General features: G+C 63.5%; 53 protein-coding genes, 1 tRNA gene and 1 riboswitch (1 of these 55 running past the window's edge). Of the genes, 29 read left to right on the top strand and 25 right to left on the bottom strand.

What is annotated here, in order from left to right:
• Positions 1–374, bottom strand: partial view of a glutamate--tRNA ligase gene (gene gltX, locus ACGYK9_RS04425; RefSeq protein WP_394412560.1) — the 5' end (the start) only. 964 nt of this gene lie to the left of the window's left edge; 374 of the gene's 1,338 nt are visible here — the first part of the coding sequence; its start codon is at positions 372–374; its stop codon lies off the left edge, out of view.
• Between the two features lie 65 nt (positions 375–439).
• The gene (locus ACGYK9_RS04420; RefSeq protein WP_394412563.1) at positions 440–1,984 is read right to left on the bottom strand and encodes an MORN repeat-containing protein; all 1,545 of its coding nucleotides are present in this window, start codon (positions 1,982–1,984) and stop codon (positions 440–442) included.
• Positions 1,985–2,189: 205 nt separating this feature from the next.
• On the opposite strand from ACGYK9_RS04420, the gene ACGYK9_RS04415 reads away from it, so the two are divergent.
• Positions 2,190–3,626 (top strand): nitrilase-related carbon-nitrogen hydrolase, encoded by a 1,437-nt coding sequence (locus tag ACGYK9_RS04415; RefSeq protein WP_394412566.1) that lies wholly within the window; start codon positions 2,190–2,192, stop codon positions 3,624–3,626.
• Here ACGYK9_RS04415 and ACGYK9_RS04410 read toward each other — a convergent pair.
• Both ACGYK9_RS04410 and ACGYK9_RS04405 read right to left on the bottom strand, forming a co-directional pair.
• Complete coding sequence (locus ACGYK9_RS04410) at positions 3,623–5,152, bottom strand: cryptochrome/photolyase family protein (protein ID WP_394412569.1); 1,530 nt, start codon at positions 5,150–5,152, stop codon at positions 3,623–3,625. The two genes, ACGYK9_RS04415 and ACGYK9_RS04410, sit on opposite strands and share 4 nt — an antisense overlap.
• The gene (locus ACGYK9_RS04405; protein ID WP_394412572.1) at positions 5,146–5,814 is read right to left on the bottom strand and encodes an SDR family NAD(P)-dependent oxidoreductase; all 669 of its coding nucleotides are present in this window, start codon (positions 5,812–5,814) and stop codon (positions 5,146–5,148) included. Before ACGYK9_RS04405 ends, ACGYK9_RS04410 begins: the two co-directional genes overlap by 7 nt.
• Positions 5,815–6,110: 296 nt before the next feature.
• Here ACGYK9_RS04405 and ACGYK9_RS04400 point away from each other — a divergent pair, with 296 nt between their 5' ends.
• Positions 6,111–7,679, top strand: coding sequence for a 2-isopropylmalate synthase (locus ACGYK9_RS04400; RefSeq protein ID WP_394412575.1), 1,569 nt, complete (start codon positions 6,111–6,113; stop codon positions 7,677–7,679).
• Between the two features lie 213 nt (positions 7,680–7,892).
• Here ACGYK9_RS04400 and ACGYK9_RS04395 read toward each other — a convergent pair whose 3' ends face one another.
• Positions 7,893–8,474, bottom strand: a complete 582-nt coding sequence (locus tag ACGYK9_RS04395; RefSeq protein ID WP_067265286.1) for a VOC family protein — start codon at positions 8,472–8,474, stop codon at positions 7,893–7,895.
• 189 nt (positions 8,475–8,663) lie between these two features.
• Here ACGYK9_RS04395 and ACGYK9_RS04390 point away from each other — a divergent pair, with 189 nt between their 5' ends.
• The 6 genes from ACGYK9_RS04390 to ACGYK9_RS04365 all read left to right on the top strand — a co-directional run bounded on the left by ACGYK9_RS04390 (position 8,664) and on the right by ACGYK9_RS04365 (position 15,263).
• Positions 8,664–9,710, top strand: a complete 1,047-nt coding sequence (locus ACGYK9_RS04390) for a rod shape-determining protein (RefSeq protein ID WP_040700660.1) — start codon at positions 8,664–8,666, stop codon at positions 9,708–9,710.
• A gap of 71 nt (positions 9,711–9,781) precedes the next feature.
• Entirely contained in the window at positions 9,782–10,684 is a 903-nt protein-coding gene (gene mreC / locus ACGYK9_RS04385; protein WP_067265288.1) for a rod shape-determining protein MreC, read from the top strand.
• On the top strand, positions 10,681–11,220 hold the full coding sequence (locus tag ACGYK9_RS04380) for a rod shape-determining protein MreD (RefSeq protein ID WP_067265291.1): 540 nt from the start codon (positions 10,681–10,683) through the stop codon (positions 11,218–11,220). The genes mreC and ACGYK9_RS04380 overlap by 4 nt, the downstream gene beginning before the upstream one ends.
• A gap of 15 nt (positions 11,221–11,235) precedes the next feature.
• Positions 11,236–13,185 (top strand): penicillin-binding protein 2, encoded by a 1,950-nt coding sequence (gene mrdA / locus ACGYK9_RS04375; RefSeq protein WP_067265293.1) that lies wholly within the window; start codon positions 11,236–11,238, stop codon positions 13,183–13,185.
• Positions 13,182–14,321 (top strand): rod shape-determining protein RodA, encoded by a 1,140-nt coding sequence (gene rodA, locus ACGYK9_RS04370; protein ID WP_067265296.1) that lies wholly within the window; start codon positions 13,182–13,184, stop codon positions 14,319–14,321. The genes mrdA and rodA overlap by 4 nt, the downstream gene beginning before the upstream one ends.
• A gap of 3 nt (positions 14,322–14,324) precedes the next feature.
• Positions 14,325–15,263 (top strand): 2-hydroxyacid dehydrogenase, encoded by a 939-nt coding sequence (locus tag ACGYK9_RS04365; RefSeq protein ID WP_394412580.1) that lies wholly within the window; start codon positions 14,325–14,327, stop codon positions 15,261–15,263.
• An 18-nt stretch (positions 15,264–15,281) separates the two neighbouring features.
• Here ACGYK9_RS04365 and ACGYK9_RS04360 read toward each other — a convergent pair whose 3' ends face one another.
• From ACGYK9_RS04360 to ACGYK9_RS04340, 5 genes are all read right to left on the bottom strand, one after another.
• Positions 15,282–17,294, bottom strand: coding sequence for a M3 family metallopeptidase (locus ACGYK9_RS04360; RefSeq protein WP_394412583.1), 2,013 nt, complete (start codon positions 17,292–17,294; stop codon positions 15,282–15,284).
• 48 nt (positions 17,295–17,342) lie between these two features.
• Complete coding sequence (locus ACGYK9_RS04355) at positions 17,343–18,380, bottom strand: HesA/MoeB/ThiF family protein (protein WP_394412586.1); 1,038 nt, start codon at positions 18,378–18,380, stop codon at positions 17,343–17,345.
• Complete coding sequence (gene dut / locus ACGYK9_RS04350) at positions 18,380–18,832, bottom strand: dUTP diphosphatase (protein WP_394412589.1); 453 nt, start codon at positions 18,830–18,832, stop codon at positions 18,380–18,382. Before dut ends, ACGYK9_RS04355 begins: the two co-directional genes overlap by 1 nt.
• A 9-nt stretch (positions 18,833–18,841) precedes the next feature.
• Complete coding sequence (gene coaBC, locus ACGYK9_RS04345; RefSeq protein WP_394412591.1) at positions 18,842–20,035, bottom strand: bifunctional phosphopantothenoylcysteine decarboxylase/phosphopantothenate--cysteine ligase CoaBC; 1,194 nt, start codon at positions 20,033–20,035, stop codon at positions 18,842–18,844.
• A gap of 81 nt (positions 20,036–20,116) precedes the next feature.
• Positions 20,117–20,995, bottom strand: a complete 879-nt coding sequence (locus ACGYK9_RS04340) for an RNA polymerase factor sigma-32 (RefSeq protein WP_067265311.1) — start codon at positions 20,993–20,995, stop codon at positions 20,117–20,119.
• 98 nt (positions 20,996–21,093) lie between these two features.
• Between ACGYK9_RS04340 and cobU the strand changes: the two genes are divergently transcribed.
• From cobU to ACGYK9_RS04325, 3 genes are all read left to right on the top strand, one after another.
• Positions 21,094–21,615 carry a bifunctional adenosylcobinamide kinase/adenosylcobinamide-phosphate guanylyltransferase gene (gene cobU / locus ACGYK9_RS04335; protein WP_394412594.1) on the top strand — a complete coding sequence of 174 codons (522 nt, stop codon included), beginning with the start codon at positions 21,094–21,096 and terminating at the stop codon, positions 21,613–21,615.
• Positions 21,612–22,193 carry a histidine phosphatase family protein gene (locus ACGYK9_RS04330; RefSeq protein ID WP_394412597.1) on the top strand — a complete coding sequence of 194 codons (582 nt, stop codon included), beginning with the start codon at positions 21,612–21,614 and terminating at the stop codon, positions 22,191–22,193. The genes cobU and ACGYK9_RS04330 overlap by 4 nt, the downstream gene beginning before the upstream one ends.
• 72 nt (positions 22,194–22,265) lie before the next feature.
• Positions 22,266–23,783: a YifB family Mg chelatase-like AAA ATPase gene (locus ACGYK9_RS04325; RefSeq protein ID WP_394412600.1), complete on the top strand. Its 1,518-nt coding sequence runs from the start codon at positions 22,266–22,268 to the stop codon at positions 23,781–23,783.
• Here the strand turns inward: ACGYK9_RS04325 and ACGYK9_RS04320 are convergent.
• The 4 genes from ACGYK9_RS04320 to rsmI form a co-directional block, all read right to left on the bottom strand.
• Positions 23,746–24,663 (bottom strand): alpha/beta hydrolase, encoded by a 918-nt coding sequence (locus tag ACGYK9_RS04320; protein WP_394412602.1) that lies wholly within the window; start codon positions 24,661–24,663, stop codon positions 23,746–23,748. The two genes, ACGYK9_RS04325 and ACGYK9_RS04320, sit on opposite strands and share 38 nt — an antisense overlap.
• On the bottom strand, positions 24,660–25,595 hold the full coding sequence (gene gshB / locus ACGYK9_RS04315) for a glutathione synthase (RefSeq protein WP_394412605.1): 936 nt from the start codon (positions 25,593–25,595) through the stop codon (positions 24,660–24,662). Before gshB ends, ACGYK9_RS04320 begins: the two co-directional genes overlap by 4 nt.
• Positions 25,596–25,700: 105 nt before the next feature.
• Positions 25,701–26,045 carry a YraN family protein gene (locus ACGYK9_RS04310; RefSeq protein ID WP_276154079.1) on the bottom strand — a complete coding sequence of 115 codons (345 nt, stop codon included), beginning with the start codon at positions 26,043–26,045 and terminating at the stop codon, positions 25,701–25,703.
• A 76-nt stretch (positions 26,046–26,121) separates the two neighbouring features.
• Positions 26,122–26,979 (bottom strand): 16S rRNA (cytidine(1402)-2'-O)-methyltransferase, encoded by an 858-nt coding sequence (gene rsmI, locus ACGYK9_RS04305; protein WP_394412608.1) that lies wholly within the window; start codon positions 26,977–26,979, stop codon positions 26,122–26,124.
• A gap of 87 nt (positions 26,980–27,066) precedes the next feature.
• Between rsmI and ACGYK9_RS04300 the strand changes: the two genes are divergently transcribed.
• The 4 genes from ACGYK9_RS04300 to murJ all read left to right on the top strand — a co-directional run bounded on the left by ACGYK9_RS04300 (position 27,067) and on the right by murJ (position 33,358).
• A complete protein-coding gene (locus ACGYK9_RS04300) occupies positions 27,067–28,248 on the top strand; it encodes a penicillin-binding protein activator (protein ID WP_394412610.1) in 1,182 nt (393 codons plus the stop codon).
• Positions 28,208–31,030, top strand: coding sequence for a [protein-PII] uridylyltransferase (locus ACGYK9_RS04295; protein ID WP_394412614.1), 2,823 nt, complete (start codon positions 28,208–28,210; stop codon positions 31,028–31,030). Before ACGYK9_RS04300 ends, ACGYK9_RS04295 begins: the two co-directional genes overlap by 41 nt.
• 124 nt (positions 31,031–31,154) lie before the next feature.
• Positions 31,155–31,706, top strand: coding sequence for a CHAP domain-containing protein (locus ACGYK9_RS04290; RefSeq protein ID WP_394412617.1), 552 nt, complete (start codon positions 31,155–31,157; stop codon positions 31,704–31,706).
• A gap of 110 nt (positions 31,707–31,816) precedes the next feature.
• Positions 31,817–33,358 carry a murein biosynthesis integral membrane protein MurJ gene (gene murJ / locus ACGYK9_RS04285; RefSeq protein ID WP_394412620.1) on the top strand — a complete coding sequence of 514 codons (1,542 nt, stop codon included), beginning with the start codon at positions 31,817–31,819 and terminating at the stop codon, positions 33,356–33,358.
• Here the strand turns inward: murJ and ACGYK9_RS04280 are convergent.
• Positions 33,355–34,041 carry a rhomboid family intramembrane serine protease gene (locus ACGYK9_RS04280; protein WP_271692362.1) on the bottom strand — a complete coding sequence of 229 codons (687 nt, stop codon included), beginning with the start codon at positions 34,039–34,041 and terminating at the stop codon, positions 33,355–33,357. The genes murJ and ACGYK9_RS04280 overlap by 4 nt on opposite strands.
• A 75-nt stretch (positions 34,042–34,116) precedes the next feature.
• On the opposite strand from ACGYK9_RS04280, the gene trpS reads away from it, so the two are divergent.
• The 4 genes from trpS (at position 34,117) to ACGYK9_RS04260 (ending at position 37,756) form a co-directional block, all read left to right on the top strand.
• Positions 34,117–35,133, top strand: coding sequence for a tryptophan--tRNA ligase (gene trpS / locus ACGYK9_RS04275; RefSeq protein ID WP_209217007.1), 1,017 nt, complete (start codon positions 34,117–34,119; stop codon positions 35,131–35,133).
• A 209-nt stretch (positions 35,134–35,342) separates the two neighbouring features.
• Positions 35,343–36,449 (top strand): class II histone deacetylase, encoded by a 1,107-nt coding sequence (locus ACGYK9_RS04270; protein WP_394412623.1) that lies wholly within the window; start codon positions 35,343–35,345, stop codon positions 36,447–36,449.
• Positions 36,450–36,458: 9 nt separating this feature from the next.
• A complete protein-coding gene (locus tag ACGYK9_RS04265; protein ID WP_394412626.1) occupies positions 36,459–37,031 on the top strand; it encodes a nitroreductase family protein in 573 nt (190 codons plus the stop codon).
• Positions 37,022–37,756, top strand: coding sequence for an EI24 domain-containing protein (locus tag ACGYK9_RS04260; protein WP_394412629.1), 735 nt, complete (start codon positions 37,022–37,024; stop codon positions 37,754–37,756). The genes ACGYK9_RS04265 and ACGYK9_RS04260 overlap by 10 nt, the downstream gene beginning before the upstream one ends.
• Here the strand turns inward: ACGYK9_RS04260 and ACGYK9_RS04255 are convergent.
• Both ACGYK9_RS04255 and mce read right to left on the bottom strand, forming a co-directional pair.
• Entirely contained in the window at positions 37,689–37,982 is a 294-nt protein-coding gene (locus ACGYK9_RS04255; protein WP_067261517.1) for a DUF1467 family protein, read from the bottom strand. The genes ACGYK9_RS04260 and ACGYK9_RS04255 overlap by 68 nt on opposite strands.
• 2 nt (positions 37,983–37,984) lie before the next feature.
• Positions 37,985–38,389, bottom strand: a complete 405-nt coding sequence (gene mce / locus ACGYK9_RS04250) for a methylmalonyl-CoA epimerase (RefSeq protein ID WP_243265831.1) — start codon at positions 38,387–38,389, stop codon at positions 37,985–37,987.
• 126 nt (positions 38,390–38,515) lie between these two features.
• Here mce and ACGYK9_RS04245 point away from each other — a divergent pair, with 126 nt between their 5' ends.
• Positions 38,516–39,235 carry a response regulator gene (locus ACGYK9_RS04245; RefSeq protein ID WP_394412676.1) on the top strand — a complete coding sequence of 240 codons (720 nt, stop codon included), beginning with the start codon at positions 38,516–38,518 and terminating at the stop codon, positions 39,233–39,235.
• Between the two features lie 9 nt (positions 39,236–39,244).
• On the opposite strand, the gene ACGYK9_RS04240 is transcribed toward ACGYK9_RS04245, so the two are convergent.
• Positions 39,245–39,967 (bottom strand): GNAT family N-acetyltransferase, encoded by a 723-nt coding sequence (locus tag ACGYK9_RS04240; protein ID WP_394412634.1) that lies wholly within the window; start codon positions 39,965–39,967, stop codon positions 39,245–39,247.
• A gap of 149 nt (positions 39,968–40,116) precedes the next feature.
• On the opposite strand from ACGYK9_RS04240, the gene ACGYK9_RS04235 reads away from it, so the two are divergent.
• The 4 genes from ACGYK9_RS04235 (at position 40,117) to ACGYK9_RS04220 (ending at position 42,282) form a co-directional block, all read left to right on the top strand.
• Positions 40,117–40,287, top strand: coding sequence for a hypothetical protein (locus ACGYK9_RS04235; RefSeq protein ID WP_394412637.1), 171 nt, complete (start codon positions 40,117–40,119; stop codon positions 40,285–40,287).
• Positions 40,288–40,345: 58 nt separating this feature from the next.
• On the top strand, positions 40,346–40,822 hold the full coding sequence (locus tag ACGYK9_RS04230) for a hemerythrin domain-containing protein (RefSeq protein ID WP_394412639.1): 477 nt from the start codon (positions 40,346–40,348) through the stop codon (positions 40,820–40,822).
• Positions 40,823–40,934: 112 nt separating this feature from the next.
• On the top strand, positions 40,935–41,567 hold the full coding sequence (locus ACGYK9_RS04225) for an MT-A70 family methyltransferase (protein ID WP_394412642.1): 633 nt from the start codon (positions 40,935–40,937) through the stop codon (positions 41,565–41,567).
• Complete coding sequence (locus ACGYK9_RS04220) at positions 41,551–42,282, top strand: BglII/BstYI family type II restriction endonuclease (RefSeq protein WP_271688922.1); 732 nt, start codon at positions 41,551–41,553, stop codon at positions 42,280–42,282. Before ACGYK9_RS04225 ends, ACGYK9_RS04220 begins: the two co-directional genes overlap by 17 nt.
• A gap of 29 nt (positions 42,283–42,311) precedes the next feature.
• On the opposite strand, the gene aspS is transcribed toward ACGYK9_RS04220, so the two are convergent.
• The 6 genes from aspS to urtA form a co-directional block, all read right to left on the bottom strand.
• Positions 42,312–44,087, bottom strand: a complete 1,776-nt coding sequence (gene aspS, locus ACGYK9_RS04215) for an aspartate--tRNA ligase (protein ID WP_271692371.1) — start codon at positions 44,085–44,087, stop codon at positions 42,312–42,314.
• Between the two features lie 158 nt (positions 44,088–44,245).
• The gene (gene urtE / locus ACGYK9_RS04210) at positions 44,246–44,941 is read right to left on the bottom strand and encodes an urea ABC transporter ATP-binding subunit UrtE (RefSeq protein ID WP_394412645.1); all 696 of its coding nucleotides are present in this window, start codon (positions 44,939–44,941) and stop codon (positions 44,246–44,248) included.
• Positions 44,928–45,683, bottom strand: coding sequence for an urea ABC transporter ATP-binding protein UrtD (gene urtD, locus ACGYK9_RS04205; RefSeq protein WP_394412648.1), 756 nt, complete (start codon positions 45,681–45,683; stop codon positions 44,928–44,930). Before urtD ends, urtE begins: the two co-directional genes overlap by 14 nt.
• Positions 45,680–46,861, bottom strand: a complete 1,182-nt coding sequence (gene urtC / locus ACGYK9_RS04200; protein ID WP_394412650.1) for an urea ABC transporter permease subunit UrtC — start codon at positions 46,859–46,861, stop codon at positions 45,680–45,682. Before urtC ends, urtD begins: the two co-directional genes overlap by 4 nt.
• Positions 46,862–46,864: 3 nt before the next feature.
• Positions 46,865–48,793, bottom strand: a complete 1,929-nt coding sequence (gene urtB, locus ACGYK9_RS04195) for an urea ABC transporter permease subunit UrtB (RefSeq protein WP_394412653.1) — start codon at positions 48,791–48,793, stop codon at positions 46,865–46,867.
• Between the two features lie 76 nt (positions 48,794–48,869).
• The gene (gene urtA / locus ACGYK9_RS04190; RefSeq protein ID WP_394412656.1) at positions 48,870–50,156 is read right to left on the bottom strand and encodes an urea ABC transporter substrate-binding protein; all 1,287 of its coding nucleotides are present in this window, start codon (positions 50,154–50,156) and stop codon (positions 48,870–48,872) included.
• A 356-nt stretch (positions 50,157–50,512) separates the two neighbouring features.
• Here urtA and ACGYK9_RS04185 point away from each other — a divergent pair, with 356 nt between their 5' ends.
• The 5 genes from ACGYK9_RS04185 (at position 50,513) to ACGYK9_RS04165 (ending at position 55,149) form a co-directional block, all read left to right on the top strand.
• On the top strand, positions 50,513–51,592 hold the full coding sequence (locus tag ACGYK9_RS04185) for a CobW family GTP-binding protein (RefSeq protein WP_394412659.1): 1,080 nt from the start codon (positions 50,513–50,515) through the stop codon (positions 51,590–51,592).
• A 25-nt stretch (positions 51,593–51,617) separates the two neighbouring features.
• Positions 51,618–51,833, top strand: a riboswitch (cobalamin riboswitch).
• A gap of 120 nt (positions 51,834–51,953) precedes the next feature.
• Positions 51,954–52,361 carry a DUF1636 family protein gene (locus tag ACGYK9_RS04180; RefSeq protein ID WP_394412662.1) on the top strand — a complete coding sequence of 136 codons (408 nt, stop codon included), beginning with the start codon at positions 51,954–51,956 and terminating at the stop codon, positions 52,359–52,361.
• A complete protein-coding gene (locus tag ACGYK9_RS04175) occupies positions 52,358–53,140 on the top strand; it encodes an ABC transporter ATP-binding protein (protein WP_394412664.1) in 783 nt (260 codons plus the stop codon). Before ACGYK9_RS04180 ends, ACGYK9_RS04175 begins: the two co-directional genes overlap by 4 nt.
• A gap of 14 nt (positions 53,141–53,154) precedes the next feature.
• Positions 53,155–54,090, top strand: a complete 936-nt coding sequence (locus ACGYK9_RS04170) for an ABC transporter substrate-binding protein (protein ID WP_394412667.1) — start codon at positions 53,155–53,157, stop codon at positions 54,088–54,090.
• Between the two features lie 54 nt (positions 54,091–54,144).
• Complete coding sequence (locus ACGYK9_RS04165) at positions 54,145–55,149, top strand: FecCD family ABC transporter permease (RefSeq protein WP_394412670.1); 1,005 nt, start codon at positions 54,145–54,147, stop codon at positions 55,147–55,149.
• A gap of 214 nt (positions 55,150–55,363) precedes the next feature.
• Here ACGYK9_RS04165 and ACGYK9_RS04160 read toward each other — a convergent pair.
• Positions 55,364–55,440: transfer RNA gene (locus ACGYK9_RS04160), tRNA-Met, on the bottom strand.
• Positions 55,441–55,706 lie beyond the last annotated feature (266 nt).

The following is a 55,706-nucleotide window of genomic DNA, read 5'->3' as shown; positions in this document are numbered from 1 at the left end:
GCGCGGTCATAGACCGGCGGCTTGCCCATGTTGAGCTGTTTTTTGCGCTTGAGGTCCAGCTCCGTCGGCGTCTCGAACGCCTCATAGAAACGGCCCTTCTCGCGCAGGTCTTCAGCGGCGGCGTGGTAGCGGTCCAGCCGCTCGGACTGACGCTCGACCCGGTCCCACTCTAGACCCAGCCATTCGAGGTCTTGCTTGATGCCGTCGACATATTCTTCCTTGCTGCGCTCAGGATCGGTGTCGTCGATGCGCAGGATGAAAGTGCCGCCCGCCTTGCGCGCGATGAGGTAGTTCATCAGCGCGGTGCGCAGGTTGCCCACATGGATATAGCCAGTGGGGGACGGGGCGAAACGGGTGATTGTGGGGTTGGACATCTGGCGTACTCCTGTTGCGCGCGGGCTTGCCACAGGGCGCGGGCGTTGTCCAGCAAAGGCGGGGGTCAGCCCCCGTCTGCTGCGGTGCCGGTCTGCGCGGGCGTGGCCTCTGACGTATCCGCGCCGGTGCTGTCTTCGGACGTGGGTGTTTCGGTGGCCGCTTCTTCACCGCCAGCCTCTTCCGAAGCCGCGTCCGCCGCTTCCGAGGCTTCGGCCTCGCCAGCCTCATCACTCAGCGCGCCATTCTCCCATTCGCCCGAGGCTTCCTCGCCGCTGGCATAGCGCATGGTGCCGCTGCCCTGCCGCTTGCCCGCTTTGAAGGTGCCCTCATAAACATCGCCATTGGCATAGGTCGCAACACCCTGCCCTTCGATCTCGCCCTCGGTCCACTCGCCCTCATAGACAAAACCGCTGGCCATGGTGATCTTGCCCTGACCGTGGCGCTGGCCGTTCCTAAAGGCCCCCTCGTAAACGGTGCCATCGGGATAGGTCGCTTTGCCCTGCCCGTGGCGCTGGCCGTCCTGCCAGCCGCCCTCATAGCGGTAGCCATCGGCATAGGTCATCACGCCTTGGCCGTGGTTGCGGGCGTCCTTGAACGCGCCTTCATAGACCACGCCGTTGGTATAGGTGGCGATGCCCTCGCCCTCGATCACCCCGGCGACCCATTCGCCTTCATAGGTCGAGCCATCGGGATAGGTGATTTTGCCCGTGCCATCGGCCAGATCATTGCGGAAGGTGCCGACATAGACCGACCCGTCGGGATAGGTCACCTGCCCCTCGCCTTCGATCTGCCCGGCCACCCAAGAGCCGGTGTAGACATAGCCATCGGTGCCGGTGAAGGTGCCCTGCCCGTCGCGGCGGTCATCCTTGAAATCGCCCTCATAGGTGTCACCGTTTTCATAGGTGACCTTGCCCTTGCCCTCACGGCGGCCCGCGACCAGCGTGCCTTCGTAGACGTCGCCATTGGGTTGGGTCAGCGTGCCGGTGCCGTCGATCTGGCCGTCTTTCCACTTGCCCACATAGACCAACCCGTCGGGCATGGTCAGCATGCCTTCGCCGCTGCGTTTGCCGGCTTCGATCTCACCTTCATAGACCGCGCCATCGGGGTAGGTGATCGTGCCAACGCCCTGTTTGACGCCATCGACCCAATCGCCCTTGTATTCATAGCCACCGGGGCTTTGCATCACGCCCTTACCGTGGTGTTTGGCGTTGCGGAACGCGCCCTCATAGCGCACGCCATTGGCGTAGATCGCCACGCCCTGCCCCATGATCGCGCCTGCTTCCCATTCGCCCTCATAGGTGCCGCCATCGGCAAAGGTGATCTTGCCCAGACCGTCAGGCTTGCCCTTGGCGAAATTGCCCTCATAGACCGATCCGTTGGGGAAACGCGCGACGCCTTCGCCCTTGATCTCCCCCTCGACCCATTCGCCGGAGTATTCATAGCCATTGGGCAGCTTATAGGTGCCGGTGCCATGCTGAAGACCGCCTTGAAAGGTGCCCTCATAGATGCCGCCGTCGTCATATTCCTTGGTCAGCACCTGCCCGTCCTGCGCCGCAAGCGGCGTGGCCAGAAGGGCGATCAGACAGAGGGGCAGGCTGCGATGCAACATGGGCGGAAATTCCCGATCTCGTTAAGTGGCATTTGGCCCGAGGTTACGGGTGATAGAGGGCAGAGGCAACGTGTTTGCAAGAGGGGCACGCCGGTTTGGGCGGTTCCCGCGCACCCGGTGCTGCGGGTCAGCTCTGCGCACGGGGGTTTCGCCCCCGGTCCGATCTGCTAGACCCACCCGATGCCAGCCAGCCCGGGGCCTTGCCATGTCAGACCGTTTCCGCCTCACCCTCGGGCAGTTGAACCCCACCGCCGGTGATCTGCCCGGAAACGCGGCATTGGCCCGCGACGCATGGCAGGCTGGGCGCAACGCAGGCGCGCAGATGGTCGCCCTGCCCGAACTCTTCCTGACCGGACATGACGCGCAAGGACTGTCGCAAAATCCTTCCTTTCAGCGCGATGTCTTGGCCCAACTTGAAGCGCTGGCCGCGCATTGTGCTGATGGCCCCGCCTTGGCACTTGGCGCGCCGTGGGTCGCGGCGGGCAAGCTCCACAACGCTTACCTTATCCTGCAAGGTGGAAAGATCGCGCAAAGGGTGCTGCAACACGCGCCCTGCCCGCGCGCGGCCTTCGATCCCGGCCCGATCAGCGGCCCCTATGCGGTGGCGGGGCTGCGCATCGGCTCTCCCATCGGCGCGGATGGTGAGACGGGCGACGTGGCCGAAACGCAGGCCGAGACGGGGGCCGAACTGCTGCTGATCCCCCATGCCGCGCCCCATTTGCGTGGCGCGATGGAGCGGCGCCTCAACCACATAGTCGCGCGGGTGATCGAGACGGAATTGCCGGTGATCCACCTCAACATGACCGGCGGCGAGGGTGAGACCGTTTTCGACGGCGCCACATTCGCGCTGAACCCCGGCGGCAAGCTGGCATTGCAGATGCCCGCCTTCGACACAGCGTTTGCCCATGTCGATCTGGAGCGCGGGCCGGAGGGCTGGCGGATCGTGGAAAGCGCCTTCGCGCCGCAGCCGGAGGCGCTGGAACGGGACTACCGCGCCTTGGTCGTGGGGCTGCGGGACTATGTTGCGAAAACCGGCGCTTCCAAGGTGCTGATCGAACAGGCCGAGGGGAACGACACCGCGCTCGCGGCGGCGATTGCGCGGGATGCCTTGGGGGCCGAGAATGTCCGCCAGATTGACGTGCCGCTGTCGGACAATCTGCACGCCGCACTGCGGGATGAACTGGCCGCGCTCGGGGCAGAAGTCAGCACCGAGACGCTCACCCCTCCCCTGCGCGGCCTGATGCTGCACGCCTTGGCCGAAGACGCGGGGGAGATGCTGCTGACGGCACAGAACAAATCCGCCGCCGCCATGGGGACTGTGGCCCTGCCGGGGGATTTCAACCCGGTCAAAGACCTTTACCAAACCGAGGTGCAAGCGCTATGCGACTGGCGCAGCAATACGGTGCGGGCATGGATGCAGGGGCCGGCGCCCAGCCCGGCCTCCTCCCCCGACACGGAAAAGGCCCGTGCAGAGGACGCGATCCTGCGCATCCTGCTGGAGGACGGCGGCAACGTTGATGACTGCGTGGCGGCGGGCCACGCGCCGCAGAGCGCGCAGAGGCTTGCAGGGCGGATCGCGGCGGCGAAGGCGCGCAAGGGGCCAGCCGTTCCCGGCCCGCGTTTGAAAGCAGCGACGGCCTAGACCGTCTCGCCCGCGTCCAACCGCTGCAACCATTTATCCGCATCGCGCAGAACCGCCTCGCGCCGGTCGGCGTCCATACGGTCCCAAGTGGCATAGATGTTCTTCATCCGCATATTGCCCTGAAACCGCTCGCGGTGGCGGTCAAGGAAATGCCAGTAGAGCAGATTGAAGGGGCAGGCCTTCGGCCCCGCCTTGGTGCTGACGCTATAGCTGCACCCTTTGCAGTAATCCGACATGCGGTTGATATAGGCCCCGGAGGAGACATAGGGCTTTGAGGCGATCACCCCGCCATCGGCGAATTGGCTCATGCCCACCGTGTTGGGCGCTTCGACCCATTCATAGGCGTCGGCGTAGACCTCCAGATACCACTCATGCACCTGATGCGGATCGATCCCGGCCAGCAGGGCGAAATTGCCCGTCACCATCAATCGTTGGATATGGTGGGCATAGGCGTGTTTCTGGGTCTGGCCAATCGCCTGCCGGAGGCAATTCATCTGCGTGTTGGCCCCCCAGTAGAAGCCGGGCAGATCCCGGTCATGGCGCAGCACGTTGCGCGCCACATAGTCCGGCCCTTCGAGGAAATAGATGCCGCGCACATATTCGCGCCAACCGAGGATCTGGCGGATGAACCCTTCGGCGGCGTTGATCGGCACGTCTCTCGCCTGCCAGGCTTCCTCGGCGGCGCGGCAGACCTCCAACGGGTCCAGCAGCCCGAGGTTCAGATAAGGTGAGATCAGCGCATGAAAGAGATAGGGCTGCCCCCCTAGCATCGCGTCCTGATAGTCGCCGAAACGCGGCAGGGCGTGGGCGATGAAATGCGCCAGCACCTGCAAGGCTTCCGCGCGCGTCGTGGCAAAGTCAAAGGGGTGCAGATCGCCGAAGTTGTCGCCATAGCGCGCCGCCACCAGCCCGAGCACCGCCTGCACCTCGGCATCTGGGGCGAAGGTCAGCGGGTCAGGTATATCCAGCCCTTCTTTCGGAGGTTTGCGGTTGTCGTGGTCGAAATTCCACTTGCCGCCTGCGGGGTCGTCGCCCTCCATCAACAACCCCGTCTCGCGGCGCATCTCGCGATAGAAATACTCCATCCTGAGCGCCTTGCGCCCCTCGGCCCAATCCTCAAACCGTTTGCGGCTGGCGATGAAACGGTCGTCCGGCAAAAGCCGGGTGGGGATCGGCGCGTGGGTCAGCGCGTTGATCAGCCGCCACTCCCCCGGCTCGGTCACAATCACCTCACCCGCGCCCGTTTCCTCGGCACGGCGGAGCAATTCGCCCACGATTGAGCCCGCATTCTCGGGATCGTCCAAGGGAGTGTAGCGCAGCGTCCAGCCGTCTTTCTCCAACGCACGCGCGAACTTGCGCATCGCGGCAAAGACCAGCGCGATCTTCTTGGGGTGGTGGCGGACATATTCCGCCTCTTGCGCCACTTCGGCCATGACCACCACATCGCGCGCCTTATCCGCTTCGCGCAGGGACGACAGGTTTAGCGAGAGTTGATCGCCTAAGACCAAGATCAAACGGCTCACCACGGCACCGCCTTTCCGGCCCAGTCAAAGAACCCGCCGCTCTCCTCCGGGGTCAGCCCGTCGATCACCCGCAACAGATTGCCCGCCGCCTCTTCCGGTGGGACGGCGGGATGGCGGCCAAGGTATTTCTCGGTAAAGAGCGTCTCGACCGTGCCGGGGTGCAGCGCGACGCAGATGCTCTGCGGATGGGAGCGCGTCAGCTCGATCGCGGCGGTATGCACGATCTGGTTCACCGCCGCCTTGGCGCTGCGATAGCTGATCCACCCGCCCAGACGGTTGTCCCCGATGGAGCCGACCCGCGCCGAAAGCACGGCGAAAACCGCCCGCCTGTCGCGGGGCAAAAGCCTTGCTGCGTGGCGCAGCACCAGCGCCGGGCCGACCGCGTTCAGCGCGAATTGATCCAGCATCGCCTTTTGCGTGACGGCACGCAGCGATTTCTCTGGCGTGGCCCCGTCGATCTCCAACGCGCCGGTGGCGACGATCACCGCGTCGAAAGGGCCACTCAGCCCCTCCAGCGCGGCATTGACCGATGCCTCATCCGTCAGGTCCAGCCCATCGCCCGTGCGGGACAGGGCCGTCAACGTATCGCCGCGCGCACGCAACGCCGCACTTAGCGCCGCGCCGATCCCGCCGCTGGCCCCAATTACCAGCACCCGTGCGCTCATGACGCCGCCCATGGTATCGCTTGTCGCTGCATCCTGATCTCCCTTGCTTATAGGCAGATAGGCGGCGCTGACGCAGGGGCAAACAAAAGCCGCAACACCCCCTTTTCATTTGAAAAGACGGGCGTATAACTACTCCCATGACACAGGCCGTCCATATCCCGACCCTGCCGCGCAACTGCGCGGGCCTGCTGCGCGCCAACTTGCTGCACCTAATCCGCCTCTGAGCGTGCCCTTCGGCGCGCCCGCTCAGAGGGATGTGTCGCGCGCCAAGGATACCAGCAAAGAAAGAACCCAGGATGACAGATATGACGAAACAGGACCGTGTGCTGATCTTTGACACCACATTGCGGGATGGCGAACAATCCCCCGGGGCGACGATGACCCATGCCGAGAAGCTTGAGATCGCCTCGCTCTTGGACGAGATGGGCGTCGACATCATCGAGGCCGGCTTTCCCATCGCCTCAGAGGGCGACTTCAAGGCGGTGTCCGAGATCGCGCGGCAGAGCCAGAATTCCGTGATCTGCGGCCTTGCCCGGGCGCAACTGGGCGATATCGACCGTTGCTGGGAAGCGGTGAAACACGCAGCCCAGCCGCGCATTCACACGTTCATCGGCACCTCGCGCCTGCACCGCGCCATTCCGAACCTCACCAAGGACGAAATGGCCGACCGCATCCATGAGACGGTGAGCCATGCGCGCAACCTCTGCGACAACGTGCAATGGTCGCCGATGGATGCCACGCGGACCGAGCTTGACTACCTCTACCGGGTGGTGGAGATCGCCATCAAGGCGGGTGCCACGACGATCAACATTCCCGACACCGTGGGCTACACCGCCCCGCGCGAGAGCGCCGATCTGATCGCGAAGCTTCTGGAAAACGTGCCAGGTGCGGACGAGATCGTCTTTGCCACCCATTGCCACAATGATCTGGGCATGGCGACGGCCAACAGCCTCGCTGCCGTCGAGGCTGGCGCGCGGCAGATCGAATGCACCATCAACGGTCTGGGCGAACGGGCGGGCAATACCGCGCTGGAAGAGGTCGTCATGGCGCTGAAGGTGCGCAACGACATCATGCCTTATGAGACCCGCATCGACAGCCGCAAGATCATGAACATCTCGCGCCGTGTCGCCGCCGTGTCGGGCTTTGCCGTGCAATTCAACAAGGCCATCGTCGGCAAGAACGCCTTCGCGCACGAAAGCGGCATCCATCAGGACGGCATGCTGAAGAACGCCGAGACCTTCGAGATCATGCGCCCCGAGGACGTGGGCCTGACCGAGACCAACATCGTCATGGGCAAACACTCGGGCCGCGCCGCGCTGCGCTCCAAGCTCGAAGACCTCGGGTTTGAACTGGGCGACAACCAGCTCAAGGACGTTTTCGTGCGGTTCAAGGAACTGGCCGACCGCAAGAAGGAAATCTACGAGGATGACCTCATTGCGCTGATGCGCACCGCGACGGACCCCGAGGAAGACCGCATTCGCCTGAAATCGCTCAAGGTCGTTTGCGGCACCGATGGCCCGCAGACCGCCGACATGGTGCTTGAGATCGACGGTGCGGAGCAGACCACGAACCAGACCGGTGACGGCCCCGTCGATGCGGCGTTCAACTGCATCAAGGCGCTGGTGCCGCATTCTGCGCGGTTGCAGCTTTATCAGGTGCATGCGGTAACCGAAGGCACCGACGCGCAGGCGACGGTTTCCGTGCGGATGGAGGAAGAGGGCCGGATCGTGACCGGCCAGTCGGCGGATACCGATACCGTGGTGGCGAGTGTCCGGGCCTATATCCACGCGCTGAACCGCCTGTTGGTGCGGCGCGAGAAGGGCGGCACGGACAAGCGCGAGATTAATTATAAAGATGTGAGTTGATCGGAGGGCGGGGGTAACCCCGCCCTATTTATTTGCAGTGAGGGCCATCGCCTGCCCGCGGGTTGGCGATCCAACGCCACCTCGGTGCCACTTTATGGCTCAACCATGATGTGCGCTCGCGAGGTTACGCCCAGCCTCACCAAATCGCCTACCCGTCCGGGCGGGCAGGCGATGCCCGGCGCCTGCGGCTTGATTCCGGGCCCGGTGGCAACTTCAATACGGATTCTTCGCCCCACGATCGTCACTCAGCGACGCCTGCCCCCGCTCTACGATCTTCACCACTGCATCCGCGAGATGCTGGCGCTGGATATGATCATCCCCCGCCGCCACGCGCAGCTTGTGGGCCTCCAGCATCACCTCGGCATGGCTCGACCCGCGCGGTGGGATGAAAGTGTAGCAAGCCAGTTCGATCAATAGCCCCAGCGGATCCTTGAAATAGATCGAATGCATGAAGCCGCGGTCCTTCACGCCGGAATGCCCGATGCCCCGCGCCTCCAACCGCGCGGGCACCTGATCGAACATCGCGCGGTCCACCTCGAAGGCCAGATGATGCACGCAGCCCGGGTCCATCGGCGTGCGGTTGTGCACCCGCTTGCGGTTCTCATTGGTGAAGATCGTAATCAGCCGACCATCGCCGGGATCGAAATACAAATGCCCCTCGTCCGGGTCATCCAGATTGGGCTGGTCAAAAATGAAAGGCATCCCCAACACCCCCTCCCAAAAGTCGATCGAGCTTTGCCGGTCCGCCCCGGTGAGGGTGATGTGATGCACCCCAAGTGTCTGTATCTTCTGCATGGTATCGCCGTCCTCCGCCTGTGCTGCGCCCTAAATATTCCGCTCTATGATAGCGCGGCGGCAATATCGCGCCACCTTTGCGGTCTTGCCCCTTTCACCCTGACCCCGTGCGCCCTATAAGAGCCAATAGCCCGCGCGTGGACCCATGCAGGCGGGCCTGTCCGAATAGTTGCAAGGCTCCGCTACTCTATGTCCATCCTCGATCAATTCCGCGGCCTGTTCTCCTCTGATATGGCGATCGACCTCGGCACCGCGAACACGCTGGTTTACGTCAAGGGCAAGGGCATCGTGCTGAGCGAACCTTCGGTTGTGGCCTATCACGTCAAGGACGGTGTCAAGAAAGTGCTCGCCGTGGGTGAGGATGCGAAACTCATGCTGGGCCGCACCCCGGGCAGCATCGAGGCGATCCGCCCGATGCGCGAAGGGGTCATCGCGGATTTCGACACCGCCGAGGAGATGATCAAGCACTTCATCCGCAAGGTACACAAGCGCTCGACCTTCTCGAAGCCCAAGATCATCGTCTGCGTGCCGCATGGCGCCACCCCGGTGGAGAAACGCGCGATCCGCCAGTCGGTGCTGTCGGCAGGCGCGCGCCGCGCCGGACTCATTGCCGAGCCCATCGCCGCGGCCATCGGCGCGGGGATGCCGATCACCGACCCCACAGGCAACATGGTCGTCGACATCGGCGGCGGCACGACCGAAGTCGCGGTGCTCTCGCTGGGCGACATCGTTTATGCCCGCTCGGTCCGTGTCGGCGGTGACCGGATGGACGAGGGCATCATCAGCTACCTGCGCCGCCAGCAAAACCTGCTGATCGGGGAGACCACGGCCGAGCGGGTCAAGACCTCCATCGGCACGGCGCGGATGCCCGACGACGGGCGCGGCACCTCGATGCAGATCCGCGGCCGCGACCTGTTGAACGGTGTTCCGAAAGAGATCGAAGTCACGCAAGCCCAGATCGCCGAAGCGCTGGCCGAACCGGTGCAGCAGATCTGCGAGGCGGTGATGACCGCGCTGGAGACCACGCCGCCCGATCTGGCCGCCGACATCGTTGACCGCGGCGTCATGCTCACGGGCGGCGGCGCGCTTCTGGGCGACCTCGATCTGGCGCTGCGCGAGCAGACAGGCCTTGCGATCTCGGTCGCGGATGAGCCGCTCAACTGCGTGGCCCTCGGCACCGGCAAGGCGCTGGAATACGAGAAACAGCTGCGCCACGCGATCGACTACGACAGTTAACACTGGCAAGTTAGCCAGACCCGGCACGCGGCGAAGACGCCCCGCCTGACCGGGTGGGAGTTTCGGCACAGATGGCCAAGGACCGTTCCAGTTCCAGCGATTTCACCGGCCCGCTGCGGCGGTTGCTGCTGGTCGTGCTGGTATTGGCGCTGACCGGCATCTTCCTGCTCTGGCGGATCGACAGCCCCCGCGTTGAACGCTTTCGCGCGCAGGTGACGGATCGTTTCGTGCCCAACCTCGACTGGGCCATGGCCCCGGTCACCGGCACCATCAACCTGCTACGCGATTTCCAAAGCTACCAGCGCCTGAGCGAACAGAACCGCGAGCTGCGCTCGGAGCTGCGGCAGATGCAGGCGTGGAAAGAGGCCGCGCTGCAACTTGAACAAGAGAACGCCCGGCTGCTGGACCTCAACAACGTGCGGCTCGACCCGCGGCTGACCTTCATCACCGGCACGGTGCTGGCCGACAGCGGCTCGCCCTATCGCCAGTCGGTGCTGCTCAACGTCGGCGCGCGCGACGGGCTGGTCGAAGGCTGGGCTACGATGGACGGCATCGGCCTTGTGGGCCGCATCGCCGGCGTGGGCAAGAACACCGCGCGGGTGATCCTGCTGACCGATGCCTCAAGCCGCATTCCGGCGACGATCCAGCCTTCGGGCCAACGCGCCATCGTGGCGGGCGACAACAGCGCCGCGCCGCCCTTGGATTTCATCGAGAACCGCGAGTTGGTCCGTCCCGGCGACCGGGTGATCAGCTCTGGCGATGGCGGCGTGTTCCCGGCGGGCATCCTGATCGGTCAGGTCGCCGCCGATCCGGGCGGGCGGCTGCGCGTGCGGCTGGCGGCAGACTACGAGCGGCTCGAGTTCCTGCGCGTCCTGCGCCATCACGGCAATGAAACCGTGCCGGACACCGCCCATGTCATCACCTCCGACGGCCCCTTGGCCGATCCGGCAGCGCCGGTCGGGGTGCAGCCATGACCGATCTGTCGCGCAGCCGCCTTTGGGTCATGCGCCTGAGCTTTGTCGCGTTGGCGCTGGTGATCCTGTTTTTCCACCTTCTCCCGCTTGAGACGACCCCGCGCGCTTGGGCCGGTCCAGACCTGCTGCTGGGCTTCGCCTGCGCTTGGGGCCTCAGACGGCCTGAATATGTGCCCTCGCTTTTTCTGGCGCTGGTCTTTCTGCTGGCGGATCTGTTGTTGCAACGCCCGCCCGGCCTTTGGGCGGTGCTGGCTTTGATCGGGGTCGAGAACCTCAAATCGCGCGGGCGGCATCTGCGGGATGCAAGCTTTGCCGCCGAATGGCTGACCGTGGCGGTGATCTTGACCATGGTGATCTTTGCCAACCGAATTCTGCTGAGCCTTGCGCTGGTGCCGACGCCTTCGCTGACGCTGAACCTCACGGAATTGGCACTGACAACGCTCGCTTATCCGCTGATCGTGGCGGTGACCCATGGTATCATGGGCGTGCGCAAGACCGCGCCGGGCGATCTGGATGCGCTTGGCAAACGGGTGTGATCGGGGAGCGATGAGATGAGACGAAGCCGCGCCGACAATGATGCAACCCACACGCGCCTGACGCGTCGCGCCGCCCTTTTGGGCGGGGCGCAGCTGCTGTTCATGGGCGGGCTGGCCGCGCGCATGCGCTATCTACAGGTCGATCAGGCCGACCAGTTCCGCCTGCTGGCCGAAGAGAACCGCATCAACATCCGCCTGATCCCCCCCGCCCGGGGTGAGATTTTCGACCGCAACGGCATACAGCTTGCCGATAACGTGCCCTCCTACCGGATCGTCATGGTCCGCGAAGATGCGGGCGACGTGGAAGCCGTGATGGAGCGGCTCGCCCAAGTCATCGAGATCGACGAGGAGACCCGCGAGCGCGCCATGACCGAAATGTCGCGCTCTGCCCCCTTCCTGCCCGTCACCATCGTTGATGACGTGAGTTGGGAAGTCGTGAGCAAGGTCAGCGTCAACGCCCCCGCCCTGCCCGGCGTCACGCCCGAAGTGGGCCTGACCCGCGTCTACCCGCGCGGCGCGGATTTCGCCCATGTGGTGGGCCGCGTAGGCCGGGTGAGCCAAGCCGACCTCGACGCGCTGGAGAACCCCGATCAGGTGCTGCGCATCCCGCGTTTTCAAATCGGCAAAATCAACGTCGAAGCCCGCGCCGAGAACCTGCTGCGCGGTGCGGCGGGCACCAAACATGTAGAGGTGAACGCCACGGGCCGCGTGATGCGCGAGTTGGAGCGGCGCGAGGGGCAGGCCGGGGCCGATCTGCAACTGACCGTGGACGCCAATCTGCAACGCTATGTGCAGGCCCGTCTGGGCGAGGAAAGCGCCGCCGTGGTCATCATCGACTGCGAGAATGGCGATCTGGCCGCGCTTGCGTCCTCGCCCAGCTACGACCCGAACCTCTTTATCGGCGGCATCTCTTCGGCGGATTACAACCCGCTGCTCAATTCCAAATACCGCCCGCTGGTGAACAAACCCATACAGGGCACCTACCCGCCCGGCTCGACCTTCAAAATGATCGTGGCGCTTGCCGCCATCGAAGAGGGCATCGTCACCCCCGATGAGACGGTCTATTGCCCCGGCCATCTGGAAGTCGCGGGGCGGCGGTTCCACTGCTGGAAACGCGCGGGCCACGGCTGGGTCGATCTGCAACATTCGCTGAAACAATCCTGCGACGTCTATTACTACGATCTGGCCGTAAAAGTCGGGATCGAGAAAATCACCGCCATGGCGAACCGCTTTGGTCTTGGGATCAAACATGATCTGGCGCTGTCCTCGGTCGCGGGCGGGCTGGCGCCCACGAAACAGTGGAAACGCTCGGCCCGGGGTGAGGATTGGGTCGTGGGTGACACGGTCAACGCCTCTATCGGGCAGGGTTTCACCCTCTCCTCCCCGCTGCAATTGGCGGTGATGAGCGCGCGGATCGCCACGGGCCGCGCGGTGACGCCGCGGCTGATCAAATCCATCGACGGGGTTGAGCAACCCAGCGGCGCGGGCGAACCGATGGGGCTGAACGAAAACAACCTGCGCCAATTGCGCAAGGCGATGTACGATGTGGTGAACGACCGCCGCGGCACCGGCTATCGCAGCCGGATCATCGATGACACCATGCGCATGGCGGGCAAGACCGGCACCAGTCAGGTGCGCAACATCACCGCCGCCGAACGCGCCCGCGGCGTGACCAGCAACGCCGACCTGCCGTGGGAACGCCGCGACCACGCGCTCTTTGTCTGCTTTGCGCCCTATGACAAACCGAAATACGCAGCCTGCGTGTTGGTGGAGCACGGCGGCGGCGGCTCGACAGCCGCAGCCCCGATTGCGCGCGACGTGATGTTGCAGGCCATGGCGGGCGGCGAGCCGCCGCTCGAAGCCTACCCCAAGTCCGACCGGGGCCGCATCGCCACCCAGCAAGAGGAATTGCGCAACACCACGCCCGAGACCACCGCCAATCTGGAGGGGGAGGATCAGGCATGAGCTATCTGGAGCATACGGTCAAATCCGTCCCCACAGGGCTGCGCAAGATCCTCTTTATGAACTGGCCGCTGGCGATCCTGCTGACCAGTGTCGCAGGCGTCGGTTTTTTGATGCTCTATTCGGTTGCGGGCGGGTCATTCTCGCCCTGGGCCGAACCGCAGATGAAACGTTTCGCCATGGGCATGGCGATCATGTTCACCGTGGCGATGGTGCCGATCTGGCTTTGGCGCAACCTGTCGGGCGTGGCCTATGGGGCGACCTTGGTGCTGCTGGTCGCGGTCGAACTCTTCGGCTCGGTCGGCATGGGCGCGCAGCGTTGGATCGACATCGGCTTCATGCGGCTGCAACCGTCGGAGCTGATGAAGATCACGCTGGTCCTGTTTCTGGCCGCCTATTACGACTGGCTACCGGTCAAAAAGGTCTCGCGCCCCTTTTGGGTGCTGGTGCCGATCCTGATCATCGTGATCCCCACCGCGCTGGTGCTGAAACAGCCCGACCTTGGCACCTCGATCCTGCTGCTGACTGCCGGGGGCGGGCTGATGTTCCTCGCGGGCGTGCACTGGGCCTATTTCGCCGCCGTCATCACCGCCGCCATCGGGCTGGTCACTGCCGTCTTCCAATCGCGCGGCACCCCGTGGCAACTGCTGAAAGATTACCAATACCGCCGCATCGACACCTTCCTCGACCCCAGCCAAGATCCGCTTGGCGCGGGCTATCACATCACCCAATCCAAGATCGCGCTTGGGTCGGGCGGCTGGTCGGGGCGCGGCTATATGCAGGGCACCCAATCGCGGCTGAACTTCCTGCCTGAGAAACACACCGATTTCATCTTCACCACATTGGCCGAAGAGTTCGGCTTCGTCGGCGGCGTCTCCCTGCTGGGGCTTTACGCGCTGATCATCCTGTTCTGCGTGGCCTCGGCGGTGAAGAACAAGGACCGCTTCTCAAGCCTGCTGACCCTTGGCATCGCGCTTAACTTCTTTCTCTTTTTCGCCGTTAACATGTCGATGGTCATGGGGCTGGCCCCCGTGGTCGGCGTGCCCCTGCCGATGGTGAGCTATGGTGGCTCGGCCATGCTGGTGCTGCTGCTGGCCTTCGGCTTGGTGCAATCGGCGCATGTTCACAGACCGAGGTAATTCATGACGATCAACATTCTCTTCGCCGCCAAAGCCGAACGCTGGGACGGCTACGAACAGCCTTTGAACGAAGCGCTGCGCAAGGCACTGCCGGGGCAGGATTTCACGCTGGCCACCGACCTGCCGCCCGAAGAGGTCGACTATATCGTCTATGCCCCCAACAGCGATTTGCAGGACTTCACCCCCTACACCCGCGCCAAGGCGGTGCTGAACCTCTGGGCTGGGGTGGAGGCGATCACCGGCAACGAGACGCTCAAGATCCCGCTGGCGCGGATGGTCGATTTCGGCCTGACCCACGGCATGGTGGAATGGTGTACCGGCCACGTGCTGCGCCATCATCTGGGGATGGATACCGACATCCTGCGCAAGGATGCCAAATGGGCGCCGCGCACGCCGCCGCTGGCCCGCGAGCGCAGCGTGGCGGTGCTGGGCATCGGCGCGCTCGGGCAAGCGGTGGCCGAGGCGCTGGTGGGTCTGGGCTTTGACGTGACCGGCTGGTCGCGCAGCGAAAAGCAGATCGAGGGGGTACGTTGCCTGCATGGCGACGAAGGTCTGACGGAGGCGCTCAAACGCGCCGAGATCGCCGTGCTCCTGATGCCCGACACGCCCGCCACGCAGAACGTTCTGAATGCCGAGACGCTGGCGCAAATGCCCGAGGGCGCCTTTATCATCAACCCCGGTCGCGGGCCGCTGATCGACGACGATGCGCTCTTGGCAGCTCTCGATAGCGGGCAGATCGCCCATGCAACGCTCGATGTCTTCCGGGTAGAGCCGCTGCCCGAGGATCATCCCTATTGGGCGCATCCGAAGGTGACCGTGACCCCGCATATCGCCGCGGCCACGCGCAACGACACGGCCTCGGAAGTCATCGCCGAGAACATTCGCCGCCGCGAGGCCGGCGAGCCCCTGCTACATCTGGTGGACCGCGACCGGGGATATTGACCCCGGACGCGGCAAGGCTCAGGCGGCCAACCCGCGCCCCTTGAGCAGCGCCTCGACCCCCGGTAGACGCCCCCGGAAGGCGGTGTAAAGCTCCGCCGGATCACGGCTGCCGCCAGTCGAAAGGATGTGCTCCTCCAACGCCTCGGCGCGTTCCGCATCGAAAGCCCCGCCAGCCTCCTCGAAGGCCGCGAATGCGTCGGCGTCCATCACCTCGGACCACATGTAGCTGTAATAGGCGCTGGAATAGCCATCGCCCGAGAAGACATGTGCGAACTGCGGGGTGGCGTGGCGCATGCGGATCGCCTGCGGCATGCCGATGCTGCGGAGCACCTCGGCCTGTTTCGCCATCGGATCGGCAGGTGGTTCGCCGTCGTGGAGCTCCAGATCGACAAGGGCGGAGGCGATATATTCCACCGTCTGAAAGCCCATGTCGAAGGTCGCGGCGGCCAGCACCTTGTCGAGCATCTCCCGCGGCATGGCCTCGCCCGTCCGCGCATGGGTCGCGAATTTCTGCAGCACCTCGGGCTGGTCCAGCCAGTGCTCGTAAAGCTGGCTCGGCAACTCCACGAAGTCGCGCGCCACCGAGGTGCCGCTGACGCTTTCATAGGTCACATCCGAGAGCATCTGGTGCAGCGCATGGCCGAACTCGTGAAACAACGTGCGGGCGTCGTCGTAGGACAGTAGCGCCGGATCGCCCTTGGCGAAGTTGCAGACGTTAATCACCACCGGCGCCTGTGCGCGCGGGAACTTCGCCTGCGCGCGCATCGCCGAGCACCACGCGCCCGAACGCTTCGAGCCGCGCGCGAAATAGTCACCGATGAAGACCGCTACATGCTGGCCGTCCCGCGTCACTTCCCACGCCCGGCAATCGGGGTGGTAGAGCGGCACGTCGAGGGCCGCGAACTCCAGCCCAAACAACCGGTTGGCGCAGTCGAAGGCCGCGTCGATCATCCGGTCGAGCTGGAAATAGGGTTTCAGCGCCGCCTCATCGAGATCATGCTCCGCCGCGCGCCGCTTCTCGGCGTAGTAGCGCCAGTCCCAAGGCTCCAGCGCCCCGTTCACGCCGTCCTCGCGCATCAGCGCGGTCAGCACCTCGGCATCGGCGTCGGCCTGCGCCTTGGCCGGTTTCCAGACCGACATCAGCAGGTCGCGCACGGCTTGCGGGGTCTTCGCCATCTCGGCTTCCAACTTGTAGGCGGCGAAATTGTCGTAGCCGAGGAGTTTAGCGCGCTCCTTGCGCAGGGCCAGCGTCTCGGCCGCGATCTCTCGGTTGTCGGTCTCGCCGCCGTTGGCCCCGCGGGCTTCCCACGCGCGGAACGCCTTTTCGCGCAGGTCGCGGCGGTCCGAGAATTGCAGGAAGGGCGTGATGAGCGAGCGCGACAGCGTGACCACCGGGCCTCGGGCCCCCTTTTCTTCGCCCGCGGCCCGGGCGGCGTCGATCACGAAATCCGGCAGGCCGGTCAGATCGTCTTCGGACAGCGGCATGAACCAGTCGCGCTCGTCCACCAGCAGGTTCTGGGTGAACTGCGTGCCCAGCACCGCCAGCCGCGCCTTGATCTCTTTCATGCGCTCGGCCTCCGACCCCGTCAGCGCGGCGCCTGAGCGGACGAAGCCACGGTGCGTCAGCATCAGCACGCGGGCCTGTTCCTCGCTGAGGTCGAGACTGTCGCGCGCCTCCCAAACGGCATTGATGCGGGCGAAGAGTTTCTCGTTGCCCGAGATCGCCGATTGATGCTCGGCGAGCTTGGGGGAGAAGTCGCGCTGCAGTGCCTCGCGCGCCGGGTTACTGTCCGCGCCCGCCACGGTGAAGAAGACGCTCAGAACCTTGTCGAGCGCCGCGCCGGAGGCTTCCAGCGCCTCGATGGTATTGGCGAAGCTGGGGGCTTCGGGGTTCTCGGCGATGGCGTCGATCTCGGCCCGGTGGGCGGTGAGCGCCTCCTCCAAAGCGGGGGCGAAATCATTGTCGGAAATGCGGTCAAAGGGGGCGATGCCGAAGGGAGTCTCCCAATCGGTCAGAAGCGGGTTGGTCATGCAGGTCTCCTTTGCGCCCAAGATGGGGCGCGCCGGGGTGACTTGCAATCACCCGCCGCAGGTTTCGCAGCCCGCCCGGCGTTTGAGGCCGATCTTGCGCGTCTCGCCGTAAAGCCCGTCGTAGATCATCATCTCGCCGCGCAGCACGCTGCCCGCCCCGGTGATGAGCTTCACGGCCTCCAGCGCCATCATCGTGCCGATCACACCGGGCAGCGGGCCGATGACCCCGGCCTCGGCGCAGGAAGGCGCAAGCCCCGCCGCCGGCGCTTCGGGGAAGATACAGCGATAACAAGGCGCGCCGCGGGCGGGGTCGAAGACGCTGAGCTGCCCCTCCCATTGGCTGAGTGCCCCCGAGATGAGCGGCGTGGCCGTCGCGACGCAGGCCGCGTTCACGCGGTAGCGGGTGTCGAAATTGTCGGTCCCGTCGAGCACGAGGTCATAGTCGGCCACCAGATCCTCGGCGATCTCGTCGGTCAGACGGCGGTGATAGGGGCGCACGGTGACATGGGGGTTCTGCGCCAGCATCTCGGCCTCGGCCGAAAAGACCTTGGGCATGCCGATGGCGGCGTCCTTGTGGATCACCTGCCGTTGCAGGTTCGCGTTCTCGACCGCGTCGTCGTCGATCACCCCGATGGTACCGACGCCCGCCGCAGCGAGGTACTGCAGCACCGGCGCGCCGAGACCGCCCGCACCGATCACCAGCACCTTCGCGTTCTTCAGTGCCTTCTGCCCGGGGCCGCCGACCTCACGCAGCACGATGTGCCGGGCGTAGCGGTTCAACTCACTCTCCGAAAAACGGCCCGCGGTGGGGGCTTCAGTCGGCGCGTCCGGCGTGGCGCGCGCGCGCAGGGTCGCCAGCCCCTGCCGGTAGAGCAGCACCAGCACAACGAAACCGCCCAAGAGCAGCCAAGGCGCGGCGCTGCCGCCGGTGGCGAGCCGCAGCGGATGGGTGGCCGGAAACAGCAGATGCAGGGCGACCAGCGCCAGATACATCAGCCCGATCAGCCCCGCGCGCAGCCCGCGCGGCAGGCCAAGGAAGCCGCCGCCGAACCAAAGCGCCGCCGCGATAATCAAAACAGCCAGCATCACTGCGCCCCCGTCGAGCCAAACCCGCCCGCGCCGCGCGCGGTCTCATCAAGGCGCTCGGCCAGATCAAAGCCCGCCTGCACCACCGGGGCCACGACCATCTGGGCGATGCGCATGCCATGTTCGACGGTGAAGGCCTCCGCCCCCATATTGCCCATGATCACCCCCACGACGCCGCGATAATCGCTGTCGATGGTGCCGGGGCTGTTGATCAGGGTGATCCCATGCTTCAGCGCGAGACCCGAGCGCGGGCGGATCTGCACCTCGAACCCCTGCGGGATCGCCATCTGCAACCCGGTGGAGATCAGCGCCAGCGCGCCGGGGGCCAGATCGACGGCGCCGCCGGGCAGATTGGCCCGCAGGTCCGCCCCCGCGGCCCCGGCGCTTTCATAGGCGGGCAATGGCAGGCTGCGGTCCGCGCCCTCGGCCCAGCAGAGTTTGATCGTGGTCATAGCGCCCCCTCAGGCAAGTGCCGCGGCGATACGTTCGGCCAGACGGGCGGCCACGGCATCTTTGCCCATGCGCGGCCAGTCCTCGGCCCCGGCCTCGGTGATCAGCGTCACGGCATTCTCGCGCCCGCCCATGATGCCGGTGGCGGGGGAGACGTCATTGGCGACGATCCAGTCACAGCCCTTGCGCTCCCGTTTCGCGGTGGCATGGGCTAGCACGTCGTTCGTCTCGGCGGCGAAGCCTACGACGAGCGGCGGGCGGCCTTCGCCGCGCTGGCTAATGGTCTTCAGGATGTCGGGGTTTTCCGCGAAAGTCAGGCTGGGCAGCCCGTCTTTCGATTTCTTCAGCTTACGGTCCCCTGCCCCCTGCACATGCCAATCGGCCACCGCGGCGGCAAAGACAGCGGCATCGGCGGGCAGTGCAGCCTCTACCGCCTGCATCATCTCTTGCGCCGTTTGCACCGGCACCACCTCGACGCCCTCGGGCGGGGCGACTTCGGCGGGACCGGTGACAAAGACGACTTCGGCCCCCAGAACCGCCAGCGCCCGCGCGATGGCCGTGCCCTGCGCCCCGGAAGAGCGGTTGGCGATATAGCGCACCGGGTCGATCGGCTCATGGGTGGGGCCGGAGGTGACGAGGATGCGCTTGCCCGCAAGCGGCCCCTGCCCCAGCCGCGCCTCGACTGCCGCGACAATTTCAAGCGGTTCGGCCATCCGCCCCGGCCCGTATTCGCCGCAGGCCATGTCACCGTCGTTCGGTCCGACCATGGCGATGCCATCGCCGCGCAGGGTGGCGATGTTGCGCTGCGTCGCGGCGTGTTGCCACATCCGCACGTTCATCGCAGGTGCCAGCAGCACCGGCGTATCAGTGGCCAAAAGCAAGGTCGAGGCCAGATCATTCGTCGCCCCCTGCGCCATCTTGGCCATCAGGTCTGCCGTGGCGGGGGCAACCACCAAAAGGTCCGCCGCGCGGCTGAGCTGGATATGCCCCATCTCGGCCTCATCACCGAGGTCGAAAAGATCGCGAAAGACCTTCACCCCGGTCAGGGCAGAGACAGAAAGCGGGGTGACAAACTCTTCGCCCGCGCGGGTCAGGACCGGTGTGACCTTGGCCCCACGCTCGCGCAGACGCCGGATCAGATCGAGGGATTTATAGGCGGCAATGCCGCCGCCGATGATCAGCAGAATATGTTTGCCCGACAGCATAAAGACCCCCCGTTTGCATTAGGGAGACCTTAATCCGGGGCGGGGAAATCTGCCAGCCCCGGCGGGCATCGCAATGCGGGGTCAGGCCAGAAAGGCAAAGACCTCACGCGATTGCATCTCAAGCGACTTGCGCATCTTGCCAAAGGCCGCGGCCTCAAGCTGGCGGACCCGCTCTTTGCTGAGGCTAAGCTCATCGCCTAGGCTTTCCAAAGTACGCGCAGGATCCCGCAGTTTACGTTCGCGCACGATGAATTGCTCACGCTCGGACAGGCCCTGCATTGCCGCCAGCAACCAGTTCCGCAACTGCGCCGTGTCATGCTCTTCCTCGACACGCTCCGCCGCTTGCGCGCTTTCATCAGCCAGCGCTTCGATCCACTCGCGGCCCTCATCCTCAGCGCTCTGCGTGGCGTTCAGCGAATAGTCCGAGCCCGACAGGCGGCCTTCCATCATCTCGACATCATGCAGCGGCACGCCGATTTCGGTCGAGATCATCTGGCGCAGCTGGTGCTTGTCCAGCGTCTCGCCCATGGCCGTGGCCTCACGCTCCAACCGGGCCTGCACGCGGCGCATGTTGAAGAACAACGATTTCTGAGAAGAGGTCGACCCTGTCCGCACCATCGACCAATTGCGCATCACATGGTCTTGAATGCTCGCCTTGATCCACCAGACCGCATAGGTCGAGAAACGCACGCCGCGGTCGGGGTCGAATTTGTCGGCGGCTTTCATCAGGCCCAGACCGGCCTCTTGGATCAGATCGTTCATCGGCGCGCCGTAACGCTTGAACTTGCCGGCCATCGAAATCGCCAGACGCATGTATGCGGTGATCAAACGGTGCAACGCGGCCTCATCCCGGTGATCGCGCCACGCATAGGCCAATTCCAACTCCGTTTCGGCATCGAGCAATTCGGCCTTCATTGCGGTGCGGGTGAGTGAAAATTCGCGAGCGGTTTGCAATGACATTTGGTATCCCCCTTGAGAAATGCGCGGCGCACCTTGTGATGGGCCTTTGGTGGAGATACGCAGAGACATGCCATTTGGTTCAAATATTTGGTGAGAAGATGTTGCCTAGAACTACCTTTGCCCTAGGCGGGGCGGCCTCGGGCAAGTCGGAATGGGCAGAGGCCCTCGTAAATTCCAGCGGCATGTCAAAGACTTACCTCGCCACCGGTCGCATCTGGGATGACGAAGTTCAAGAACGCGTGAACAAGCATCAAGCAAGGCGCGATGCGGGGTGGCGTACCGTCGAATGCCCGCTCGATCTGACCGAACCACTGGCGAAACTGCCCGCCGGCGAAATCGTGCTGATCGACTGCGCAACCATGTGGCTGAGCAATCACCTGATAGAAGGCAGCGATCTGGAGGCCGCGCAGGCGCAGCTTTTGCAGGCCCTGCGGGGCTGCGCCGCGCATTGGGTCGTGGTCTCGAACGAGGTCGGCCAAGGCATCGTGCCCGAGAACGCCATGGCCCGCCAATTCCGCGAGGCGCAGGGGCGGCTGAACATCGCCTTGGCCGCCGAGGCAGAGACCGTGGTGCAGGTCGTCGTCGGCCTGCCGCAACTGCTAAAAGGGGAAATGCCATGACCACTTGGCACTGGGTGCGTCATGGCCCGACCTATGAGAAGAACTTCGTCGGCTGGCGCGATGTCCCGGCGGACCTTTCCGATGCGCCCCGACTGGCTCGGTTGAACCTGCATCTGCCGGATGAGGCGCTGCTCGTCTCCTCGGACCTGATCCGCGCTGTGCATACGGCGGATGCGCTGGCCCAGCCCTCCCGCCGCCGCCTGCCCCATGAGCATGGGCTGCGAGAGCTGCATTTCGGCGCTTGGGACGGGCTGCATTTCTCCGAAGTCGCCGCGCGTGACCCGGACCTCAGCCGCGCCTATTGGGAGACCCCCGGCGATGTCATGGCCCCCGAGGGCGAAAGCTGGAACCAGACCAAGGCGCGCGTCGACCGAGTTGTGGCACAGATCAACGCCGCCCACCCCAATGCCCATGTGATCGCCGTGGCCCATTTCGGCGTCATCCTCACGCAAGTGCAGCAGGCCCAAGGTGGCGGCCCGCTGGAGGCGATGGCCCATAAGATCGACAACCTCTCGGTGACGCATCTGTCCCACGACAACGGCCAATGGCGGGTTGAAGGGATCAATCATACGCCCTGACCCACAGTGCCGTTAACCATTCCTAAACCCGTCTTGCCTACCGATTAACCATAGCAAGACGGAGCAGGGGTAATGGTATCGCGGGCCTATACGGTCGCATTTCAAGGGGTCGACGCGCGCATCGTCGAGGTGCAATGCGCGGTCACCGCCGGGCTGCCGGGCTTTTCCATCGTGGGGCTAGCGGACAAGGCCGTCTCGGAAGCCCGGGACCGGGTGCGCACGGCGCTCAGCGCCTTGGCCATCGCGCTGCCGTCCAAACGCATCACCGTCAATCTCTCCCCCGCCGACCTGCCCAAGGAAGGCAGCCATTTCGACCTGCCCATCGCGCTGGCACTGCTCTCGGCCCTCGATATCCTGCCCGATGACATCACCCAGAATGTAGTGGCCTTGGGGGAGCTTTCGCTCGACGGGACGCTGATGCCCGTTGTCGGCGCCCTGCCCGCCGCCATGGCCGCCGCCGCCGAGGACCGCAGCCTGCTCTGCCCCGCAGGGTCGGGGGCGGAGGCCGCATGGGTGGGCAAGACACAGGTCATCGCCGCCGCCAATCTGGGCGACGTGGTGCGCCACTACACTGGGCAAGTACCGATCGCCCCCGCCGAGCCGGGCGAGGTGCCCCTCGCATTGGCGGGCCGCGACCTGCGCGAGGTTAAGGGCCAAGAACGCGCCAAACGCGCGTTGGAAATCGCTGCCGCCGGGCGGCATCACCTGATGCTGGTCGGCACGCCGGGGTCGGGGAAATCCATGCTGGCCGCGCGGCTGCCCGGCATCCTGCCGCCGCTGACGGCATCCGAGGCGCTGGAGACCTCAATGATCCACTCCCTCGCCGGGCTGCTGGATGAGGGCGGCATTTCCCGCAGCCGCCCTTTTCGTGAGCCGCATCACACGGCCTCAATGGCCGCCATCATCGGCGGCGGTCGGCAGGCGCGACCGGGGGAGGCATCTCTGGCCCATAACGGCGTGTTGTTCATGGACGAGTTCCCCGAGTTCAACCGCACGGTCCTCGAAACCCTGCGCCAACCGATCGAGACTGGCGAGGTCATGATCGCGCGGGCCAATGCCCATGTGAAATACCCTTGCCGCTTCATGCTCGTCGCGGCGGCGAACCCCTGCAAATGCGGCTACCTGCCCGACCCGGCCCGCGCCTGCGCCCGTGTCCCGGCCTGCGGCGAAGACTATCTCGGGCGTATCTCCGGCCCGCTGATGGACCGGTTCGACCTACGCGTCGACGTGCCGCCCGTCAGCTACAGCGACCTCAACCTGCCCGCCAACGGAGAAACCTCGACCGAGGTCGCGGCAAGGGTCGCCTCCGCGCGGGCGCTTCAATCCACGCGCTACGCGCCGCATGACGGGATTTCGGCCAATGCTGATGCGGCGGGTGACTTGCTTGAAACCGTCGTCAGCCCGGATGCCGAAGCGCGCGCGCTGCTTCTGCGCGCAGCGGAACGGTTCTCCCTGTCAGCGCGCGGGTATCACCGGGTCATGCGTGTCGCGCGCACCATCGCCGATCTTGCGGGGGAATCCGAGGTCCGCCGCCCCCATATGGCCGAGGCGATCAGCTTTCGTCTTCCCGATCCGGCAGCAGGGCATTGATCCAATCGGCGAGGGCCGCGAGGCTCTGCCGCGCCTCGGGCAGGTGGTTCTGAAACAGCGGCCAGACATGTGGCAGGTCATGGACTTCCTGCAAACTGGCTGACACGCCCGCTTCGCGCAGACGGGCCGCCAATCGGCGGCTGTCATCACGCAGGATTTCGCTGTCACTTACGGTGAGCCAGACGGGCGGTGCGCCTTTGAAATCCGCGAGAATGGGACTCGCCCGGGGGCTCTCCGCATTCTGCCCCTGAAGATAGAGCCGCGCCATTTCCGTCGCGCGGGCGGCGGGCAACAACACGTCGCGTTCGGCATTCTGAGTGAAACTTGGTCCTGAAAACGTCAGGTCCAACAAGGGGGAAAGCCCAAAGGCGCCAGCAGGCAGCGCCGCCCCCTCGCGACAAAGCTGCGCCAAAAGATCGAAAACCAGCGCGCCGCCCGCGCTGTCGCCACCAATCACGATGTCCCCCGCCGCGATGCCCATTTGACACAGCGCATCCCACGCCGCGCGGATGTCTTGCGCAGGTTTGGGAAAGGCCGCTTCCGGCACGCGCGCATAGCGCGGCAGCACCGCCCGCGCGCCGGTCAGCAGGGATAGGCGCGCGACCATCGCCCGGTGCGTCTCCGGGCTGCCAAACACGAACCCGCCGCCATGAACGTAGAGGATCACACGCCCTTGCGAGGCCTGAGGCGGCGTAAGCCAAAGCGCCGATCCCGCCCCCGGCAGATCACGCCATTCCGCATGCACCTCGCGCGGCCCTTTGAAAAAGAGCCGCGCCTGCATCTCCATCGTGGCCCGCAGGAACTGCGGGTTTGCATGCGCCAGCAAAGGTTTCTCTGTCAGACGCAGGTAGCGGTTCAGAAGATGCTGGCGCAGGCTCACCCGCGCTTGGCCTCAATCGCCTCCCAGATTTTTCCGGCGATATTCTCGCCATCGAACCGTTCCAGCTCTTGAATGCCGGTGGGAGAGGTCACGTTGATCTCGGTCAGATAGTCACCGATCACATCGATCCCGACAAAGATTTGGCCCTTTTCTTTGAGCAATGGCCCGATGGCCGCACAGATCTCCAGATCGCGCTCGGTCAGCCCGACCTTCTCAGGCCGCCCGCCGACATGCATGTTCGACCGTGTCTCACCCTCCGCCGGGACGCGGTTGATCGCGCCCACCGGCTCCCCGTCCACAAGAATGACGCGCTTGTCACCCTTGGACACGGCAGGCAGGAATTTCTGAACGATGAGCGGCTCACGCGAGAAGCCGGTGAACAATTCATGCAGGGAAGTGAGGTTGCGGTCATTGGCGTCCAGCCGGAACACACCAGCCCCGCCATTACCGTAAAGCGGTTTCAAGATCACATCGCCATGCTTCGCTTTGAAGGCTTTGATGGTTGAAAGATCGCGCGCAATCGTGGTGGGCGGCGTCAGATCGGGGAAATCGAGCACCAAGAGTTTCTCAGGGTAGTTCCGGACCCAGAAAGGATCGTTGACCACCAAAGTCGTGTCTTTCAGCCGGTCCAGCAGATGGGTTGAGGTGATGTAATGCATGTCGAAAGGCGGGTCTTGGCGCAGCCAGACCACGTCGAAATCCGCCAAATCGACCTCACGCTCTGCTCCGAACCGGGCGTGATCGCCCTGCACGCGCTGCACGGTAAAGTCATAGCCCCGCGCGGTGATCCGCCCCTCTTGGTACGCCAGATGGTCGGGCGTGTAGAAGAACAGCTCATGCCCCCGCGCCTGCGCCTCTTCGGCCAGCCGAAAGCTGCTGTCGGCATTGATGTTCACGTCCCCGATCGGGTCCATTTGAAAGGCGATTTTCATCGGCGTCCCCCGCTGCTTACCTTTGTCGTGATCCGACCCGGACCGACGGTGCAGGCTTCTGGGATCGCTTCTTAGATGGCGCAGCAGGGGCCTATGCGCAATGGGTCAGCCGTGGCCAAAGGCGTTTTCGATGATTTCGGTGGCCCCCTGCCCATCGACAAGCGCCACGTCAAAGCGCACCTCGGTCAGGCTTCCTGCAGGTTCGCCAGCAAGAAATTCCTCGGCGGAGCGGTAGATGCGCTGCATCTGTCGGGCCGAAAGGCTTTCGGCGGCCCGCGCGAAACTACGGCTTTGTTTCACCTCGACAAAGATCAAGGCAGCCCCATCGCGCAGGATCAAATCAATTTCACCAGCGCGGCCCCGCCAACGGCGGCGCGCGATGGCAAAACCGCGCCTTTCATAGTCTTGCGCGATGCGGTTCTCGGCAGCGATCCCAGCGTGATATGCCATGCGCCCCCGTTGGCGTTTGGCCGCAGTTCGTATCCCCGTATTTCCCTGCGCCATTTTCATTGCTCCGACCCATGTTTTAACCTTTGCCGAGCGCCAATGCCGCCTGATAGACTTGCCGCCGTGGCAGACCATGGGCCTGCGCCACCAAATCGACAGCGTCACGCATCGACATATCTGTAAGCGCCCGTTGCAAATCTGTTTCTAGGTCAAGGTGATTAACAGAGTCTGAACGGCTGCGATCAATCAGCACCACCACTTCGCCTTTTGGCGCCTTCGCTTGATAAAGCTCGGCGAGATTTTCGAGGGTACCCCGCTGAATCTCTTCGAATTTCTTGGTCAACTCCCGGCACATCGCCGCTTTGCGCCCCGCGCCCAGTGCGGTTGCCGCATCGCGCAGCATGGCGCCAAGCCGTTTGGGCGATTCGTAAAATACCAGCGTCCCCGGCACATCGCGCAGCTTTTCCAGCGCCGCGATCCGGGCCGATTTACTATTAGGCAGGAAGCCCGCAAAGAAAAATGCATCCGTCGGCAGGGCGCCCAAGGCCAGCGCGGTCAGCACGGCCGATGGTCCCGGCGCGCAGGTCTGCATCACGCCCGCTTCGGCTGCGGCGCGGCTTAATTCAAACCCCGGATCGGCGATCAGCGGCATGCCCGCCTCCGACGCATAGGCGACCGATTTGCCCTCGCGGATGGCCGCGATCAGCCGCTCTTGCACCGATGTGCCGCTGTGGTCGTGCAGCGCCAGCACCTTGCGCCCATCAAGCGGCACCCCATGAATTTCCATCAGCCGCCGCAGGCTGCGCGTGTCCTCTGCCGCCAGCAGATCCGCCGAGGCCAGCGTGTCGAGCGCGCGCAACGTGATATCGCGTGCGGTGCCGATGGGGACGCCCACGAAATAAAGTCCCGGGGCTAGCTCTGTCTTGTCAAATTTCAACGCTGGACCCGCCTTTCGCAGTCACTATGATCGCGGCCATGTTCCGGCGACCATCGTCGTCTTGCCACCACCGGGGAGTGAATACAAATGATTGCCTGTTTCCGCGCCATCCGCAAGAAGATGCACCTGCTCTTGCTGCCGCTCTTCGCGGTCCTGCTGGCGGCCTGTCAGCCTGTCGCCACGGGCGGCGCCAATTCCGGCGGCCCGCGCATTGACCCTGCGGCCCCCGTCCCCGTAGCGCTCTTGGTTCCGCGGGGCGGCACGGCCGGTGATGAGTTGCTGGCCAAGAACCTCGAAAACGCCGCGCGTCTTGCGATGCGCGATCTGGATGGCGTCCAGATCGACCTGCGCGTCTATGGCACTGCGGGCAATGCCAGCACAGCCGCATCCGTCGCCGCGCAGGCGGTGAATGAAGGGGCCAAGATCATCCTCGGCCCGGTTTACGGCGAAGCGGCCAATGCGGCTGGGGTGGCCGTGGCCTCCTCCGGGGTCAACGTGATCTCCTTCTCGAACAACCCGACCATCGCGGGCGGCAATGTTTTCGTGCTCGGGCCGACCTTTGCCAATACCGCCAACCGGTTGGTGAGCTTTGCCAAGCGCAACGGCAAAGACAAAATGGTCGTGCTGCACGGTCAGGACCTCGCCGGTCAACTGGGCCGCGACGCCATCGTTCAAGCGATCAGCTCCAATGGCGCGACGCTGGCGGGCACCGTCGATTACGCGCTGAGCCAAGAGTCGGTCGTGGCCGCCGTGCCGCGCGTCAAAGCGACCATCGAAAGCAGCGGCGCCAATGCGCTCTTCCTCACCACCTCCTCGGCCAGTGCTCTGCCGCTTTTCGCGCAGCTTCTGCCCGAGGCCGGCATCCAATCGGCGACCACACAATATGTCGGCCTGACCCGTTGGGACATCCCCGCCCAAACGCTGGAACTGCCCGGCGTTCAGGGCGGCTGGTTTGCCCTGCCCGACAGGGCGGCGAGCGGTGCCTTCTCGAACCGTTACACCGCGGCCTATGGCAGTGATCCGCACCCGCTGGCCGGGCTGGCCTTTGACGGGATCGCGGCAATCGGCTCCTTGGTGAAGGGCGGCAAATCCAACGCGCTTTCCGGGGCCGCGCTGACCCAAGGGGCGGGTTTCCAAGGCGCCAGCGGCATCTTCCGCCTGCGCCGCGACGGCACCAACGAACGCGCCTTGGCCGTGGCCACGATCCGCGACAACCGCGTCGTCGTGCTTGACCCGGCACCGCGCGGCTTTGGCGGGGCTGGTTTCTGAATTGGACCTCGCGAAACCGACAACAACAACAGGCGCGCGTCGACACCCGCGCCTGATTTGCGCGCCCGAACAAATCTTTGACGACACGGCCATCTGGCAAGCCCTCGCCCAGCGCGACAGCACGCTGGAGGGCGCGGCCCTCAGGGCCGAGATCGTTCCCCTGATCCAAGAAGCCCAGCAGGCGGGCCGCAAGGCCATCGCGGCAGGCTTTGCTGAATCGCCCTTCGATGCGCGGGCGATGACCTCTTCCTACACCTATCTCACCGACCAACTGCTGCGCTGCGTCTTGCAGATCGCCACGCAGGTGCTGCACCCCAACCCGAACCCGACCGAGGGTGAACGGCTCGCCATGATTGGCGTCGGCGGCTACGGACGGGGAGAGATGGCGCCTTTTTCAGATGTCGATCTGCTGTTCCTCATTCCCTACAAGGCCACCGCATGGTCGGAGAGCGTGATCGAATCGATGCTCTACATCCTGTGGGATTTGAAGCTGAAGGTCGGCCACGCCACCCGCACCATCGAAGACTGCCTGCGGCTGGGAGCGGATGATTTCACCATTCAGACCGCCCTGCTGGAAAACCGTTTCATCGACGGCGATGTGACCCTTGCGCAAGAGCTTTCCGAACGGCTCAAGAACGAACTTTTCTCAGGCGCGGGAAAGGATTTCATCGAAGCGAAACTGGAGGAGCGCGACAACCGCCACCTGAAACAGGGTGAGCGCTATATGGTCGAGCCCAACGTCAAGGAAGGCAAAGGCGGGCTGCGCGATCTGCATTCGCTGTTCTGGATCGCCAAGTTCATCCATGACGTGGACCGGGTCGCGGATCTGGTCGATCTCGGCGTGTTTCGTGCCGATGAATATGACACCTTCCGCGAGGCCGAGGCCTTTCTCTGGGCCGTGCGGGGGCACCTCCACCTGATTGCCGGGCGCGCGACGGAACAGCTAACCTTCGACATGCAGGTGCAGGTCGCCCAAGCGATGGGCTATCAGGACATCGGGGGCCGGCGGGGCGTCGAGATTTTCATGCAGGCCTATTTCCGCCATGCCACCGCGGTGGGGGATCTGACGCGCATCTTCGTCAGCGGGCTCGAAGCCTCCCATATGAAGGCCGAACCGTTGCTGGAACGCATCTTCCGCCGCCGCCCGAAAATCCGCGAGGGGTTTCAGGTGGTCCACAACCGCATCGCGGTGAAGGACGATGAAGAGTTTTTGCAAGACAAGCTGAACCTGCTGCGCATCTTCGAAGAAGCGCTGCGCACAGGCATGTTGATCCACCCCGATGCGATGCGTCTGATCAAGGCCAACCTCGCGCTGATCGACGACGACATGCGCCGCACGCCCGAAGCCCGGCGCATCTTTCTCGACCTGTTGTTGAAACACGGCAATCCCGAACGCTCCCTGCGGCGGATGAACGAATTGGGCGTCTTGGGCGCCTTCATCCCTGAGTTCGAGCCGATCGTCGCGATGATGCAGTTCAACATGTATCATTCCTACACGGTCGACGAACACACAATCCAATGTATCGCCAACCTCGCCCGGATCGAAAAGGGCGAGCTGGAAGAGGAACTGCCCGTTGCCTCCTCGATCCTGAAACGCGGGGTGAACCGCAAGGTGCTCTATGTGGCGCTGCTGTTGCATGACATCGGCAAGGGGCGGCCCGAGGATCATTCTATCATCGGTGCGAAACTGGCGCGGCGCATCGGACCGCGGCTGGGGCTGAAACGCGATGAGGTCGACACGGTGGAATGGCTGGTGCGCTATCACCTGCTGATGTCCGACATGGCGCAGAAACGCGACATCGCCGATCCGCGCACAGTGCGCGATTTTGCCAAGGCGGTGCAGACGGTCAAACGGCTCGACCTGCTTTGCGTGTTGACGGTCTGCGACATTCGTGGCGTCGGGCCGAACACATGGAACAATTGGAAAGCGGTGCTGATCCGCGCGCTCTATCGCCAGACCGAGCGGGCGCTGGAAACCGGGCTCGAAGACCTCAACCGTGAAAACCGGGGCGCGGAGGCCAAGAAAGCCCTGCGCGCCGCGCTCTCCGATTGGCCGCGCAAACGTCTCCAGCGCGAGACGGCCCGCCATTATCCGCCCTATTGGCAGGGTCTGCATGTCACCGCCCATGTCGCCTTTGCGGAACTGCTGCGCGACATCGGCAATGACGATATCCGCATTGATCTGCACCCCGACGAAGACCGCGGCGCAACACGGGCCTGTTTCGTCATGGCCGATCACCCCGGCATCTTCGCGCGGCTCGCCGGCGCGCTGGCGCTGGTCGGCGCCAATGTGGTGGATGCGCGCAGCTACACCACGAAGGATGGTTTCGTAACTGACGCTTTTTGGATTCAAGACAGCGAAGATCAACCCTATGAGGCCAGCCGCCTGCCGCGGCTGCGCGAGATGATCCTCAAGACCCTGCGCGGCGAGATCGTCGCCCGCGATGCGCTGAAATCCCGCGATAAGGTCAAGAAGCGCGAGCGCGCTTTCAAAGTGCCCACACATATCACCTTCGACAACGAAGGTTCGGAAATCTACACGATCATCGAGGTCGACACCCGCGACCGGCCCGGTCTGCTCTATGATCTGACGCGCACCTTGGCGGCCTCGAATGTCTATATCGCCAATGCGGTGATTGCGACCTATGGCGAACAGGTGGTCGATACCTTCTACGTCAAGGATATGTTCGGCCTGAAATACTATACCGAGGCCAAGCAGCGCACCTTGGAAAAACGCCTGCGCGAAGCGATTGCCGCAGGGGTCGAGCGGGCGGAGGGCTAGCCCCCCGCCTCCGCCTCATCGGCGGGTTTTCGCCACCCGCTCTTTGGCCGCTTTGCTTTGCGCATCAGATCCTCAAAATCCCTGCAACCCGCCGCTGAGGCGGGATTCCATGAATGAGGGACATATGAGCGTGACACGCGCCGCACTGCCGAACCGGGGCCTGATGGCCCTCTGCGCCACACTTCTTCTCACGGCAGCCTGCGCCAAAGCGCCTGACATCCCGCAGACCTATGATTTCGGCGGCATCGATCCCCAGCGGCATTTCATGGCCGTGCAGACCGCCAAAGACATGCGCGCCAAGGGCCAGCGCGTTTGGTGCGTGCCCTTCGCCCGCAATGTCAGCGGCATCCAGATTCGCGGCAATGCGGAAACATGGTGGGGCAAGGCCAAGGGGCTTTACCCGCGCGGCGATGATCCCGTCGTCGGTGCTGTGATGGCCTTCAGCGCCACCCGCTCCATGCCGATGGGCCATATCGCTGTGGTTTCCGATATCGTCTCACCCCGCGAAATCCGGGTGGATCACGCTAATTGGAAGCGCAACGAAGTGTCGCTGAAAATGGCGGTGATCGACGTCTCCGACGACAACGACTGGTCCGCCGTGCGCTTGGAAAGCCAGCCCGGCGCCTTTGGCAGCACCTATCCGATCAACGGGTTCATCTACCCCACGGGGGGATAAGCGCCGGCTTGCCAAAGCGGCGGGCGGGGCCATTCAGCACCGCTCACCGCGATTGCACCGGATGAGCGCCCGCGCTAGGGATCACCGCAGCGCAATTTAAGGCTCCTCCGATGAAACCTATCCGTCTTATGTCCGGCTTTTTCACTGTCGGGGTCTGGACCCTGCTGAGCCGTGTGCTTGGCTTCCTGCGCGAAGTGCTGCTGCTGTCGCTCATCGGGCCCGGCCCTGTCATGGACGCTTTCGTCGCCGCCTTTCGCCTGCCCAATATGTTCCGCCGCTTCTTTGCCGAGGGCGCGTTCAACGCGGCCTTCGTGCCGATGTTCGCCAAAAAGCTGGAGGGCGAGGAAGGCGCAGGCACATTCGCCCGCGATGCCTTCAACGGCTTGGCGCTGGTGGTGCTGGCGCTGACCGCTTTGGGCATGATCTTCATGCCCGGTCTGGTCTGGCTGACCGCCGAAGGCTTCGTCGGAGATCCGCGCTTTGACATGACGGTCGCCTTTGGCCGCATCGCCTTTCCCTATATCCTCTGCATGTCACTGTCTGCGCTGTTTTCGGGCATCCTCAACGCCACTGGGCGCTTTGCCGTGGCCGCCGCAGCGCCGGTGCTGCTAAACATCTTCGTCATCGCCGCCATGACATTCGCCGCGCTCACCGGGGGCGAAGTGGCGCTTTGGCTGATCTGGTCGATCCCCGTCGCCGGTGTGGCACAGCTGGCGCTGACATGGCGCGCCGCGGCCCAAGCGGGTTTCCCGCTGCGCCCCTCCCGCCCGCGCTGGACCCCCGACATGCGCGCGATGATCGTCATCGCCCTGCCCGCCGCGCTGGCCTCGGGCGTGATGCAGATCAACCTCGTGGTCGGGCAATTGGTGGCCAGCCAATATGACAAGGCCGTCTCATGGCTCTTCGCCGCCGACCGCCTCTATCAACTGCCCTTGGGCGTGGTGGGCATCGCCGTGGGCATCGTGCTGCTGCCTGACCTGTCGCGCCGCCTGCGGGCCGGAGACGACGCAGGCGCGCAAACCGCGCTCAGCCGCGCCGCCGAGATTTCGCTGGCGCTGACGATCCCCTCGTCGGTCGCGCTGATCGTGATCCCCTTTGCGCTGGTTACCGTGCTGTTCGAGCGTGGCGCCTCGGGCGTCGACGACACCGCCGCGATTGCCACGGCGGTAATGGTTTACGGCCTCGGCCTGCCCTCCTTCGTGCTGCAAAAAATCCTGCAACCGGTCTATTTCGCGCGCGAAGACACCCGCCGCCCCTTCCATTTCGCCGTGATCGCCATGGTGGTGAACGCGGTGCTCGCCATCGGCCTTGCCCCCTTCATCGGCTGGATCGCCCCGGCGGTCGCGACGACACTGGCGGGCTGGACGATGTTTGCCTGCCTCGCCATCGGGGCGCGGCGCTTTGGCGACGCCGTCAAATTCGACGCACGGTTCCACAAACGCATCTGGCGCATCCTCATCGCCTCGGCCGCCATGGGTGTCGCGCTTTGGCTGGGCAATGCGGCCCTGCAACCGATGCTCGGCCTGCCGTGGTGGCGCGGTCTGGCGCTGGTGCTGCTGCTTGTTATCGCCGCGGTCAGCTACTTCGGCATCGGCCAGTTGATCGGCGCCTTCCGCCTGTCCGAGTTCGAGTCGGCGATGCGCCGCGGTTAACGCTGCTGCAACCGCGCCCTCAGTCGCGCCCATTCCCCGGGCGCGACCAGAAAGCTCAGCCCGAAACCACAGATGAACCCGGCCAGTTCCGCCACCCAGAGAAAGCCAGTCTCGAAAAACATACCCCAGAACAGCTGCAACCCCATCAGCAGCCCGATCAGCGTAAAGGCCTGATACTGCGGCCCGCCCGAACCCAGCAGCCGCCGCCACATCACGAAACTATAGCCGCCGATCAGCCCGTAAACATTGGGATAGGCCCCGGCGAGCCAAACCGGATCGTTCAACAGCGCCCCGTAAACCAGCGCCCCGCCGATCCCCGACAACACGAAGATCACCAGAAAGGCCAGTTGTCCCATCGCCTCGGCCACCATCTTGCCCAAGGCCAAAAGCAGCACCACGGCAAAGATTGCATGGGTAAAGCCCAGATGGATGAAGGGGTAAGTCACCACCCGCCAGATATGTTCGATCGGGTACTGGCCTGCCCCGATCATCGCGTCAAAGATCAGCCCCGAAAAGCCAAAGTCGCGCACCAGCGCCAGTCGCCAGCCTACGGCAGCGGGGCCACCCACCAGCCCGGCCTCGGCCAAAGAGAGCACCACCTCGACCCCGGCGATGGCCAGAAACAGAATGACAACCGCGGGCGGCAGCGGGTTCACGGGGGGCTGGAGGTCTGGGTCTTGCATGGGCGCTCCTTGACGGGGTTCGCGGCCAGAAGTAAGCCTGCCGCGCAAGACTTTCCAGCCCAGAGGTGCCTCCAGATGTCCGAGACCCAATTCACCCCGCGCGTGTTTTCCGGCATTCAGCCCTCGGGCGACCTGCATCTAGGCAACTACCTCGGCGCGCTGAAACGTTTCGCCGATGCGCAGGAAAAGGGCGTGCAATCGATCTACTGCATGGTGGACCTGCACGCGATCACGGTCTGGCAAGACCCGGCGGACCTGAAGAAAAGCACCCGCGAGCTCTGCGCCGGCTTCATCGCCTCGGGCATCGACCCTGAAAAATCCATCCTAATCAACCAAAGCCAAGTGCCTGAGCACGCGCAGCTGGCTTGGGTCTTCAACTGCGTCGCGCGCATGGGCTGGATGGGCCGCATGACCCAGTGGAAGGACAAGGCCGGCAAAAACGCCGAAGCCGCCTCGCTGGGGCTTTTCGCCTACCCCGCGCTGATGGCCGCCGACATCCTGATCTACCACGCCACCCATGTGCCGGTGGGCGAGGACCAGAAACAGCACCTTGAGCTGACCCGCGACATCGCCGCGAAGTTCAACCACGACTACGGTGTCGATTTCTTCCCGCTCACCGAACCGGTGATCGAAGGCGCGGCCACCCGCGTCATGTCCCTGCGCGACGGGTCCAAAAAGATGTCAAAGTCCGACCCCTCGCCCGCGAGCCGCATCAACCTGACCGACGATGCCGACACAATCGCCAAGAAGTTCCGCAAGGCGAAAACCGACCCCGACGCCCTCCCGTCCGAGGCCGAGGGCCTGAAGGACCGCCCCGAGGCGCGCAACCTCGTGAACATCTACGCCGCCCTCAGCGACCAATCCGTCGATCAGGTGCTGGCGGAGGTTGGCGGCCAGCAATTCGGCACCTTCAAGCCTGCGCTGGCGGAGCTGGCCGTCTCCAGAATGGGCCCGATCACCGCCGAAATGCAGCGCCTGATGGCCGACCCGGCCGAGATCGACCGCATCCTCGCCCGCGGTGCGGAACAAGCGCGCGAGATCACCGCCCCGATCCTCAAACGCACCTATGAGATCGTCGGCATGGTTGGCTAGCCCCCAAAAACCCTAGCGCCCCCAAAGGCGCTAGGGCACCTCAAGCCCCCCGCTTTCCACCCAAAGCGCCCCCTTCCCCCCCCTTCATCCTTTCTCAAATACCAAATCCCGCACCCACCTCACGCGCCACCGCCCGCGTGAGCCCCCGCGCCATGGACAATCCCGCCGCCCTGGGCCACCTTCCCCGCAAGGATGAAGGGGAGCACAAGATGACCACAGGTTTTTTCTGGGACGAACGCTGCTTTTGGCACGCAGGGGGCAACTACGTCTTTACCATGCCGGTGGGCGGGCTGGTGCAGCCCCTCGCCGCCGGGGGTCTGCCGGAAAACCCCGAGACCAAGCGCCGGATGAAGAACCTGATGGAGGTGACCGGGCTCTTCGCCGAACTCGACACCCGCAGCGCTGCCCGCGCCAACCGGGAGGCCTTGGCGCGGGTGCATCCCGAAACCTATCTTAATGACTTCAAACGCCTCTCGGATGCGGGGGGTGGTGAGCTGGGCCATGCGGTGCCTTTCGCCCGTGGCGGCTATGAACTGGCCGCGCTCTCTGCCGGGCTGTCCATCGCCGCCGTCGATGCCGTGGCGCGGGGCGAGCTACAGAATGCCTATGCCCTCAGCCGCCCGCCGGGGCACCACTGCCTGCCGGACCTGCCCAACGGTTTCTGCCTTCTCGCCAATATCGCCATCGCTATCGAAGCCGCGCAGGCCAAGGGGCTGGCAAAGCGCGTCGTCGTGCTGGATTGGGACGTGCACCACGGCAATGGGACCGAGGCGATCTATTATGACCGCGATGACGTGCTGACCATCTCACTCCACCAAGAGGGGAATTACCCCATCGACACCGGCGGCCTGAAGGATCGCGGGCGCGGGGCGGGCGAAGGCTATAACATCAACCTGCCGATGCACGCAGGCTCGGGCCATACCGCCTACCTCCACGCGATGGACCGCGTGGTGATCCCGGCGATTGAGGCTTTCGCCCCTGACATGATCATCGTCGCCTGCGGCTATGACGCGGCGATCATCGACCCGCTGGCACGGATGCAGGCCACCGCCGAAACCTTTGCCGAGATGACCAAACGCATCCGCAGCACCGCCGAGCGGCTTTGCAATGGCAAGCTGGTGCTGGTGCATGAGGGCGGCTATTCGGAGGCCTATGTCCCCTTCTGCGGCCACGCCACAATCGCCGCACTGAGCGGCAGCGAGATTGACGCGCCGGACCCGATGGCGCGGTCGCTCAACGCACGCCAACCCTCGCCCGCCTTTGATGCCTTCCTCCGCCAGTCGATTGACGATATTGCGCAGCAACTGGACCTGTAAGAGACCCCGATGCCCGTAGCTGACCCTTCCGCCCTCGCCTTTTTGCAAAACCGCCGCTCGCGCCCGGCCAAGACACTGGACCTGCCGGTGCCCGATGCCGAGGCCCTGCGCCCGCTTCTCACCGCCGCCGCGCGCACACCGGATCATGGCAAGTTGGAGCCTTGGCGTTTCGTGGTCATCGACCGTGCCGCGATGGCGCGTTTGGCCGAGGTGGTCGAGACACGCGGCGCGGCGCTTGGCCTTGGGGCCGAGGACATTGCCAAGGGGCGTGGCCAGTTCGATCAGGGCAACCTTGCCGTGGCGGTGATCGAGGTGCAAAAACCCTCACCCAAAATTCCGCCGCTGGAGCAGACCTATTCCGCCGGGGCGGTTTGCCTCGCGCTTCTGAATGCCGCCCTCGCCGCAGGCTGGGGCGCCAATTGGCTGAGCGGTTGGCCCGCCCATGACCGGGGCTTTATGGAAGAGGGCTTGGCCCTCGCCCCGCATGAGCGCATCGCGGGCATCATTCACATCGGCACCGAAACCACCGCCCCGCCGGAGCGTCCGCGCCCGGACATCGACGGGATCACCACATGGCTGTAAACGCGATCCTCAGGTCATTCACCCGGGCGCTTGGCCAATTGGGCGATGCGCGCTTTCGCAAGGTGGTGCTCTTGGGCGTGGGCCTGTCGCTGGCGCTGCTGATCGCGGCCACGGCGGGCTTTGCCTATCTGGTGGACTGGGTCACCCCCGAAGACGCTTGGCTGCCCGTGCTGGGAGAGGTCAACTGGCTCGACGATCTGCTGAGTTGGAGCGCGCTGATCCTGCTCATGGTGCTTTCGGTCTTCCTGATGGTGCCCGTGGCCTCGGCGATCACCTCGATGTTTCTCGATGAGGTGGCCGACGCGGTGGAAGAGGTGCACTACCCCCATCTGCCCCCCGCGAACCAAGTCGGCATGGGCGACGCCATCCGCGACACGGTAAATTTCATGGGCGTGTTGGTAGGGGCGAACCTGCTGGCGCTGGTGCTTTACCTGCTCTTCGCCCCAGCGGCGCTGTTTATCTTCTGGGGGCTGAACGGGTTTCTGCTGGGGAGGGAGTATTTCACCCTCGCCGCGCTGCGCCGCCACGGGCGGGACGAGACCAAGCGCCTGCGCCGCCGCCATGCGGGCACGATCTGGATGGCCGGGGTGCTGATGGCGGTGCCGCTCTCGGTGCCGCTGCTGAACCTGCTGATCCCGATCCTAGGCGCGGCGACCTTTACCCACCTGTACCATGCGTTGGTGCCGCATTCGGATGCAGCCAACCTTCGATATCCGCCACGCTGATCCAGCCCGACAGAATGATCGTCGCACTGATCGCCCAGATGATCGCGGCGACCAGCGTGGTCCACAGCGCCTTGCGGCCCAGATGATGCTGCTCGGGCGCGCCCGCGTGAGTGCCCGGCACCACCTCGCCCGCGTCGCCTTGGGTTTGCACCCGGATCGGCAGGGCGATCAGGAATGTCATCGACCAGATGACGGCAAAGAGGACGAGCCCCGAAACGATCCCCATGATCAGACCTCCTCAAGCTCGACGAGCGCGCCGTTGAAATCCTTGGGGTGCAGGAACAGCACCGGCTTGCCATGGGCGCCTATCTTAGGCTCGCCCGAGCCCAGAACCCGTGCGCCGGTGGATTTCAGATGGTCCCGCGCCGCAATGATGTCATCGACCTCATAGCAGATGTGGTGGATGCCGCCCGCCGGGTTCTTTTCCAGGAAGCCGTTGATCGGGCTGTCATCGCCCAAGGGGTGCAGCAATTCGATCTTGGTGTTCGGAAGCTCGATAAAGATCACTGTGACCCCGTGGTCAGGTTCGGCCTGCGGCGCGCCGACCTTGGCACCAAGCGCGTGGCGATACTGATCCGCCGCCGCTTCGAGATCCGGCACGGCGATGGCCACATGGTTAAGACGTCCGATCATCCTGAATGCTCCTCGTGATTTGCCAGCTTTATGCCCGTCACCCCGGTAAACAACAATGCGTCACGTTAACGCGTCATTAGCCAACGCGGCGTAACGATGGCGCAGCAGTTGTTGATGGAGGCGATGATGGACGATACCGACCCCTTTGAAAGACCGACCCTCACCCCCACGGCGGAGCGGCCTCTGCTGGGCCTTACCGTTCTGGTGGTGGAAGACAGCCGTTTCGCCTGTGAGGCGATGCGCCTGCTCTGCCTGCGCTCCGGCGCGCGGATCAGACGGGCGGATTGCCTGCGCTCGGCCCGGCGGCATTTGCAGGTTTACCGCCCTACCGTGGCTCTCGTCGACCTTGGCCTGCCCGACGGCAGCGGGTTGGACCTGATTGCCGAACTTGTTCACAGCACACCACGGGTCGAGGCGATCATCGCCATTTCCGGCGACAGCCATATGGAGCCTGACGCCCGTGCGGCGGGGGTGGATGGCTTCCTGTCCAAGCCGATCACCTCGCTGTCCTCCTTTCAGCAAGCCATCCTCGCCGCGCTGTCCGACGACCGCCGCCCCCGGGGGCCGCGCATCCTGCCGGATGAGGATGTGACCCCGGACCGGATCGGTTTCCAAGATGACATTGCCCATATCGCTGACGTGCTGGGGGATGCGCCCGACAATCAAACGCTGGATTACGCCGCGCAATTCCTGTGCGGGGTGGCCCGTTCGGCCAATGACCAACGTTTGGAAGAAGCCGCCCGCGCCTTGGCCCATAAACGCGCCCTCGGCCAACCCGCGGGGCCTGAGACCGCAGCCATCACCGGGATGATCCGGCACCGCCTTACTGAAAGGCTGGCGATCTAGCCTGACGGGTTAAAGCGTCGGATCCCTGGCCACCCGGACAAGGCGGGTCAGATCGCCAAGCCGCTCTTTTTGCTGCCCCTGCCCGTCGAAATTGCCGGGGGCAAGCCAAACCTCGAACGCCTCTTTCAGCGCGGGCCATTCCGTGTCGATCGCGGCGAACCAAGCCGTGTCGCGGTTGCGCCCCTTGACGATGGTCGCCTGCCGAAAGACACCCTCGTAACTCAGCCCCAGACGCTGCGCCGCGCGGCGCGACGGACGGTTGAGCGCGTCGCACTTCCACTCGAATCTGCGATAGCCCGCCTCGAAGGCCCATTGCATCATCAGGAATATCGCCTCGGTCGCCGCCGGGGTGCGCTGAAGCGCGGGGCTGAAGTTGATATGGCCCACTTCGATGCTGCCCGCCTCGGGCTTGATCCGCAGGAAGCTCGCCACGCCCAGCCATTGGTCCCGCGCGCGGTCTTTCACCGCCATGAAATAGGGATCGGCCTTTCCCGCATTGTCGCGCACCCAACGGTGGTACTGCGCCGCCGACGAGAATGGCCCGTAGGGCAGATAATCCCAAACGTGATCCTCCCCCAGATAGGCGGGATAGAGCAGCGCCGCGTGTTTCTCGGCCGACAGCGGTTCCAACACTACATGACGGCCGGTGAGCACGTCACCCCCCGGGCGCGGCGGCTTGGACCAATTCTCAACAAGGGGCCCAACGGGGCGCGGGTCAGATTTACTGTTCATGGAAAAGTTATGCACCGGCGTTCTCGAGCCGCCAAGCTGAATAAACTTGAAATAATCGCATCAGACCCCAGTCTTGGCCTCCAAGCTACACATTGATGCCACAATCAGCCTTCAGCATCGTCGCAACCGCAAAGGCCCGGGAGGGTGAGATGAGCCAGCACGCCAAAGACAGCGCGACAGCCGCAAAGCCGGTCGACTGGATCGTTGTGGGCGCGAATGCGCTTGGGCTGGTCGTCGTCGCCTTGGCGGCTTTTCACGCGCAAACCGGCGGGCTGTTTCAAGAGGTTGCCAGCCAAACGGCGCAGGGCACGGTCTTCTAAGGCGGGAACCTGCCGGTGACTGCGGCGTTAGCCACAGGTAACACCAAAGGATTTTCCCATGCCCTCCATCTATGACGCGATCAAAGAAGATCATGATGAACACCGCGCCCTGTTGAACACCATCGCTGACACCGAAGGCGACAGCGCCGAGCGCCGCAAAGCTTGGGACCGCTTTTACCATGACGTGAAATCCCACGCCGCCGCCGAGGAAGAGACCTTTTATTCCACGCTGATGTCCGAAACATGGGGCCAAGATCACGCCCGCCATTCGGTGCATGAGCACCAGCAGCTTGACGACATCATGGAGGAATTGCGCGAAACCGATATGTCCTCGTCGGCTTGGCTGACTCGTTTCAAGCAGCTCAAGCACGATTATGAGCATCACATGGATGAGGAAGAAGACGAGCTTTTCACCCGTGCCAAGAAGGTTATCGGCGAGGAACAAAACGGCGCCTTCGGCGACAAGTTCCTGAAGCGTAAGGAAAAGGAAGCCAAACTCATCGAGGAAAAGCGCGAAGACAGCCTTGAGGATTGACCCAAGCCGCTCTTCCCTGCTAAATGTGTTCCCTTAACGTTCTTGTGGATATCTAGCCCCGCCGGGCAGGTTGCGGTTGCAAGAAAGCCCGAGGGAACGCAATATATTGGATATGAGCGATAATCCATCACAAGACCTACGCGACTTCCTGGGCAAAGACCGGTTTGGATGCGTCATGGCGGACCCGCCGTGGCGCTTTACCAACCGCACCGGCAAGGTCGCGCCCGAGCATAAGCGCTTGGCCCGTTATCCCACGATGACGGTTGAGGATATCTGCGGCCTGCCCGTGGCCGATCACCTCGAAGACCGCGCGCATTGCTACATGTGGGTGCCAAATGCGCTCCTGCCCGAAGGGTTGCAGGTGCTCAAGGCTTGGGGGTTTGAGTATAAATCCAACATCATCTGGCACAAAATCCGCAAGGATGGCGGCAGTGATGGGCGCGGCGTGGGTTTCTACTTCCGCAATGTGACCGAGATTTTGCTTTTCGGGGTGCGTGGTAAGAACGTGCGCACGCTCGACGCCGGGCGGCGGCGGGTGAACATGCTGCAAACCCGAAAGCGCGAACATTCGCGCAAGCCGGATGAGCAATATGACCTGATCGAAAGCTGCTCTTGGGGCCCCTACCTCGAACTCTTCGGGCGTGGCGTGCGCGAGGGTTGGACCGTTTGGGGCAATCAGGCCGAGGCGGATTACAAGCCCGATTGGAAGACCTACAGCTACAATTCCAGTGTCGCGGCTGAGTAATCTGGCGCGGCGCATCGACGACGCGGTTTTCGACGACGAAAGGCTTGTCGAAGATCTGCTGCCCGTCGATCTGCGCGACCGCTATTCCGTCACCAGCTACCGCAGCGCCGCCGCCGTTCTGCAACAACGCGCGCCAGAAGAGCTTGCCGCGATCATCCGCGTGCTGCGCCAATTCACCATCAGCCGTGATGAGATTCGCGCGCCGGGGGGCAACCGCATGTCGGCCACCACCCGTTTCGCGCAATATGCGGCAGCCGAGAATTTCCATGAGGAGGTGCGGATCAAGGCTGATCTCTTGGTGCAACTCACCGCTGGCAAAGGCGACAGCGCCCCCGAGGTTGACCGCATCATCCGCGAGGATTTCATCCACAACCATATGGTCGATTTCTGGCGTGGCCGGGTGGCGTTCGACTATGAATGGAACAGCAAAGACCAGACTTACGACCGTGACCTTTACGCCTTTCGCAGCTTCTTCGAAGCGGGGGTGATCGACGTGGGCGTCATCGTGACGCGCGAACTGTCGAACGACTTTTTCAAATCGCTCGGCAATTGCTTGGACAAGTTCGGCAATGAGACCGACAAGACCGTCAGCGCGAAATTCGGGGCCAGCACCACCGGCACCCACAAGCTGATCAGCCGGATCGCCGCCGGGCGCAGCGGCGGCTGCCCGGTTCTGGTGCTGGGCATCCTACCGGGCAATATCACCCCCGACTGACCCGGGGGCGAGACTTCATTCAGACAGGATCACTCCTGCGGGATGACCCGCAGCCCCAGTTCCATCAGCTGATCGCTGCTGGGCTCGGAGGGGGCGTTCATCATCAGGTCTTCGGCACGCTGGTTCATCGGGAAGAGAATGACTTCGCGGATGTTCTGCTCTTCGGCCAGCAGCATCACGATCCGGTCAATGCCTGCCGCACAACCACCGTGGGGCGGGGCGCCATATTGGAAGGCGTTGACCATGCCGCCAAAGCGCTTGCGCACCTCGTCTTCGCCGTAGCCGGCAATCTCGAAAGCTTTGAACATGATCTCGGGCTTGTGGTTCCGGATCGCGCCCGAAACCAGTTCGTAGCCGTTGCAGGCGAGATCGTACTGGTAGCCCAGCACCTTGAGCGGATCGCCCTCCAGCGCTTCCATCCCGCCTTGGGGCATGGAGAAGGGGTTGTGCTCAAAGTCGATTTTACCGGTCTCTTCGTCGCGCTCATAAATCGGGAAATCCACGATCCAAGCAAAGGCGAAACGCTCCTTGTCGGTGAGGTTCAACTCCTCGCCGATGACGTTGCGCGCACGGCCCGCGACGGCCTCAAAGCTCTTCGGCTTGCCGCCGAGGAAGAAGGCCGCATCGCCGACGCCCAGACCCAACTGCTGGCGGATCGCCTCAGTACGCTCAGGCCCGATGTTCTTGGCCAGCGGGCCTGCCGCCTCCATTCCGTTGCCCTGATCGCGCCAGAAGATATAGCCCATGCCGGGCAACCCTTCTTTCTGCGCGAAGGCGTTCATGCGGTCGCAGAACTTGCGGCTGCCGCCTGTGGGCGCGGGGATGGCGCGGATTTCGGTGCCTTCCTGCTCAAGCAGTTTGGCAAAGATCGCGAAGCCGGAATCGCGGAAATGTTCGCTCACCACCTGCATCTTGATCGGGTTGCGCAGGTCGGGCTTGTCGGAGCCATACCACAGGGCGGCGTCCTTGTAGGAAATCTGCTCCCAAGTCTCGTCGACCTTCTTGCCGCCGCCGAACTCTTCGAAGATGCCTGCGATCACCGGTTGGATCGTGTCGAAGACGTCCTGCTGCGTGACAAAGGACATCTCCATGTCGAGCTGGTAGAAATCGGTGGGCGAGCGGTCGGCGCGCGGGTCTTCGTCGCGGAAGCAGGGCGCGATCTGGAAGTATTTGTCAAAGCCCGAAACCATGAGCAGCTGTTTGAACTGCTGCGGGGCCTGCGGCAGGGCGTAGAACTTGCCCGGATGCAGACGCGACGGCACGAGGAAGTCGCGCGCGCCCTCGGGGGAGGAGGCGGTGATGATCGGCGTCTGGAACTCGCGGAAGTTCTGATCCCACATGCGTTTGCGGATCGAGGCCACCACGTCAGAGCGCAGCGCCATGTTCTTTTGCATCTTCTCGCGGCGCAGGTCGAGGTAGCGATAGCGCAGACGTGTCTCTTCGGGGTATTCCTGATCGCCGAAGACCTGAAGCGGCAGTTCCGCGGCAGAACCCAAGATTTCGATGTCGCGCGCGTATACTTCGATCTCGCCCGTGGGCAGCTTGGGGTTCACAAGGCTCTCGTCGCGCGCCTTCACGGTGCCGTCGATGCGCACGCACCATTCCGCACGGACCTTTTCCATCTCGGCGAAGGCCGGGCTGTCAGGGTCGCAGATGACCTGAGTGATCCCGTAATGGTCGCGCAGGTCCAAAAACAGCACACCGCCGTGGTCCCGCACCCGGTGCACCCAGCCGGACAGGCGCACATTGTCACCCTTGTTCTCAAGGCTCAGATCGGCACAGGTATGGCTGCGATAGGCGTGCATGATGGTCCCTTCCTAGGGCTATTTCAGGTTTCGCGCAGGTACACCGTTTGACGGTCGGGAAGTCAAGACTTTGCTGCCACGCGCCCCCACAATAATAGGAGGTTTCCGCGCCTAGACCCCCAGCCTAGGTCCTGCGCGATCCCGCTTTGGAGGGTCAGCTAGAGCGCAAGCGCATCCAAAAGCTGCTCTCTTTTCGCTTCTGCCTTCGGGATCGATTGGGTGATCTGGCCGCGCTGCATGACGTGGAAATGATCCGCGTTGTTATAGGCAAAATCAAAGTTCTGCTCGACCAGCATGATGGCCAACTCCCCCCGATCGCGCAGAAGCCGGATCGTGCGGCCAATCATCTGGATAATATTGGGCTGTATCCCCTCGGTGGGTTCATCCAACAGCAGCACGCTGGGTCGCGCGATGAGTGCGCGGGCAATGGAAAGCTGCTGTTGTTGCCCGCCAGACAGGTCCCCCCCGCGCCGGGTCTTCATCTCAGCGAGGACGGGGAAGAGATCAAAAATGTCATCCGGGATCCTGCGCTCGGACTTGGGCAGGCATGCAAAGCCCGTCTCAAGGTTCTCTTGCACGGTCATCAGCGGAAAAATCTCACGCCCCTGCGGCACATATCCGACGCCCGCCTTGGCCGAGAGCGCCGCACGCCCCGGTTGCAATTCCACGCCATTAAGCCTGATCGCCCCGTCTGAGAAAGGATGCCGCCCGGCGATGGCTTTGAGCAGGCTGGTCTTGCCGACCCCATTCGTGCCGGTCACGCAGGTCACCTGCCCCACGGGCGCGTTCAAGGTGATGTCATGGAGGATCTGGGATTGCCCGTATTTCAGGCTCAGGTTCTCAATCTCCAGCATCGGTGCGCCCCAAGTATACGTCAATTACAGTCTGATTGTTGGTCACATGGTCCAGTGACCCTTCGGCCAGCACCGATCCTTCGTGCAATACGGTCACCTTGCAGTTCAGCCGCCGCACGAACTCCATATCATGCTCCACCACGATAACAGCGCGAGTCTCGGCCGCCTTTTTCAGGATGTCGGTGGTGTGCTCGCGCTCATGCGCGGTCATGCCTGCGGCGGGCTCATCCACCAGCAGCAGGCGCGGCGATTGCGCAAGCAGCATCCCGATCTCCAGCCATTGTTTTTGCCCGTGGCTCAACTCTCCGGCAGGGCGGGAGAGATGGGCGGTCAGGTTGATCTCATCGGCGATCTGTTCAAGCCGCGCCGCCCCCTCTGCACTCTTGCGATAGAACAGGACCGAGAAGGTGCCCCGCGGGTTCTTGAGTGCCATGGCAAGGTTTTCGCGCACGCTTTGCGCCTCGAAAACCGTGGGCTTTTGAAACTTGCGCCCGATCCCCAGCATGGCGATCTGGCTTTCGGACAGACCGATGAGCGAGCGGCTGTCTTCGCCGAAGCGAATATAGCCCTCATCCGGCTTCGTCTTGCCGGTGATGATATCCATGAAGGTGGTTTTGCCCGCCCCATTGGGGCCGATGACGGCCCGCAACTCCGGCTCCCCGATCTGAAGGCTCAGGTTCTTGATCGCCTGAAACCCGTCAAAGGATTTCGAAATTCCGGACATTTCCAACAGAGAGCTCATGACTTGCGCACCAGTTTGTCAAAGAGGCCGCCGATGCCCTTGGGCGCAAACAGCGTGATAAGTACAAAGCTGAGACCAAGCAGCACCAGCCACCAGTCGACCCAATGGATCGTATAGACCCCCAGATCGATGCTGGGCGCACCGCCCCCTGTGAACCAACTGGACAGAAGCGAGACCACCGCCGCCCCGATGACCGCCCCGTAAAGCCGCCCTCGCCCGCCAATGGCGACCCAGACCGCCAGATAGATCGAGGCGATGGGCGCGATTTCAGCCGGGTTGATGATGCCCGCCTGCGGGTAATAGAGCGCGCCCGCGATGCCTGCGACGATGGCAGTGATGGTAAAGACGAATAGCTTATAGCTCTCCACATGATAGCCGAGGAAACGAACGCGCGATTCATCGTCGCGGATGGCTTGGATGATATTGCCCAGCTTGCTGTCGGTGATCCAAGCGAAGAACAGGTAGCCCAATGCGAGGGCCAAGGCGGAGGCGAGGAAGAAGACGATTGAGACCACGTCTTGCCCGCTGTCGGCGAAACCGGGGATGTTTTGCAGCCCCGACAGGCCATTGTTGCCCCGCAGCCCGCTGTCGTTCTGGAAGAGGTAAAGCGCCAGCGCCAGTGTCATCGCTTGGGTTAGGATCGACAGGTAGACCCCATTGACGCGGCTGCGGAAGGCAAGCCAGCCAAAGACCAGCGCCAGCGCGCCGGGGATCAGCACGACGAAGGCCAATTGAATCCACAGGCTGTCCGCAAGGGCCCAGATCAGCGGAAAGTCGGATGAGCCGACAACCCCGAAAATCTGGTTTCCGATGGCGTCCGAAATCTCCTGCGGCGTGGGCGGGATGGTCTGACCGGCGAGGCTGTCGGCCACGATGATCTCAGTGCGCGCATACATGAGCCACATCCCGATGGCGTAGCCCCCGATCCCGAAAAAGGCGAAATGCCCAAGGCTAAGGATGCCGCAATACCCCCAGACCACATCCATCGCGATGGCCACAAGGCACAGGCAAAGGGTCTTGCCCAGCGTCTTGACGAAAGAGGTCGAGACAAGCCCGGTGCCGACCGCTTCGGACATCACCGTGACAAGGGCCGTGAACAGGCCCAGCGCGGCGAGGAAGTAGAGAACCGAAGGATTGCGCCCGATGAAGGAACTGCGTTGGCTGTGCGTCTGGGTCATGACTCAATCCGCCGCTGCCCGGCCTTTGGGGGCGACAATGCCCTTGGGCCGGAATTGAATGAACAGGATGATGAAAAGGATCATGTAGGTCTGGGCCGCCAGCGTGTTGGAGGGGTTCAACCACTCGATCCCCTTTTGCAGGAAGCCGATCAGCCCCGCGCCCGCCAGCGTGCCGAAGACCGATCCGACACCGCCCACCACGACGGTCATAAAGCTTTGCACGATGTAATTCGTGCCCATCTCAGAGGTGACCTGCGCATAAAGCCCGATGCCGACGCCCGCGACCCCGGCGATGCCGGAGCCCAGTCCGAAGGTCATCATGTTGATGCGATCCGGGTTGATCCCCATCGAGGCCGCCATGCCGGGGTTTTGCGTCACCGCGCGCACCTCCAAGCCAAGGCGCGTGCGCTTGAGGATATACAGCAGCAAGAACAGAAAGATCAGCGCCAGCACGAATATGGCGATGCGGATGAAGCTGATCTGAACCACATCCGAAATCACCAGCGCCCCGCGCAGCCATTCGGGCGATGTCAGCGGACGGGCCTGCGTGCCAAAGATGTTCTTGGCGATCTGCTGCAGAGCGATCGAGATGCCGAAGGTCGCCAAGAGGGTTTCAAGCGGGCGATGGTAGAGATGGCGGATCACCAGCCGCTCCATCGCGACGCCCGCGCCAAAGGTGACAGCAAAGGCCAGCGGCAGCGCGATCAGAAGCGACACCGTGTAATCGGGAACGATGAGCTGCACCACATAGCCCGTATAGGCCCCCATCATGATAAACTCGCCATGGGCCATGTTGATGACCCCCATCTGCCCAAAGGTGATCGCGAGCCCAATCGCGGCGAGGAAATAGATCGAGGCCAGCGAAAGACCGTCGAGTGTCAAATCCAACGTCTGCGCCCAGCCAACCCGCGTTTCGACCGCGTCGAGCGTGGCGCGGGCCGCATCGGTGATCGCGGCGTCCTCCTCTGCGTAGCGTTCATAAAAAACTGCGTTCTGCAAAGCGGTGTCGATATCATCCTGCGTTACCAGAGGCGGCACGCTGCCCGCCTCGGCAAGCGCGCGATAGGCATCCAAACGCCGCGCCGGGTCGTCCAACTGCGCCAGAGGAACGCCGCCCACACGGCCATCGACGATATTGGCTTCCAGCGCCGCGCGTATCTCGCCTTGTGGCACGATTGCTGGGGCGAGGCCCGCCTCCACCAGCGTCTCATAGCTTGCCGAGGGTGCTGCCGTGGGATCAAGAATGCGGGCGATGTTCCCCTCGGGTTGCTGTTCGGCCACGCCGGTCTTGGCCGAGAGGATCTGGCTCAGCACCGCCCGCGCTTCGAGTGAGGTATCGGAGGACAGGCTTTCAATCGCGCGAATGCGCTCATCAGCCGCCTGCCCAAAGCGCGCGGTCAGGAAATTGGCCAATTGCTCCTTGCGCGCGCGCAGGGCGGAGTCATCCTCCCCGTCGAGGGAGGCCAGGAGCGGGCCAAGCTGGCTGGCATCACTGCGGCGTGCAATGCTTTCAAGCGCGGCGCGGCGGCGCGCAGGGTCGGGATCGGACAGTTGAAACTGCACCAATGCGGTGCCAATGACCCGCCGCACGCCACCATTGGGGCGCAATTGGCTGAACCCATCCGAGGGCGCGGTGGCCTCCTCGCCCGTATCTATGTCGCGCAGCGCGAGTGTATCATCCGCCTCGGCCCCAAAGTAGAACAGGCCCGAGGTATCGTCTTGCCAGACGTTCCGCTCGGCCCATTGCTCCAGAAAGGCTGGCACCTGCGGCAGGCCCGAAGCCACCAGATCGTCCAATAGGACACCGACCGATTTACGCGAGGGTTTGACCACCTCTGCTTCGTGGGTCTGCAAAAGGGACTGGAGGTCCTGAGCGGATGCAAAACCGACAGAGGCCAGCAAGCACATCAGGCTGAGCAGCATTCGAACCATGAGGTATGGGGCTTTCGAAGAGGGAGTGGTCAAAACGGATGCCGGGCACGGCTGAGGACGCGCCCGGCTCTTGAGTTCAGTAGTTTGAAGTCAACTGAACGCAGGTCTCGGTCTCTTTGTTGTACATGCCGCACTCAAGGTCTTTCCAGTCGGAGACCAGAACCGCCGATTCAGGCAGGAAATCCGTCCATGCATCGCCCGGGACTTCTTCGGTCTGGCTGATGATGTCGAATTGGCCGTCTTCGGTGATTTCACCGATCAACACAGGCTTGGCGAGGTGGTGATTGGGCAGCATGACAGCCGTCCCGCCTGTGAGGTTGGGGAATTCCTGCCCATACATCGCCGCACGCACCGCATCCACATCCGTGGTGCCTGCTTCAGTGACCGCGTTCACCCACATGTTGAAACCGATGTAATGCGCCTCCATCGGGTCATTGGTCACCCGGTCTTCTCCCATCGCCTCTTTCCACGCGGCGACCCATTCGTCATTCTGCTCGGATTCAGCCGATTGGAAGTAGTTCCAAGCCGCGAGGTGCCCCACGAGGTCAGCGGTATCGAGGCCCGAAAGCTCTTCCTCCCCGACCGAGAAGGCGACGACCGGAATGTCATCGGCAGAGATGCCCGCCGCGGCCAGTTCTTTGTAAAAGCCGATATTCGCATCGCCATTGATGGTTGAGATCACGCCCACCTGCGAGCCATCCGCGCCCAGTTCGACCACATCCGACACGATCGTGGACCAGTCGGAATGGCCGAAAGGCGTATAGTTGACGAAGATGTTCTCTTCGGGAATGCCCTTGTCCAGCAGATATTGCTCAAGAATGTTGTTGGTGGTTCTGGGATAGACATAGTCAGTCCCCAGCAGCGCAAATTTCTCGACGCCCAGTTCCTCAAGGAAATAATCGGTGGCCGGAATCGCCTGCTGGTTCGGGGCCGCACCGGTGTAGAACACATTGCGCGAGCTTTCCTCGCCCTCATACTGGACCGGGTAGAACATCAGGCCGTTCAGCTCTTCCAGAACGGGCAGCGCGGATTTGCGCGAGACCGAGGTCCAAGAGCCAAAGATGACATCCACCTCGGAGACGGTGAGAAGCTCACGCGCCTTTTCGGCGAACAGGGGCCAGTCGGAAGCCGGGTCAACGACAACCGCTTCGATCTCACATCCCAGCAAGCCGCCCGCGGCGTTCTGCTGCGCGATCAAAAGCTCCATCGTGTCTTTCAATGTCGTCTCGGAAATGGCCATCGTCCCCGAGAGGGAGTGCAGCACGCCAACCTTGATCGGGTCCTCGCATTCTGCGGCGGCGGCTGAACCCGCGATCAATAGCGCAGCGGTCGCAGTAAATGTGCGTTTGGTGGAAAGTTTCATGACGGTATCCCCGTTAGGTGTGCGGAGGAGCAAAGACGCGATGATGCCTCTTCCACACAGCGTTTATTGTTATCGCGCGCGGATGCCCCCCTTGCCGGACAACTCCCTTGGCGCCGCCCCATAGCGAGGCCCCTGCAGCCTCAATTTCAGGGCGCGTTGCAACAAGCCCTAACCCAAGGTCGCTTTCTGCGGCGCAGCAATAACGCCCTTCGATTGGGCGATTTGAGGTGGACCTGCCAAAATTTGGGCGCTGAGCGCATGGATTTTGGCAAGCTCGGGGCATCGGCCTACGGGTTGCACCACATATTGTGATGTTATAACGTTACTAATATTATCCATAGCAGAGCCCACAAACCATGCCCGCCACCGACAAACGCATTCCCGTTACTCTGCTGACCGGCTTCCTCGGCGCGGGGAAAACCACGCTGCTCAATCACATCGTCTCAAGCGAAGAGGCCCCCAAAATCGCGGTCGTCGTGAATGAATTCGGTGAGGCCGGGCTTGACCACGATCTGATCGAAACCGCCGACGAAGAGGTCATCCTCATGCAATCGGGCTGCCTGTGCTGCTCGATCAGGGGGGATCTGTCGCGGACGCTGCAAGACCTCAAGCGCCGCAGGCAGACGTGGCGCGTGCAATTCGACCGCGTTGTGATCGAGACGACGGGGCTGGCCGATCCCGGCCCCATTCTCCAGACCTTTTTGGCCGATCCCTATCTGGCCCGCAAATTCCGCGTGGACGGGGTGGTGACGGTCGTCGATGCCGCGAATGGGCCGGACACGCTGGATCAGCAGTTCGAAGCCGTCTCGCAGGTGGCGATGGCCGACCTGCTGGTGCTCAGCAAATCCGACTTGGTGACCCAGCAAGCGCTCGCCGCCTTTGAAAGCAGGCTGCGCGACCTCAATCAAACGGCGCGCATCATCAAGGCCGAACGCGGGCTTATCCCGGTTGCATCGCTCTGGGGGCTCAGCGGTATGCGGCGGGCGGTTGATGCGAGCAACGTTATGGAATGGCTCACGCCCGTCCAAGCGGCGGTTCCGTTCGACAACCTCTCGGGCTTCGCCGCGCCCTCGGCATCCGCGCCTATGATGCAAACCCACCAACATGATGCGCGGATCGGGTCGGCCTCCATCGTGCTAGACGCACCGATCCCGGCCGAGGCTTTCGACCTTTGGCTCGACACGCTGGTCAGGCTGCGCGGGTCCGATCTTTTGCGGGTCAAAGGCATCGTGCATCTGGAAGACGTCCCCACCCCTTTTGTCTTTCACGGGGTCCAGCATCTTTTCGATCCGCCCGTCCCCCTGCGCGACTGGCCAAAGGACGACCAGCAATCCCGCATCGTCGTCATCGCCCGCGACATGACCAACCCCGAACTGAACCGGAGCCTCGATATGCTGCGCGCCCGGCGCGATGGGCCTGAGCGGCAGGCGGGATAGCAGCTTGACCCGGCATGGCTCTTCGGCCACAGATTATGGCGATGGTTTCCAGCCGCCGCAGCGGCGTCTGGGATGAAAAGGGAATACGGTAAGGCAAGCAACGCGCGCCGAAACCGTAACTGCCCCCGCAACTGTGAGCGGTGAGTGACCCCGGCAAAAACCACTGAGCTTAAGGCTTGGGAAGGTTCGGGCGAACGTCGATCCGCGAGTCAGGAGACCTGCCATCACCGGCGCCGAGAGGGGCCGTAATTGCAACTCAACCCAGACGGGGTGTCTGGTTAGGAGAACATGATGGCGACAGGGAAACTCCCCTGCTGTAGAACATGGCTGCTCGATCCCCCGCGCGTTCGCGGAGGGCGACATGGATACGCATCAGAACCACAGGATTACGGTTTGCACCTCATGCAAACACAAAGGCACGGATTGCCGCCCGGGCTTTGACCTGATCCAGAGGCTGAGCGCCGCAATCGCGGCAGCCGGCGCGGCGATCCCTGAGGATTTCGAGGTCGCGGGCGTGGCCTGTATGGCGGGCTGCGATCGCCCCTGCACGGTGGCCTATCACGCCAGCGCAAAGGCGACCTACCTCTTTGGCGACGTCGACCCTGACGAAGACATCGACGACCTTGTGGCCTTCGCCCAGCACTATGCCACACTGAATGACGGCTGGTGCTCTTCGCTGGACCGCCCCGGCAAACTGCGCAAATCCACCCTTGCGCGGGTGCCCGCGGCGATGATCGAGCTGAAACCCAGCCACCTGCGCGTCTCATGAGAGCCGCCGACCTTGCAGTAAAGGATGTAAGCTGGGCGCCGGGAAAATCGGGCCAGCCGGTTCTGCACCCTACGTCCTTTACCGTCGCAGCGGGCGGCGTTCTGGGCGTGCTGGGGCCGAATGGCGCGGGCAAATCCACCCTCTTGCGCTTGCTCTACCGTTTTCAACCGCCCCAGACGGGGTCGATCCATGTGGGCGGGCAGGATATTTGGTCCCTCTCCGCCCGTGCCGCCGCTAGGCGCATCGCCGCCGTCTTGCAAGAACAGACGCCGTCCTTTGGGCTGACGGTCTTGGAGATCGTCCGCCTTGGCCGCACGCCTCATCGCGCGGCGTTTTCGTCATCAAGCCGGAAAGATGAGCAGATCATCGACCGCGTCTTGGACCGGCTCAGTCTGCGCCCCCTCGCCCACCGCGATGTCGGCACCCTTTCGGGCGGGGAAAGGCAGCGCGTTATGGTCGCCCGCGCCTTGGCACAGGAGCCGCAGGTCTTGGTCCTGGATGAGCCGACCAACCACCTCGATATACGCCACCAGCTTGAAATCGTGTCACTGATCCGCGGTTTGAACATGACCATCGTCGTCTCGCTTCATGATCTCAATATGGCCGATGGCATCTGTGACGAGGTGCTGGTGCTGAAAGAAGGCTATCCGCAGGGCTTCGGCCCGCCAAATACGGTTTTGACCGATGATCTCGTCTCAAAAACATTTCGCGTCGACGCGCAGCGCGAGCGGCTCACCCCCAGCGGCGCGGCGCATTTCTCTTTCGCCCTTCCAGATTGAAACGGAAAACTCTTATGAAACTTACTCTCACCACCCTCGCCGCCCTGATGATCGCCGGATCGGCGATTGCCCAGACCACCGTGCAAAGCTGCGACCGCGAAGTCACCTTCGATCACCCGCCCCAAGCCGCGGTCGCCAATGACGTGAACCTGCTTGAGATGATGCTGGTGCTCGGCCTCGCAGACCGCATGGTGGGCTATACCGGCATCTCGGGCTGGAACAAACTGGACCAAGAGATGACCGCAGGTGTCGCGGCGCTACCGGAACTGTCGTCAAAATACCCCTCGCGTGAGGTGCTGATCGGGGCGGATGCCGACTTCTTCTTTGCCGGTTGGAACTACGGCATGAAGGTCGGCGGCGAGGTGACGCCGGAAACGCTCGCCCCCTTCGGCATTCAAGTCTATGAACTCACCGAAAGCTGCATCCATATCGGTCAAAAAGCCCCATCCTCGATGGAGGATATGTATAACGATCTGCGCAATCTCGGCACGATCTTCGACGTCTCGGATCGCGCCGAGCGCTTGATCGAAGGCTACCAAGCCGAGCTCGACGCATTCCTAGCGGCGCTGCCCCCGCTTGAGACCGCCCCCCGGGTCTTTGTCTATGACAGCGGCGAAGATGTGCCCTTCACCGCCGGGGCCTATGCCATGCCAAACGCCTTGATCGAGGCCGCAGGCGGCACGAACATCATGAACGACCTCGAGAAAAGCTGGGCCACCGTCGGTTGGGAGGCCGTGGTCGCGCGCGATCCCGAAGTCATCGTGATCGTCAACTACGGCGAAGTCACCGCCGATCAAAAGCGCGCTTTCATGATGGAGAACCCCGCCTTTGCCGACATCGACGCCGTGCGCAACGACCGTTTCGTCGTGCTGGAATATGTCGAGGCCACGCCCGGCCCGCGCAACATCGAAGCGGTCAAAACCCTCGCCACCGCGTTTCGGGGGCAGTGAGCATTCATGACGTTTAAACCGCGATCGATAGCGCCTCGGAAACCCACGCGGGGGGTGTGGATCACTTGCCTGTTCGGCATCGCGATCCTGCTGGCATCGCTGTCGATTGCGGTGAGCGTGGGAGCCGTCGTGGTCCCCGTCGAAACCGTCTGGGGCATCTTGGCCAACAAGGCCGCCCCCGGCGCCGTGGCTGTGGACTGGTCCGCCGGGCGGGAGGCCATCGTTTGGAACATCCGCCTGCCGAGAGCCATCCTTGCCTGTTTGGTCGGAGCGGGATTGGCGATCGTCGGCGCAAGCCTTCAGGCCGTCACCCGCAATCCGCTAGCAGACCCGCATCTGCTGGGCATTTCGGCAGGTGGCGCATTCGGCGCCATTCTGGCCCTGCTGCACACGGGGCTGTTCCTCGGAGGGCTGACCGTCCCCCTGCTCGCCTTCCTCGGCTCGCTCGGGGCGATATTGATCGTTCTTGCCGTCACGCAATTCGCGGCCGCCACCAGCGCCGACCGGCTGGTTTTGGCGGGCGTCGCCGTGTCCTTCATCGTCATGTCCGCTGCCAATGTGCTGATTTTTCTTGGCGATCCACGGGCAACACATACGGTCGTGTTCTGGATGCTCGGCGGCCTCGGCTTGGCGGGATGGGATCAGCTTATCTACCCCGCCGTGATCCTGCTGGGCTGCGGCGCCTATCTCTGGCTCAGGTCAGGCCACCTGAACGCCTTGACCGTCGGCGATGAAACCGCCACCACCCTCGGCATCCCCGTCGCGCGTTTCCGGCTCACGATCTTCGTCATCGGCGCCCTGATCACGGGGGTCATGGTCGCCTTCTCTGGAGTGATCGGCTTCGTCGGCCTGATGATCCCCCACATCGTGCGCCTCTTGGTCGGCGGCGACTACCGCCGCCTGCTCCCTATCACAGCCCTATGCGGCGCCGTGTTCCTCTTGTGGGCGGACATCGTGGCCAGAACCATCATGGCCCCCGACGATATGCCCATCGGCATCGTTACGGGACTGATCGGCGGCGTGTTTTTCGTCTGGTTGCTGCGGCGGCGGATACGGTGAGGCGCATTACAATGAGAGACGCTCGAACCGGGCGCTGAACCACTGACCCGCCCCTGTGCTAAACTCTCTTTCCTTCTACCGACGCAAATAGTCCTCTTCGCAAAGCCGGCGGAACACGAATTTGAACAGGGGCAGAGCAAAGGGACATCCCCTCAAATGCAGAAAGACCCGCCGGCAAGGGCGAGTCTTTCTGAAAGCGATACTTCGCTAATATTGGTTGCGGGAGTAGGATTTGAACCTACGACCTTCAGGTTATGAGCCTGACGAGCTACCGGGCTGCTCCATCCCGCGCCAATGCCCTCCGTTTAGACTTATAGTGCGGGAGCTGCAAGCGCATTCGAACAGAAAATAGTAATTTTTCTTGAGATTTTTTCCGGCACGCTTACCGTTCGCGCCGCCAAAGTTCGAAGGCCGCTGGAAAGCCCCCTCAAACGCAAAACCGCCGCAGCTTTGCGCTGCGGCGGTTTTGTTAATCTGATTATCGTAGAGAGATACTGTAGTCTAGGAACTTATTAGGTTTGGCGATGACCTACTCTCCCACGTCTTAAGACGCAGTA

It is taken from the genome of Sulfitobacter sp. 1A15258, assembly GCF_043557045.1.
GTDB lineage: Bacteria > Pseudomonadota > Alphaproteobacteria > Rhodobacterales > Rhodobacteraceae > Sulfitobacter > Sulfitobacter faviae.
This window is presented reverse-complemented; position numbering and strand designations above follow the sequence as displayed.

What these genes read in the sequence shown, in the direction of transcription:
- ACGYK9_RS04290 (WP_394412617.1), top strand. Translation starts at nt 31,155, where the DNA reads ATGAGCGTGACACGCGCCGCACTGCCGAACCGGGGCCTGATGGCCCTC.
- ACGYK9_RS04360 (WP_394412583.1), bottom strand. Translation starts at nt 17,294, where the DNA reads ATGACCAACCCGCTTCTGACCGATTGGGAGACTCCCTTCGGCATCGCC.
- mce (WP_243265831.1), bottom strand. Translation starts at nt 38,389, where the DNA reads ATGATCGGACGTCTTAACCATGTGGCCATCGCCGTGCCGGATCTCGAA.
- gshB (WP_394412605.1), bottom strand. Translation starts at nt 25,595, where the DNA reads ATGAAAATCGCCTTTCAAATGGACCCGATCGGGGACGTGAACATCAAT.
- ACGYK9_RS04415 (WP_394412566.1), top strand. Translation starts at nt 2,190, where the DNA reads ATGTCAGACCGTTTCCGCCTCACCCTCGGGCAGTTGAACCCCACCGCC.
- ACGYK9_RS04240 (WP_394412634.1), bottom strand. Translation starts at nt 39,967, where the DNA reads ATGAACAGTAAATCTGACCCGCGCCCCGTTGGGCCCCTTGTTGAGAAT.
- urtB (WP_394412653.1), bottom strand. Translation starts at nt 48,793, where the DNA reads ATGGTTCGAATGCTGCTCAGCCTGATGTGCTTGCTGGCCTCTGTCGGT.
- ACGYK9_RS04175 (WP_394412664.1), top strand. Translation starts at nt 52,358, where the DNA reads ATGAGAGCCGCCGACCTTGCAGTAAAGGATGTAAGCTGGGCGCCGGGA.
- ACGYK9_RS04325 (WP_394412600.1), top strand. Translation starts at nt 22,266, where the DNA reads ATGGTATCGCGGGCCTATACGGTCGCATTTCAAGGGGTCGACGCGCGC.
- ACGYK9_RS04180 (WP_394412662.1), top strand. Translation starts at nt 51,954, where the DNA reads ATGGATACGCATCAGAACCACAGGATTACGGTTTGCACCTCATGCAAA.
- ACGYK9_RS04270 (WP_394412623.1), top strand. Translation starts at nt 35,343, where the DNA reads ATGACCACAGGTTTTTTCTGGGACGAACGCTGCTTTTGGCACGCAGGG.
- ACGYK9_RS04265 (WP_394412626.1), top strand. Translation starts at nt 36,459, where the DNA reads ATGCCCGTAGCTGACCCTTCCGCCCTCGCCTTTTTGCAAAACCGCCGC.
- trpS (WP_209217007.1), top strand. Translation starts at nt 34,117, where the DNA reads ATGTCCGAGACCCAATTCACCCCGCGCGTGTTTTCCGGCATTCAGCCC.
- cobU (WP_394412594.1), top strand. Translation starts at nt 21,094, where the DNA reads ATGTTGCCTAGAACTACCTTTGCCCTAGGCGGGGCGGCCTCGGGCAAG.
- dut (WP_394412589.1), bottom strand. Translation starts at nt 18,832, where the DNA reads ATGACCACGATCAAACTCTGCTGGGCCGAGGGCGCGGACCGCAGCCTG.
- ACGYK9_RS04245 (WP_394412676.1), top strand. Translation starts at nt 38,516, where the DNA reads ATGGACGATACCGACCCCTTTGAAAGACCGACCCTCACCCCCACGGCG.
- ACGYK9_RS04310 (WP_276154079.1), bottom strand. Translation starts at nt 26,045, where the DNA reads ATGGCATATCACGCTGGGATCGCTGCCGAGAACCGCATCGCGCAAGAC.
- aspS (WP_271692371.1), bottom strand. Translation starts at nt 44,087, where the DNA reads ATGCACGCCTATCGCAGCCATACCTGTGCCGATCTGAGCCTTGAGAAC.
- mrdA (WP_067265293.1), top strand. Translation starts at nt 11,236, where the DNA reads ATGAGACGAAGCCGCGCCGACAATGATGCAACCCACACGCGCCTGACG.
- coaBC (WP_394412591.1), bottom strand. Translation starts at nt 20,035, where the DNA reads ATGCTGTCGGGCAAACATATTCTGCTGATCATCGGCGGCGGCATTGCC.
- ACGYK9_RS04170 (WP_394412667.1), top strand. Translation starts at nt 53,155, where the DNA reads ATGAAACTTACTCTCACCACCCTCGCCGCCCTGATGATCGCCGGATCG.
- ACGYK9_RS04255 (WP_067261517.1), bottom strand. Translation starts at nt 37,982, where the DNA reads ATGGGGATCGTTTCGGGGCTCGTCCTCTTTGCCGTCATCTGGTCGATG.
- urtC (WP_394412650.1), bottom strand. Translation starts at nt 46,861, where the DNA reads ATGACCCAGACGCACAGCCAACGCAGTTCCTTCATCGGGCGCAATCCT.
- urtE (WP_394412645.1), bottom strand. Translation starts at nt 44,941, where the DNA reads ATGCTGGAGATTGAGAACCTGAGCCTGAAATACGGGCAATCCCAGATC.
- ACGYK9_RS04380 (WP_067265291.1), top strand. Translation starts at nt 10,681, where the DNA reads ATGACCGATCTGTCGCGCAGCCGCCTTTGGGTCATGCGCCTGAGCTTT.
- ACGYK9_RS04420 (WP_394412563.1), bottom strand. Translation starts at nt 1,984, where the DNA reads ATGTTGCATCGCAGCCTGCCCCTCTGTCTGATCGCCCTTCTGGCCACG.
- rodA (WP_067265296.1), top strand. Translation starts at nt 13,182, where the DNA reads ATGAGCTATCTGGAGCATACGGTCAAATCCGTCCCCACAGGGCTGCGC.
- urtD (WP_394412648.1), bottom strand. Translation starts at nt 45,683, where the DNA reads ATGAGCTCTCTGTTGGAAATGTCCGGAATTTCGAAATCCTTTGACGGG.
- murJ (WP_394412620.1), top strand. Translation starts at nt 31,817, where the DNA reads ATGAAACCTATCCGTCTTATGTCCGGCTTTTTCACTGTCGGGGTCTGG.
- ACGYK9_RS04230 (WP_394412639.1), top strand. Translation starts at nt 40,346, where the DNA reads ATGCCCTCCATCTATGACGCGATCAAAGAAGATCATGATGAACACCGC.
- mreC (WP_067265288.1), top strand. Translation starts at nt 9,782, where the DNA reads ATGGCCAAGGACCGTTCCAGTTCCAGCGATTTCACCGGCCCGCTGCGG.
- ACGYK9_RS04260 (WP_394412629.1), top strand. Translation starts at nt 37,022, where the DNA reads ATGGCTGTAAACGCGATCCTCAGGTCATTCACCCGGGCGCTTGGCCAA.
- ACGYK9_RS04185 (WP_394412659.1), top strand. Translation starts at nt 50,513, where the DNA reads ATGCCCGCCACCGACAAACGCATTCCCGTTACTCTGCTGACCGGCTTC.
- ACGYK9_RS04340 (WP_067265311.1), bottom strand. Translation starts at nt 20,995, where the DNA reads ATGTCATTGCAAACCGCTCGCGAATTTTCACTCACCCGCACCGCAATG.
- ACGYK9_RS04395 (WP_067265286.1), bottom strand. Translation starts at nt 8,474, where the DNA reads ATGCAGAAGATACAGACACTTGGGGTGCATCACATCACCCTCACCGGG.
- urtA (WP_394412656.1), bottom strand. Translation starts at nt 50,156, where the DNA reads ATGAAACTTTCCACCAAACGCACATTTACTGCGACCGCTGCGCTATTG.
- ACGYK9_RS04400 (WP_394412575.1), top strand. Translation starts at nt 6,111, where the DNA reads ATGACAGATATGACGAAACAGGACCGTGTGCTGATCTTTGACACCACA.
- ACGYK9_RS04300 (WP_394412610.1), top strand. Translation starts at nt 27,067, where the DNA reads ATGATTGCCTGTTTCCGCGCCATCCGCAAGAAGATGCACCTGCTCTTG.
- ACGYK9_RS04280 (WP_271692362.1), bottom strand. Translation starts at nt 34,041, where the DNA reads ATGCAAGACCCAGACCTCCAGCCCCCCGTGAACCCGCTGCCGCCCGCG.
- ACGYK9_RS04390 (WP_040700660.1), top strand. Translation starts at nt 8,664, where the DNA reads ATGTCCATCCTCGATCAATTCCGCGGCCTGTTCTCCTCTGATATGGCG.
- ACGYK9_RS04405 (WP_394412572.1), bottom strand. Translation starts at nt 5,814, where the DNA reads ATGAGCGCACGGGTGCTGGTAATTGGGGCCAGCGGCGGGATCGGCGCG.
- ACGYK9_RS04225 (WP_394412642.1), top strand. Translation starts at nt 40,935, where the DNA reads ATGAGCGATAATCCATCACAAGACCTACGCGACTTCCTGGGCAAAGAC.
- ACGYK9_RS04330 (WP_394412597.1), top strand. Translation starts at nt 21,612, where the DNA reads ATGACCACTTGGCACTGGGTGCGTCATGGCCCGACCTATGAGAAGAAC.
- ACGYK9_RS04235 (WP_394412637.1), top strand. Translation starts at nt 40,117, where the DNA reads ATGAGCCAGCACGCCAAAGACAGCGCGACAGCCGCAAAGCCGGTCGAC.
- ACGYK9_RS04355 (WP_394412586.1), bottom strand. Translation starts at nt 18,380, where the DNA reads ATGCTGGCTGTTTTGATTATCGCGGCGGCGCTTTGGTTCGGCGGCGGC.
- ACGYK9_RS04365 (WP_394412580.1), top strand. Translation starts at nt 14,325, where the DNA reads ATGACGATCAACATTCTCTTCGCCGCCAAAGCCGAACGCTGGGACGGC.